48 protein-coding genes and 1 tRNA gene (1 of these 49 running past the window's edge) are annotated in these 57,671 nt (G+C 36.2%); 37 read left to right on the top strand and 12 right to left on the bottom strand.

Annotation, left to right across the window (positions count from 1 at the left end; translation table 11 throughout):
- On the bottom strand, positions 1-1,115 hold the 5' portion of the coding sequence (locus ACGH4F_RS03605) for an exoribonuclease II (protein WP_411590006.1). It extends 829 nt beyond the left edge of the window; 1,115 of the gene's 1,944 nt are visible here — the first part of the coding sequence; it begins with the start codon at positions 1,113-1,115; the stop codon falls past the left edge of the window.
- A 130-nt stretch (positions 1,116-1,245) separates the two neighbouring features.
- Here ACGH4F_RS03605 and ACGH4F_RS03600 point away from each other — a divergent pair, with 130 nt between their 5' ends.
- Positions 1,246-2,001 (top strand): alpha/beta fold hydrolase, encoded by a 756-nt coding sequence (locus ACGH4F_RS03600; protein ID WP_411590005.1) that lies wholly within the window; start codon positions 1,246-1,248, stop codon positions 1,999-2,001.
- A 3-nt stretch (positions 2,002-2,004) separates the two neighbouring features.
- Here ACGH4F_RS03600 and ACGH4F_RS03595 read toward each other — a convergent pair whose 3' ends face one another.
- Genes ACGH4F_RS03595 through ACGH4F_RS03580 form a run of 4 tightly spaced genes read right to left on the bottom strand, consistent with a single transcriptional unit; the run spans position 2,005 to position 3,769 of the window.
- Positions 2,005-2,331 carry a prepilin-type N-terminal cleavage/methylation domain-containing protein gene (locus ACGH4F_RS03595; protein ID WP_411590003.1) on the bottom strand — a complete coding sequence of 109 codons (327 nt, stop codon included), beginning with the start codon at positions 2,329-2,331 and terminating at the stop codon, positions 2,005-2,007.
- On the bottom strand, positions 2,318-2,749 hold the full coding sequence (locus ACGH4F_RS03590; protein ID WP_267350541.1) for a DUF2509 family protein: 432 nt from the start codon (positions 2,747-2,749) through the stop codon (positions 2,318-2,320). Before ACGH4F_RS03590 ends, ACGH4F_RS03595 begins: the two co-directional genes overlap by 14 nt.
- A complete protein-coding gene (locus ACGH4F_RS03585; RefSeq protein WP_267350539.1) occupies positions 2,736-3,296 on the bottom strand; it encodes a prepilin peptidase-dependent protein in 561 nt (186 codons plus the stop codon). The genes ACGH4F_RS03590 and ACGH4F_RS03585 overlap by 14 nt, the downstream gene beginning before the upstream one ends.
- On the bottom strand, positions 3,290-3,769 hold the full coding sequence (locus ACGH4F_RS03580) for a prepilin-type N-terminal cleavage/methylation domain-containing protein (RefSeq protein ID WP_411590001.1): 480 nt from the start codon (positions 3,767-3,769) through the stop codon (positions 3,290-3,292). Before ACGH4F_RS03580 ends, ACGH4F_RS03585 begins: the two co-directional genes overlap by 7 nt.
- A 219-nt stretch (positions 3,770-3,988) precedes the next feature.
- Between ACGH4F_RS03580 and dapD the strand changes: the two genes are divergently transcribed.
- From dapD to ACGH4F_RS03550, 6 genes are all read left to right on the top strand, one after another.
- A complete protein-coding gene (gene dapD / locus ACGH4F_RS03575; protein ID WP_267350535.1) occupies positions 3,989-4,813 on the top strand; it encodes a 2,3,4,5-tetrahydropyridine-2,6-dicarboxylate N-succinyltransferase in 825 nt (274 codons plus the stop codon).
- Between the two features lie 102 nt (positions 4,814-4,915).
- The gene (locus tag ACGH4F_RS03570) at positions 4,916-5,407 is read left to right on the top strand and encodes a YajQ family cyclic di-GMP-binding protein (protein ID WP_267350533.1); all 492 of its coding nucleotides are present in this window, start codon (positions 4,916-4,918) and stop codon (positions 5,405-5,407) included.
- 225 nt (positions 5,408-5,632) lie between these two features.
- On the top strand, positions 5,633-7,906 hold the full coding sequence (bglX, locus tag ACGH4F_RS03565) for a beta-glucosidase BglX (protein WP_411590081.1): 2,274 nt from the start codon (positions 5,633-5,635) through the stop codon (positions 7,904-7,906).
- 54 nt (positions 7,907-7,960) lie between these two features.
- Positions 7,961-9,655 (top strand): sensor histidine kinase, encoded by a 1,695-nt coding sequence (locus ACGH4F_RS03560; protein WP_267361046.1) that lies wholly within the window; start codon positions 7,961-7,963, stop codon positions 9,653-9,655.
- Positions 9,655-10,374, top strand: a complete 720-nt coding sequence (btsR, locus tag ACGH4F_RS03555) for a two-component system response regulator BtsR (RefSeq protein ID WP_267361044.1) — start codon at positions 9,655-9,657, stop codon at positions 10,372-10,374. Before ACGH4F_RS03560 ends, btsR begins: the two co-directional genes overlap by 1 nt.
- A gap of 291 nt (positions 10,375-10,665) precedes the next feature.
- Complete coding sequence (locus tag ACGH4F_RS03550) at positions 10,666-12,816, top strand: carbon starvation CstA family protein (protein ID WP_411589998.1); 2,151 nt, start codon at positions 10,666-10,668, stop codon at positions 12,814-12,816.
- A 507-nt stretch (positions 12,817-13,323) separates the two neighbouring features.
- Here ACGH4F_RS03550 and ACGH4F_RS03545 read toward each other — a convergent pair.
- Together ACGH4F_RS03545 and ACGH4F_RS03540 are read right to left on the bottom strand one after the other, a co-directional pair.
- A complete protein-coding gene (locus ACGH4F_RS03545; RefSeq protein WP_411589996.1) occupies positions 13,324-13,785 on the bottom strand; it encodes an NfeD family protein in 462 nt (153 codons plus the stop codon).
- A gap of 94 nt (positions 13,786-13,879) precedes the next feature.
- Positions 13,880-14,800: an SPFH domain-containing protein gene (locus ACGH4F_RS03540; protein WP_411589995.1), complete on the bottom strand. Its 921-nt coding sequence runs from the start codon at positions 14,798-14,800 to the stop codon at positions 13,880-13,882.
- Between the two features lie 361 nt (positions 14,801-15,161).
- Between ACGH4F_RS03540 and ACGH4F_RS03535 the strand changes: the two genes are divergently transcribed.
- The 11 genes from ACGH4F_RS03535 to truB all read left to right on the top strand — a co-directional run bounded on the left by ACGH4F_RS03535 (position 15,162) and on the right by truB (position 28,339).
- On the top strand, positions 15,162-16,724 hold the full coding sequence (locus ACGH4F_RS03535; protein WP_411589994.1) for an anthranilate synthase component 1: 1,563 nt from the start codon (positions 15,162-15,164) through the stop codon (positions 16,722-16,724).
- Positions 16,724-18,355 (top strand): bifunctional anthranilate synthase glutamate amidotransferase component TrpG/anthranilate phosphoribosyltransferase TrpD, encoded by a 1,632-nt coding sequence (trpD, locus tag ACGH4F_RS03530; RefSeq protein ID WP_267379267.1) that lies wholly within the window; start codon positions 16,724-16,726, stop codon positions 18,353-18,355. Before ACGH4F_RS03535 ends, trpD begins: the two co-directional genes overlap by 1 nt.
- A gap of 13 nt (positions 18,356-18,368) precedes the next feature.
- Positions 18,369-19,751, top strand: coding sequence for a bifunctional indole-3-glycerol-phosphate synthase TrpC/phosphoribosylanthranilate isomerase TrpF (gene trpCF, locus ACGH4F_RS03525; protein WP_411589992.1), 1,383 nt, complete (start codon positions 18,369-18,371; stop codon positions 19,749-19,751).
- A gap of 22 nt (positions 19,752-19,773) precedes the next feature.
- The gene (trpB, locus tag ACGH4F_RS03520) at positions 19,774-20,967 is read left to right on the top strand and encodes a tryptophan synthase subunit beta (protein WP_411589990.1); all 1,194 of its coding nucleotides are present in this window, start codon (positions 19,774-19,776) and stop codon (positions 20,965-20,967) included.
- Complete coding sequence (gene trpA, locus ACGH4F_RS03515) at positions 20,964-21,770, top strand: tryptophan synthase subunit alpha (RefSeq protein WP_411589989.1); 807 nt, start codon at positions 20,964-20,966, stop codon at positions 21,768-21,770. The genes trpB and trpA overlap by 4 nt, the downstream gene beginning before the upstream one ends.
- 236 nt (positions 21,771-22,006) lie before the next feature.
- Positions 22,007-22,083 (top strand) — tRNA-Met (locus tag ACGH4F_RS03510).
- A gap of 189 nt (positions 22,084-22,272) precedes the next feature.
- Entirely contained in the window at positions 22,273-22,734 is a 462-nt protein-coding gene (gene rimP, locus ACGH4F_RS03505) for a ribosome maturation factor RimP (RefSeq protein WP_065559534.1), read from the top strand.
- Between the two features lie 16 nt (positions 22,735-22,750).
- The gene (gene nusA / locus ACGH4F_RS03500) at positions 22,751-24,226 is read left to right on the top strand and encodes a transcription termination factor NusA (protein ID WP_065559533.1); all 1,476 of its coding nucleotides are present in this window, start codon (positions 22,751-22,753) and stop codon (positions 24,224-24,226) included.
- A 17-nt stretch (positions 24,227-24,243) separates the two neighbouring features.
- Positions 24,244-26,910, top strand: coding sequence for a translation initiation factor IF-2 (gene infB / locus ACGH4F_RS03495; RefSeq protein WP_411589987.1), 2,667 nt, complete (start codon positions 24,244-24,246; stop codon positions 26,908-26,910).
- Between the two features lie 69 nt (positions 26,911-26,979).
- The gene (rbfA, locus tag ACGH4F_RS03490; protein WP_065559531.1) at positions 26,980-27,357 is read left to right on the top strand and encodes a 30S ribosome-binding factor RbfA; all 378 of its coding nucleotides are present in this window, start codon (positions 26,980-26,982) and stop codon (positions 27,355-27,357) included.
- 67 nt (positions 27,358-27,424) lie between these two features.
- Positions 27,425-28,339, top strand: coding sequence for a tRNA pseudouridine(55) synthase TruB (gene truB, locus ACGH4F_RS03485; RefSeq protein ID WP_411589985.1), 915 nt, complete (start codon positions 27,425-27,427; stop codon positions 28,337-28,339).
- A gap of 71 nt (positions 28,340-28,410) precedes the next feature.
- On the opposite strand, the gene ACGH4F_RS03480 is transcribed toward truB, so the two are convergent.
- On the bottom strand, positions 28,411-29,460 hold the full coding sequence (locus tag ACGH4F_RS03480; RefSeq protein ID WP_267350515.1) for a LacI family DNA-binding transcriptional regulator: 1,050 nt from the start codon (positions 29,458-29,460) through the stop codon (positions 28,411-28,413).
- Between the two features lie 177 nt (positions 29,461-29,637).
- Here ACGH4F_RS03480 and ACGH4F_RS03475 point away from each other — a divergent pair, with 177 nt between their 5' ends.
- The 3 genes from ACGH4F_RS03475 to dnaB all read left to right on the top strand — a co-directional run bounded on the left by ACGH4F_RS03475 (position 29,638) and on the right by dnaB (position 32,907).
- Complete coding sequence (locus tag ACGH4F_RS03475) at positions 29,638-30,657, top strand: aspartate-semialdehyde dehydrogenase (protein ID WP_267350513.1); 1,020 nt, start codon at positions 29,638-29,640, stop codon at positions 30,655-30,657.
- A complete protein-coding gene (truA, locus tag ACGH4F_RS03470) occupies positions 30,644-31,435 on the top strand; it encodes a tRNA pseudouridine(38-40) synthase TruA (protein WP_267350512.1) in 792 nt (263 codons plus the stop codon). Before ACGH4F_RS03475 ends, truA begins: the two co-directional genes overlap by 14 nt.
- Positions 31,436-31,497: 62 nt before the next feature.
- Positions 31,498-32,907, top strand: a complete 1,410-nt coding sequence (gene dnaB / locus ACGH4F_RS03465; RefSeq protein ID WP_411590079.1) for a replicative DNA helicase — start codon at positions 31,498-31,500, stop codon at positions 32,905-32,907.
- 76 nt (positions 32,908-32,983) lie between these two features.
- On the opposite strand, the gene ACGH4F_RS03460 is transcribed toward dnaB, so the two are convergent.
- Genes ACGH4F_RS03460 through ACGH4F_RS03445 form a run of 4 tightly spaced genes read right to left on the bottom strand, consistent with a single transcriptional unit; the run spans position 32,984 to position 36,494 of the window.
- Complete coding sequence (locus tag ACGH4F_RS03460; protein WP_267350509.1) at positions 32,984-33,814, bottom strand: metal ABC transporter permease; 831 nt, start codon at positions 33,812-33,814, stop codon at positions 32,984-32,986.
- Positions 33,815-33,816: 2 nt separating this feature from the next.
- Positions 33,817-34,677, bottom strand: coding sequence for a metal ABC transporter permease (locus ACGH4F_RS03455; RefSeq protein ID WP_411589983.1), 861 nt, complete (start codon positions 34,675-34,677; stop codon positions 33,817-33,819).
- Positions 34,678-35,574, bottom strand: coding sequence for a manganese/iron ABC transporter ATP-binding protein (locus ACGH4F_RS03450; RefSeq protein WP_267350505.1), 897 nt, complete (start codon positions 35,572-35,574; stop codon positions 34,678-34,680).
- Positions 35,574-36,494 (bottom strand): metal ABC transporter substrate-binding protein, encoded by a 921-nt coding sequence (locus tag ACGH4F_RS03445; protein ID WP_267360655.1) that lies wholly within the window; start codon positions 36,492-36,494, stop codon positions 35,574-35,576. Before ACGH4F_RS03445 ends, ACGH4F_RS03450 begins: the two co-directional genes overlap by 1 nt.
- Positions 36,495-37,094: 600 nt before the next feature.
- Between ACGH4F_RS03445 and tssB the strand changes: the two genes are divergently transcribed.
- From tssB to ACGH4F_RS03365, 16 genes are all read left to right on the top strand, one after another.
- Entirely contained in the window at positions 37,095-37,595 is a 501-nt protein-coding gene (tssB, locus tag ACGH4F_RS03440) for a type VI secretion system contractile sheath small subunit (protein ID WP_065559521.1), read from the top strand.
- Positions 37,596-37,666: 71 nt separating this feature from the next.
- The gene (gene tssC, locus ACGH4F_RS03435) at positions 37,667-39,199 is read left to right on the top strand and encodes a type VI secretion system contractile sheath large subunit (protein WP_267350500.1); all 1,533 of its coding nucleotides are present in this window, start codon (positions 37,667-37,669) and stop codon (positions 39,197-39,199) included.
- A 52-nt stretch (positions 39,200-39,251) separates the two neighbouring features.
- Entirely contained in the window at positions 39,252-40,604 is a 1,353-nt protein-coding gene (gene tssK, locus ACGH4F_RS03430) for a type VI secretion system baseplate subunit TssK (protein WP_267350497.1), read from the top strand.
- 9 nt (positions 40,605-40,613) lie between these two features.
- Positions 40,614-41,279: a type VI secretion system protein TssL, short form gene (gene tssL / locus ACGH4F_RS03425; RefSeq protein WP_267350495.1), complete on the top strand. Its 666-nt coding sequence runs from the start codon at positions 40,614-40,616 to the stop codon at positions 41,277-41,279.
- Between the two features lie 11 nt (positions 41,280-41,290).
- A complete protein-coding gene (locus ACGH4F_RS03420) occupies positions 41,291-43,051 on the top strand; it encodes an OmpA family protein (RefSeq protein ID WP_267360659.1) in 1,761 nt (586 codons plus the stop codon).
- Between the two features lie 35 nt (positions 43,052-43,086).
- Complete coding sequence (locus ACGH4F_RS03415) at positions 43,087-43,575, top strand: Hcp family type VI secretion system effector (RefSeq protein WP_065559516.1); 489 nt, start codon at positions 43,087-43,089, stop codon at positions 43,573-43,575.
- A gap of 70 nt (positions 43,576-43,645) precedes the next feature.
- Entirely contained in the window at positions 43,646-46,516 is a 2,871-nt protein-coding gene (gene tssH / locus ACGH4F_RS03410) for a type VI secretion system ATPase TssH (RefSeq protein ID WP_267350491.1), read from the top strand.
- 585 nt (positions 46,517-47,101) lie between these two features.
- On the top strand, positions 47,102-47,368 hold the full coding sequence (locus ACGH4F_RS03405; RefSeq protein ID WP_267350490.1) for a PAAR domain-containing protein: 267 nt from the start codon (positions 47,102-47,104) through the stop codon (positions 47,366-47,368).
- Between the two features lie 4 nt (positions 47,369-47,372).
- The gene (locus ACGH4F_RS03400) at positions 47,373-48,497 is read left to right on the top strand and encodes a hypothetical protein (protein ID WP_267350488.1); all 1,125 of its coding nucleotides are present in this window, start codon (positions 47,373-47,375) and stop codon (positions 48,495-48,497) included.
- A 19-nt stretch (positions 48,498-48,516) separates the two neighbouring features.
- A complete protein-coding gene (locus tag ACGH4F_RS03395; RefSeq protein ID WP_411589979.1) occupies positions 48,517-51,858 on the top strand; it encodes an ImcF-related family protein in 3,342 nt (1,113 codons plus the stop codon).
- Between the two features lie 21 nt (positions 51,859-51,879).
- On the top strand, positions 51,880-53,496 hold the full coding sequence (gene tssA / locus ACGH4F_RS03390) for a type VI secretion system protein TssA (RefSeq protein WP_267350485.1): 1,617 nt from the start codon (positions 51,880-51,882) through the stop codon (positions 53,494-53,496).
- A 97-nt stretch (positions 53,497-53,593) separates the two neighbouring features.
- Positions 53,594-55,357 (top strand): type VI secretion system baseplate subunit TssF, encoded by a 1,764-nt coding sequence (tssF, locus tag ACGH4F_RS03385; RefSeq protein ID WP_267350483.1) that lies wholly within the window; start codon positions 53,594-53,596, stop codon positions 55,355-55,357.
- On the top strand, positions 55,321-56,382 hold the full coding sequence (gene tssG, locus ACGH4F_RS03380) for a type VI secretion system baseplate subunit TssG (protein ID WP_267350481.1): 1,062 nt from the start codon (positions 55,321-55,323) through the stop codon (positions 56,380-56,382). Before tssF ends, tssG begins: the two co-directional genes overlap by 37 nt.
- A 2-nt stretch (positions 56,383-56,384) precedes the next feature.
- Positions 56,385-56,900 carry a type VI secretion system lipoprotein TssJ gene (gene tssJ, locus ACGH4F_RS03375; protein ID WP_267360663.1) on the top strand — a complete coding sequence of 172 codons (516 nt, stop codon included), beginning with the start codon at positions 56,385-56,387 and terminating at the stop codon, positions 56,898-56,900.
- Positions 56,901-57,326, top strand: a complete 426-nt coding sequence (tssE, locus tag ACGH4F_RS03370; RefSeq protein ID WP_267350477.1) for a type VI secretion system baseplate subunit TssE — start codon at positions 56,901-56,903, stop codon at positions 57,324-57,326.
- Between the two features lie 25 nt (positions 57,327-57,351).
- Positions 57,352-57,671, top strand: a 320-nt coding sequence (locus ACGH4F_RS03365) for a hypothetical protein (RefSeq protein WP_411589976.1), incomplete at its 3' end; no start/stop codon positions are given.

Raw genomic sequence — 57,671 nt, 5'->3', positions numbered from 1 at the left:
TCAAGTACGAAACGGTAGTCGGTTACATCCTTAAAAACAAGTGCATTTTCTTGTCGCCAATTTATTCTGACCTTAGCTAAATTGGCTAAAATATTAAGTTGTTCGGGTAAAGATGAATGACTTGAAGATAATTGCTCATTGTTTTCCAAGAAGTCAGAAACATTGTGATAAGCAAGTTTGGCTTTCGATTCTATCCAAGCAGAGGTAAAACTGATGCTATCAAATAAGATATTCCCTGATGAATCAAGTTTTAGCTTGCAGACCATTGCCGGGCGTTTTACATTCGCTTGCAAAGAACATAAATCATCGGCTAACTCTTTAGGTAACATTGGGATATTGAAATCGGGAAGGTAGGTCGTAAAATTCCTCATTTTTGCAATATTATCAATATCACTATCTTTCAAGACAAATGCTGTGGGATCGGCAATGGCGACATGAAGATTAAAATTACCTTGTTCATCCATATTAACCGAAATCGCATCATCCATATCTTGAGTGTTTTCACTATCTATGGTAAAAAAACAGATGTCAGTTAAATCTTGACGATTTTCAAGCTCTTTTTCAATAATCGATAAAGTATCAGCTTGCGGTACTGTTGTTTCTAAATTATAACGTGCTAGTGTTTTAAGCCATAATTTGTATTTTGAATCATCTTCAACGATGAAGTCGGTAATGGCTGCAACAAATTTTTTTTTGTCTGCGTTCAAAGGATGTGAAATTAGTGTTGCAACGACCCAGTCATTTTCTTTCAATTTTTGTGGAAGTTGACTATTTACTTTGCAGGGGATCGAAAAACTACTAGGCATGTTTTCTGGATAGATAACCATTGAACGGTCATGGAAACCTATTCTTCCAATAAATGATTCTAATGCGCTTTCAAGTAATACTTCAGGTTCAAAAGATTCTTTATCGTTGTTTTTGACAACGATTCCAGAAACTTTGTCGCCATGACAAACGGTTTTCATTTTAGCCATTGGTATAAAATAACTGGTTTTGTTATCAACGTCTAAAAAACCGAATCCCTTCTCATGGGCTCGGACTGTGCCTTCAATGCGTGGCGTTTGTTGATGAAGCTCTTGCTTTAATTGTGCGAGTAATGGGTTATTTTGAAACATATGACTTAATATATAATGAAAATAAGTGCTGAATTCTAACACATTTATAGCTTATATTGTTACAGAATTAATCACTAAATTATTATCAACTATTGGAATAAATTTTAAACATAAATATTAGAGTGGAAATATGAAACTAAACTATAAAATTCAGGGCGAAGGACAGCCTATTTTATTTTTGCATGGTATGTTTGGTAGCTTGGATAATTTGAATATGTTAGCAAAAGATTTTGCTCCGCATTATCAAACTATTCAGGTCGATCTGCGTAATCACGGACTTTCGCCGTGGTCAGATGAAATGAATTATGACGCTATGGCTAATGATGTTGCTGAGCTTTGTCATGAATTACAATTGAAAAATCTTATAATTGTCGGCCATTCAATGGGTGGAAAAGTGGCAATGCAATTAATTCGAATTGTGCCTGAAATTATACAGAAAGTTGTCGTCATGGATATTGCACCCGTTAAATATTTACAGTCGCCTAATTTTGATATTATTCAATCATTAGAAAAGTGTTGTTCACAGCACATTACTGATAAAAAACAGATTATGCATATTATGGAGCAACAAGGTGTGAATACAGCGACTATCTATTTTTTATTAAAATCATTTAAAAACGATCACTGGCTATTTAATGCTAACATTATTGTTAAAAATTATTCTGATTTAAGTGATTGGCAAGCAGACGCGCCCAGTATGAAACCCATTTTATTTATTCGTGGTGGGAATTCAACATACATAGCTGATCAATATTTGGATACACTGTTTTCGCAATTTCCACAGGCTAAAATTGTAACTATTGAAGGAGCCGGTCACAATGTTCATGCTGAAAAAACGGCTCAAGTGTTAACGGCATTGCATGAGTTTATCGAAAATAATATTTAATTGTTATTGGCAAAATAATCGTTGTTGCTCACTTTTATCATAATTAGGTATAGTAACGGTTATGATTACCAGTATACATTGATTATTATAGGTTTTATTTTGTACGAGGTATGTCCAATGTGTTGGAATAATATGTTGGGCAATATCAGGATAGCTATCGAGTAATTGGAAGATAACCTGATCAGCATGTAGTTTGTTGGTAATGTAATGGCGTTGATGAAATAAGGCTTTTTCCATCTGCATAAAACTAAAAAGAATGATTGAAAATAGTAGTGAGGCGATCAATACTTCAATCAAACTAAAACCGCCAGCATGTTTATTCACAATCATGACTTCTTTTCTCTGGGCAATAATCAAGCCACTGTCCTTTATGAACGATGAGTTTGCCATTGTCTAAATGCGCTAAAGTATAAAGAAAAAATCCATTAGCTTCTCCTCGTACTAAAATGGCATTATCGTGACTCAAATTCGATTGTTTAATACAAACTTTTAATTGTAAATTTAGCTCATGTTGGCATTGCCAATGGGGTTTAGGGCGCTGCCAACGTTGGGTTATTGCCCAACTTAATGATGAACTGGCGGTATTAAATTGTTGATAGTATCGTCTTTCTGTCATGGCAATTTTTTGCCATGATGCAACTAAAATATGAAATCCGAACAATAAAGATAAGCCTATTATCATTAAAATAATCACCATAACAATAGCACTAAACCCCGATTGGTTAACAAAACGATTACCTGTTTTCATTTTTGATTATCTTGGTAAGGTGATACTGAATATGAGCATGTTTTTTTAATTCAGCAGTTAACTTTATTTCAATTGTCTGACTGCGTTGCTTGATACTAAATTGTGTGACGTTCACATCATTTGGATCAAACAGGCGTTGCCAATTCAAACCATCACATTTTGTGGCTGCGTGTTTGTATTCAAGATTATTTTGGTGATAGCGAAAAGTAAAGACATCAAAATAAGTAGAATATAAAGAGTTGCGACTCCCATTATCACCTAATCCACTGTCATAACGAATAACAATACAATCTTGTCGATCATTAATTTCAATGGGTTTAAATTTTATTTCTGTAGAAATATGATGCGTAAACCCAGCACGCTTAATATCTTTAGATAAGCCAGCCAGTGCTTGATGAACTGTTTGTTGTAAATGTGATTTTAAATAATCATCACTTAGCCGCATTTGGAGTTGTTGATAACATTGACTTGTGCCAATCAAAATTAAACTTGCTATCATTAAACAGATTAATACTTCAAATAGCGAAAATCCTGATTGTTTTAACATGGAGGCATACCGGATAGATAACCTTGCTCATAACAAAAGCGAACCCTTCCTCGAAATGAGATAAAAATTTTTGTTTCGCCTATCTGATTATGAAGTTTTAAAGAAGCTGTTTGTGCCATGTTTCTTCGTCCCCAAAAGGAAATGATTTTTTTATTGGTTAAACCGCTTATTTCCACCGAATTGTTGGGTTTAATATATCGTAATTCACCCTCCATACAGGAATTGGGTTTATCGCCTTTACTGGCAACTAAACACCAAGGCGAGGAAAAAAGATAGAAATGATAAGTATGATTATAAGTGTATGCGTTAATTTGCACTTCGTTAAAAAAATGCGTTAATTGTTTAGTGGTGGTAAGTAATTCTTCTTTAAATTGTAACGTTTTCCATTGTGTTACACCAATGGAAGCAAATATGGCACAAATGCCCACAACAACGATCAACTCTAATAAAGAAAATCCTGAATTTTGCATCATACATATTGGTTAAATTAGCGATATGATGATAGTAAATAATGACATTCAAATAATGATTTTTTATTGTCAAAATTGGAACACATTTCACAAATTAATGTCCTTTTTATTAAACAGTATTAAGATGATATGACAAACCGCTTAAAAAGTGCCAGATATTATATTATACTGTCAATCCTGATTAAATTTGCCAACGGACTTAAAAGTTAAAGGAAACAAGAGATGCAACAATTACAAACTATTATTGACGCCGCATTTGAACGTCGTGCGGAAATCACACCATCAAATGCAGATGCTGTTACACGTGATGCAATTAATCAATGTATTCATCTATTAGATAGCGGAAAAATGCGTGTCGCTGAAAAAATTAATGGTGAGTGGGTCACCCATCAATGGTTGAAAAAAGCTGTATTGCTCTCGTTTCGTATTAACGAAAATCAGTTGATCAATGCTGGTCCAACTAATTATTACGATAAAGTGCCGTTAAAATTTGCTGACTATGATGAAGCTAGATTTGCGCAAGAGGGTTTTCGTGTTGTTCCGTCTGCCATTGCGCGTAAAGGGGCTTATGTCGCTCGTAACACCGTATTAATGCCATCTTATGTTAATATTGGTGCTTATGTTGATGAAGGAACAATGGTTGATACATGGGTTACAGTTGGTTCATGTGCCCAAATTGGTAAAAATGTTCATTTGTCTGGTGGTGTAGGTATTGGTGGAGTCTTAGAGCCATTACAAGCAAATCCAACGATTATTGAAGATAACTGCTTTATCGGTGCCCGTAGTGAAATTGTAGAAGGCGTGGTAGTTGAAGAGGGTTCGGTTATTTCAATGGGCGTATTTATTGGGCAAAGTACCAAAATTTATGATCGTGCAACCGGTGAAGTTCATTATGGTCGTGTGCCTGCAGGTTCTGTTGTTGTTTCCGGTAACTTACCAACTAAAGATGGTAAATATAGCCTTTATTGTGCCGTTATTGTTAAGAAAGTGGATGCCAAAACTTTAGGAAAAGTGGGTATCAATGAGTTACTTCGCACTATCGATTAATTTTTTAATCACACTTAAAAATGCCACTAACTAAGTGGCATATATCTTTGTATTTTTCTTAGAATTCTATTTATATTTTTAATCTTTTGAAGAGGAGAGTTTATGCCTTCTTTCGATATCGTATCAGAAATCCAAATGCCAGAAGTGAAAAATGGCGTCGAGAACGCGTCACGTGAATTGACCACACGCTGGGATTTTAAAAATGTTGAAGCTTCGTTTGAATTGAACGAAAAAAACGAGACAATTAAAGCCACCAGTCAATCTGAGTTTCAAGTTCAGCAACTTCTTGATATCTTACGAGATAAATTGGCTAAACGTGGTATTGATGGCGGTGCTTTAGACATTCCTGAAGAATTGGAGCATAGCGGTAAACTTTACAGTATCACTGTCAAACTGAAGCAAGGTATTGATAAAGAGTTAGCTAAAAAAATAGTGAAATTAATTAAAGATAGTAAAATTAAAGTTCAAGCTCAAGTTCAAGGTGATCAAGTTCGTGTAACTGGTAAGTCTCGTGATGATTTACAAGCGACAATGGCTTTAGTCAAGAATGGTGAATTAGGACAACCTTTTCAATTTACCAATTTTCGAGACTAAACAACGCTTAAATTTGCCGATAATGTTGTCGGCAAGTTTGCTTATTGAATATCCGGTCTTCATTTTAGCATAATCCTCATTTTTTCTTATTATTACTAAAAAATTTCACCATACTATCATAAAGTTGATTTTCACAAATTTAGTAAAGATTGAGATTTTTTTTAGCGATTCAGCTATTCTATTCTTATTTTAATCCTCACAACGACAGTGACAGCGAACCTAATGATGAAAAAATTAATCTTATTGTTATTCATGTGTCTCTTCTCTTCTTCTATTCTTGCGCAAAATGAAAATAGCGAGGATAAAAAAGCCTTTATTGATGCGCTATTATCAAAAATGACCATTGAACAGAAGGTTGGACAATTGCGTTTAATCAGTGTGGGCGGAGAACTCACACTCGATAAAGTCTTAGATCAAATTGAAGCTGGCGAAATTGGGGGGATATTTAATACTGTTGTCGAGCCTGACTTGTCACGAATGCAAGATCGTGCTTTAAATTCACCTAACAAGATCCCGTTATTATTAGGATTTGACATTGTGCATGGTCATCGCACTGTGTTTCCAATCAATTTAGGTATTGCCTCTACTTGGGATCGCCAAGCAATGGCTCTTGTCGCACAAGTTTCCGCTGATGAAGCTACTTCTGATGGACTTAATATTACTTGGGCTCCCATGGTTGATATTACCCGAGACCCACGATGGGGTAGAGTTTCTGAAGGTTTTGGTGAAGATCCTTATCTTACTTCAGAAGCTGGGCGGATTTTTGTTGAAAAAATGCAAAAGCCGTCTTTGGCGGAAAAAAATTCGTTGGTGACAACCGTTAAACACTTTGCGCTTTATGGTGCGGTTGAAGGTGGGCGAGAATACAATAGTACCGATATGAGTGAACGAAAAATGTTTCAAGAATATCTGGTTCCCTACAAAGCGGCAATAGATGCAGGAAGCCAAGCTATTATGGTATCGCTGGTTACGGTAAATGGTGTTCCGGCTACCGCAAATCATTGGCTTTTGACCGATGTGCTACGTCATCAATGGCATTTTAATGGCGTAGTCATTAGCGATCATGGTGCAATTCGGGAACTAATTAATCATGGTGTTGCCAGTGATGCCAAAGATGCTGTTCGCATTGCAATTAAAGCCGGTATTGATGTTAGTATGAATGATGAATATTTCCTTCAATTTATCCCCCAACTGGTCAAAGAAGGGGCATTGAGTGAAGATGATATTAACAATGCATGTCGACACGTGTTGTCGCTTAAATATGATATGGGATTGTTTCGTCACCCTCATCGTAATTTAGATCCAAACTTAGACATTGAAACGATGTTTGCTGATAATCGATTACATCGAAAAGAAGCCAGAGAAGTGGCACGACGCAGTATTGTATTATTAAAAAATGATAATAAGGTTTTACCTTTATCTAAAGATCAAAAAATTGCGGTTATTGGTCCACTAGCAGACTCCAAACGCGATATATTAGGGAGTTGGTCGGGGGCAGGTCGAGCTAATTTAGCCGTGACTCCCTTGGAAGGCATTAATCACGCAATAAACAACCCCAAAAATGTCAGTTATGCATTGGGTGCTAATCTTTCGGATGATCCCGCACTATTTAAATTCTTAAATCTTTACGAAGTTACGGCAAAATTTGATGACAGACCTGTTGAAAAGATGATTAGTGAAGCGGTCGAATTAGCGAAAAATGCAGATGTTGTTGTCGCTTTCGTTGGTGAAGCGCAAGGAATGGCACATGAGTCGTCAAGTCGAACAGATATTTCCCTTCCTGAAAGTCAAAAAAGATTACTTCGAGCACTTAAAGCAACCGGTAAACCCCTTGTTATTGCTTTAATGAATGGTCGCCCGTTAACATTAGTCGATGAATTTCAACAAGCCGATGCGATGCTTGAAACATGGTTTTTAGGTACAGAAGGCGGTAATGCCATTGCTGATGTATTGTTTGGCGATTATAATCCGTCTGGAAAATTACCTATGTCATTTCCACGCAATGTTGGACAGATACCTGTCTATTACAGTCATTTAAACACAGGTCGCCCACACGGAACGGAGAATATGGGGAAATACACGACATCTTATTTGGACAGTCCTAATGAACCTTTGTTCCCATTTGGCTATGGACTAAGTTATACTGATTTCAACATCACTTTTTCTCTTTCAGCGACAGAAATGCAACAAAATGGTCAAATTATTGTGACAGCAATAGTTGAAAATACAGGAAACAGGGAAGGTACTCAAACCGTTCAACTTTACTTACAAGATGTGACTGCTTCGGTAAGTAGACCCGTTAAAGAACTAAAAGGCTTTGAGAGCATTACATTGAAAGCACATGAAAAAGGAGAAGTGCACTTTATTATTAAGCCTGAAATGTTAAAATTTTGGAATGACAAAATGCAATATGTGGCAGAGCCAGGTAAATTTAATGTGTTTATTGGCTCGGATTCAACTACACAAAACAAACAAACTTTTACTTTATTGAATAACTAAACTTTTTTATCCCATTAACATTCGTTAGTGGGATAGGCTTAATAGATTTAAATTATGCTTGAATTCGATCTAATTTTACAACTTTTACAACAGATGTGTGTTTATTTGGTTATTGCCTATTTACTAAGTAAAACCCCAATTGTTATTCCGCTCATGCAAGTCACAGTGCATTTACCGCACAAATTAGTTTGCTATTTTATCTTCTCACTGTTTTGTATTATGGGGAGCTATTTTGGACTTCACATTGAAGATACTATTGCAAATACCCGTGCTATCGGGGCGATCTTAGGTGGTCTTCTTGGTGGTCCTATGGTTGGTTTTTTAGTCGGTGTGACAGGGGGAATTCACCGCTATACATTGGGGGGAATAACGGCTGAAAGTTGTATGTTATCGACTATATTAATTGGGCTAATCAGTGGATTATTGCATTACGCGTTAATGAAAAAAGGTCGGGTTGATCTTATTTATAATCCTTTGTTAGTCGGCGTGCTGGGTTTATTGGTCGAATCGCTTGAAATGATTTTAGTATTATTAATTTCACGCCCTTTTGATACTGTTTTACATGCGGTAAAAAGTATTGCAGCGCCCATGATTATCGCCAATAGTATTGGTTCAGCGATGTTTATGCGAATTTTATTGGATCGACGAGCTATTTTCGAACGCTATACCTCGGCTTTTTCGGCAAAAGCATTACAAATTGCAGTGAGCACTGAGGGGCTGTTACGTGATGGTTTCAATCAAGAAAATAGTACAAAAGTGGCAGAAATTATTTATCAAGAATTGGATATTGGTGCGGTTTCCATTACAGACAGAGAAAAAATCTTGGCTTTTATTGGAATTGGAGATGATCACCATTTACCGGGTACACTGATCACGTCAAATAGTACTTTAGAAGCTATTGAAAAAAATGAAGTACAATATCTGGATGGCGCACATTTACCGTATCAATGTTCAATTAATAAAAATTGCCGTCTTGGATCAACGCTGGTAATTCCACTGCGAGGTGAAAATAATACTGTCGTTGGTACGATTAAATTATATGAGGCAAAAAATACTTTATTTAGTTCAATCAATCGAACATTAGGGGAAGGGATAGCCAGTTTATTATCGGCACAAATACTAGCGGGTCAAAATGAGCATTACAAACAATTATTGTCTAAAACCGAAATTAAGTTATTACACGCTCAAGTTAATCCACATTTCTTATTTAATGCCTTAAATACGCTAGTCGCGGTTATTCGGCGTGATAAAGTGCAAGCGTCTGAGCTGGTGCAAAATCTATCAACTTTTTTTCGAAAAAATCTAAAAAGAACGGACGAAATAGTTACGCTCAAAGATGAAATAGAGCATGTTAATGCTTATTTACAAATTGAAAAAATGCGTTTTATGGATCAACTCACGCTTGATATTCATATCCCAGCAGATTTAGAAAATGCTCGTCTTCCTGCATTTTCATTGCAACCAATCGTTGAAAATGCCATAAAACATGGTACTTCCCAATTGATTGGTGAAGGAAAAGTGAGTATAAATGCTTATACAAAAGATTTAACATTGTATTTAGAAGTCATCGATAATGCGGGTAATTATCGAGAAAATAAAAAAGATATGAAAGGATTAGGACTAAATTTAGTCGATAAAAGAATTCATATTCGTTATGGTGAAAGATATGGTTTAGCAATTTTTTGTCAACCTGACGAATATACGAAAGTGATATTATCACTACCATTGCAAGAGGATGTAATTAGTTAATGTTAAATGTTATTATTGTGGATGATGAACTCCCTGCACGTGAAAATTTACGTTGTTTGCTCGAAAAAGATCCCGATGTTGCTATTATTGCTGAGTGTCATAATGCAATGGAAGCAATCAGTAAAATACACCGCCTACAACCTGACGTGGTATTTTTAGATATACATATGCCCAAAATAAATGGGTTTGAAATGTTATCGATGCTTGATCCCCAGACGATGCCTAGCATTGTCTTTTTAACTGCATACAGTGAATTTGCCGTTAAAGCTTTTGAAGAACAAGCCTTTGATTATTTACTTAAACCGGTAGAACAAGACCGTCTCAATAAAACACTATGCCGTTTACATCAACATCAATTACCTAATAATGTAAAGCATTTAGATATGGTTAATCAAAATTTAGATTATATCCCTTGTGTTGGTCATAACCGTATCTATTTATTAAATTTAGATGATGTATTTTATATCGCTTCCAAAATAAGTGGTATCTATGTATTTAATCAAAATAATGATGAATATTTTACTGAGTTAACTTTAAAGACATTAGAAGATAAAACCCCTCTTATTCGATGTCACAGACAATACTTAGTTAATTTAAAAAAACTCAAAGAGATTCGCTTTAATGAATCAACGGGCGTAAGTATTATTTTAAATAACGATATTTCAGTCCCTGTTAGTCGTCGATATCTAAAATCACTCAAAGAAATGTTAGGATTATGATTTCAATTATCGATTTATGTAAATTTTATTAAACCGCTCATTGACTGATTTTAACCACTCATTGTTGCCATTCAACCTATGGCTTAAATAGCGATACCATTCTTATCAACAAAAATTTACTATAAGCTTGATATATAAGTCACAAAGGTATACTCAAAACCATAAAATAGGTAAGGAATAGTGGAAGATAATAAAAAATTGTTTTTTATTTATCCAAACACCAAGCCAAATAGCATTTTAATGGTGTTAAGTATCGTTTTTATAATCTTAAAACCCAAAAAGAGAATCATTATGAATAATAAAATATTAAAGCATATTCCTTGGGTCATTCTTGCTTTTGTTGGTGCATGCTGTCTAGCAGTTGTTGCATTACGGCGAGGTGAACACATCAGTGCATTATGGATTGTTGCTGCTGCTGTATCTGTATATTTAGTTGCTTATCGATATTATAGCCTTTATATCGCTAATAAGGTTATGCGATTAGATCCTACTCGAGCAACGCCTGCTGTCATTAATAACGACGGACTAAATTATGTTCCAACCAATAAATATGTTTTATTTGGTCACCATTTTGCTGCTATAGCTGGTGCAGGTCCACTAGTTGGTCCCGTTCTTGCTGCACAAGTTGGTTATTTGCCTGGTACACTTTGGCTACTTGCTGGTGTTGTTTTTGCTGGCGCCGTACAAGATTTTATGGTGCTTTTCCTTTCATCTCGCCGTAATGGTTCTTCACTGGGTGAAATGATTAAAAGCGAGATGGGGCCAATTCCTGGTGCTATTGCCTTATTTGGTTGCTTTTTGATTATGCTTATCATTTTAGCGGTTTTAGCGTTAATTGTTGTGAAAGCATTAGCAGAAAGTCCTTGGGGTGTTTTCACGGTGTGTTCAACCGTACCCATTGCGCTGTTTATGGGTATCTATATGCGATTTTTAAGACCCGGTCGAGTTCTTGAAATCTCAGTCATTGGTATTGTTTTACTTATATTATCCATTTGGTTTGGGGGCGTTATTGCTCACGATCCTTACTGGGGACCAGCGTTAACATTTAAAGACACAACGATCACTTATGTGCTAGTCGGTTATGCCTTTATCTCTGCGATGTTACCTGTATGGTTAATATTGGCACCACGTGATTATTTAGCGACGTTTCTGAAAATTGGCGTCATTGTTGGTTTAGCAATAGGAATAGTCATATTAAATCCTGATTTAAAAATGCCAGATGTAACACAATATGTTGATGGGACTGGTCCTGTTTGGAAGGGATCATTATTTCCATTCTTATTTATTACGATAGCTTGTGGTGCGGTTTCTGGATTCCATGCGCTTATTTCTTCTGGTACCACGCCTAAATTATTAGCTAACGAAAAAGACGCACGCTTTATCGGATATGGTGCAATGTTAATGGAGTCATTTGTCGCCATAATGGCGTTAGTAGCAGCTTCAATTATTGAGCCTGGTCTCTATTTTGCGATGAATACTCCACCAGCAGGATTAGGGATTACAATGCCTGATTTGCATAAATTGGGGACTGATGATGCACCAATGATAATGGCGCAATTAAAAGATGTCACCGTTCATGCAGCTGCGACAGTGAGTTCATGGGGCTTTGTGATCTCTCCTGAACAAATCCTACAAACCGCCAAAGACATAGGTGAACCGTCCGTCTTGAATCGTGCAGGTGGTGCACCAACGCTAGCGGTAGGGATTGCTTATGTATTCAACCAAATATTACCAGGAGCGAATATGGGCTTTTGGTATCATTTCGGTATTTTGTTTGAAGCCCTATTTATTTTAACGGCGCTTGATGCAGGAACACGTTCAGGTCGATTTATGTTACAAGATTTATTAGGTAATTTTGTACCGTTCTTGAAAAAAACAGACTCACTTATCGCCGGCTTTATTGGTACGCTGGGGTGTGTAGGATTATGGGGATATCTCCTCTATCAAGGCGTTGTTGACCCATTAGGTGGTGTGAAGAGTTTATGGCCACTATTCGGTATATCTAATCAAATGTTAGCTGCTGTCGCGCTGATTTTAGCAACAGTCGTATTGATTAAAATGAAACGTGCGCAATACATTTGGGTCACAATCATTCCGGCAATTTGGTTGTTAATCTGTACAACATGGGCATTAGGTCTAAAATTATTCAGTGATAATCCGCAATTAGAAGGCTTCTTCTATTTAGCTAATGAATATAAACGTCAAATTGCTGAAGGTAGTAAAGAGTTAACTGCTCAACAAATTGATAATATGCATCATATTATTATCAATAATTATACTAATGCAGGATTAAGTATTTTATTCTTACTTGTGGTATACACGATTATCTTCTTTGGTATTAAAACCGCGCTTAAAGTTCGCAACAATAAACAAAGAACAGATAAAGAAACCGCTTATGTTCCTATACCAGAAGGTGGTGTTAAAACTTCTATGTCACATTAAGTGGTCTGGAGCGAGATGTCATAGTGATATTGCCTCTCGATAGTAAACTCCAATTATTTTAGTTAAAGCCCAACAATGAGACATTGTTGGGCTTTTCTATTTTGACTATAAAAAATGCTTACACTATTCTAAATAAAACTCATTAAATTAAAAAATTTAGCGTTGTCGGCATAACTCTCTATATGTCATTACCAGTGTGATAGCATATCGCATCGATAAGTCAAAGGAAGGTGAACAATTTATCGTCACTGTTATGACAAATATTTGCGGTTTATTAACTAAAAAAATTAGCCAATAATGATTATTGGCTAATAGGATAAATGAATGTTAAGATTAATAGTATCGAATCAATGATACTGCTTTGTTACACAATAAAGAATGCATAAATTTTGGTGCATTTTGGGTATCATCTTTCCATATATAAATCTTATTTTCTTTACAAATTTCAATCATCTTCTCAATGTTATTTTTCTGATATTTGTTTTTCAAATATGATATGAAAACATTTTAAATGATAGGTTCAACACTTAAAATTATTCCATCGACAGAAGTAACAATAACGGATTGACCTACTGGTAAATCTTGATTACATCTAGCTGACCATGTGCCATCTTTAATTTTAACTCGACCAGAACCATTGACAATTGCATCAGTGACGACTGTTTTAATACCAATTAAGTCATGTTGAGGTTGATTAATTTGGTTTTTACTTGAACGATGTTTTCCTTTGCTTTTAAGCCAAACATACCAGAGATAAACAGAAACGATCGTAAAAATTGAAAATAAGAACCATAAAGTTGGCCAAGATAATGGAATTACCCAAGCTATTATTCCCACACAAATGGCAGAAATTCCACACCAAAGTGCATATCCACCTATACCTAATAATTCGGCAATCAGAGAAATAACGCCTAAGGCAATGAAAATCCAATGAGGAGAGTTATAAATAACTGTAAAAAAATCAGCCATTATTTTTTACCTTTCATTTTATAAAGATTAAAGCAATGCCTCTATTTTAGCATAGTGTAAATTCGCTAAATTAGAGGCATTAATATTAAACAAATTATTTTGAATTAGTTTTTGATTCTTTGATTAATTCAGCAATACCGCCAATACTACCCATTAGATTTGAAGCATCCAACGGCATCATTATCACTTTGCTATTTTTAGCAGAACCAATTTCTTGAAGTGCTTCGGTATATTTTTGCGCAACAAAATAATTAATTGCATTGATATTACCGGCGGCAATAGCTTCAGAAACCATTTGAGTTGCTTTTGCTTCGGCTTCAGCAGCACGTTCACGCGCTTCAGCTTGTAAGAATGCGGCTTGTTTTTCACCCTCAGCTTTCAAAATTTCAGATTGTTTTTCACCTTCTGAACGTAAAATTGCTGCTTGGCGAATACCTTCTGCTTCAAGAATTTCAGCACGCTTATTACGTTCTGCTTTCATTTGAGCATTCATAGCTGCAATTAATTCAGCAGGTGGACGAACGTCACGAATTTCAATACGGGTAATTTTAATACCCCAAGGGCTAGTTGCATCATCGACAATACCCAATAATTTTGAGTTAATATGATCACGTTGTGATAACATTTCATCAAGTTCCATACTACCCAGTACAGTACGTATATTGGTCATCATTAAGTTAATCACAGCACGCTCTAATTGATTAACTTGATAAGCGGCTCTTGCTGCATCTTGTACTTGGATAAAACAAACCGCATCAATTTGCACATTCGCATTATCTTTTGAAATTACTTCTTGTGATGGAATATCAAGCACTTGTTCCATCATATTAATTTTTCGTCCCACACCATCCATAAATGGAATAATGATATTTAATCCGGGTTCAAGAGTATGGGTATATTTACCAAAGCGCTCTATAGTATATTGAAAACCTTGCGGAACAATAGTAATGGCTTTTAATACAGTAATTAAAGCAAGTATAACGATAACGCCAATAACGATGTAAAAAGTAGGCATAGACAACATTTCCTTAGTAATTAGAATTCGGGGCTATTTTAATGATAAATTTCTAATTTGACTAGTTATTATTAACTTATTTATATTAAAACGATTATCGATACTTTACTTAAATTTAATTGTTGACAACACACTAATGAACTAGTTTAATAGTACAAAATATATTAAACAGATAATGATGATGACATTACAGTACTTATACCTAGTTATTTATTCATTCATAGGCTTTGGTCGGTGGCACATTAGCTATTTCGGGTGATGTGATTATCTGTTTTTTTCATAAACCCGCTTAAAGCGGGTTTTTTAGTTTTGAATTAATGATAAAAAAATTAAATAAAAATTTGATAATAGTGAGTCGACAATGAATAAGCCAACTTTAACCCAGCTAACTAAAACTATTTGTTATCATCAAGATCCGACGTTAGTATTTAACCAATTATGTGAAAATCGTCCTGCAACGTTATTGCTCGAATCGGCTGAAATTGATAATAAGCAAGGTATTAAAAGTGTCATGATTGTTGATAGTGCATTACGTATCTCGGCAATAAACACGCAAGTGACTTTTGAAGCCTTGACCACTAATGGTGAAAAGTTGTTACCTTTATTGCACCATGCTTTTGACGAAAAGGTCATTAAAACATTCGATCATTCCCAAAAATTAACCTTGAGTTTTCCAACGATTAATAGCATGCAAGATGAGGATTCTCGTTTAAAGTCGCTATCGATTTTCGATGCGTTAAGAACTTTACTTAAAATAGTAAATATCCCTGAACATAGTAGCTCGGATGTCATATTTGTTGGTGGGTTATTTTGTTATGATTTGGTGGCAGGATTTGAAAACTTACCTATTTTACCAACAGAACAACGTTGCCAAGATTTTTGTTTCTATTTAGCGGAAACCCTATTAGAAATTAATCATCAAGATCATGTATCAATTTTGAAGGCTACCGCTTTTACGTCAGATCAGATTGAAATATCTCGCTTAACTCATCGTTTAGCTGAATTAGATGCGACATTAAGCAAGCCGATGAAACCAATTCAAACCCAATCACTGGCAAGCATTGATGTTACGTGTAATAAAAGTGATGACGATTTTAACACGGTTGTTAAAAAAATGCAAGATGCTATCCAACAAGGCGAAATTTTTCAGGCAGTGCCTTCCAGACGTTTTACGTTACCTTGTCCAGCCCCATTATCGGCTTATCAAGTGCTAAAAAATAATAATCCAAGTCCATATATGTTTTATATGCAAGATCGTAATTTTGTCTTGTTTGGGGCATCACCTGAAAGCGCGCTTAAATATACTAAAGCAACAAATCAAGTTGAAATCTACCCGATTGCTGGTACTCGCCCTCGAGGATTAACGGCGAATGGTGAAATTGATTATGATTTAGACAGTCGATTAGAGCTTGAGATGCGTACCGATAAGAAAGAGTTAGCAGAACATTTAATGTTAGTTGACTTAGCCCGTAATGATTTAGCGCGTATATGTCACCCCGGTACTCGCTATACTAAAGAATTATTAAAGGTTGATCGTTACTCTTTTGTTATGCATTTGGTATCAAGAGTGGTGGGACAATTAAGACATGATTTGGATGCCTTACATGCTTATCAAGCAACAATGAATATGGGAACGTTAACGGGAGCGCCGAAAGTTCGAGCCATGCAATTAATTGCTGAATCGGAAAAAATTAAACGAGGTAGTTACGGTGGAGCGGTTGGATATTTTACCGCCAATGGCGATTTGGATACTTGCATAGTCATTCGTAGTGCCTACGTGGAAGCAGGAATTGCAACCGTTCAAGCAGGTGGGGGGGTAGTGTTAGATTCAGAACCACAATTTGAGTCTGATGAGTCACGTAATAAAGCTCGTGCCGTTGTTCGTGCGATTATGGCAGCACATCATGTAGAAGGTGTATTTTAATGGCTAATATTTTATTTATTGATAATGTTGATTCCTTTACTTATAACTTAGTCGATCAACTGCGTAATAGCAAACATTGTGTCACTGTTTATCGTAATACGATTCCAGCCGACGTCATTATTGAAAAATTATCTCAAATGCAAAATCCTATTTTAATGCTATCACCAGGTCCCGGTACGCCAAGCGAAGCAGGATGCATGCCAGAACTACTTAAGCGTCTGAAAGGAAAATTGCCAATAATTGGTATCTGTCTTGGTCATCAAGCAATTGTCGAGTCCTATGGAGGAAGTATTGTACCAGCAGGTGATATCTTACATGGTAAAGCATCACTTATTGAACACGATGAACAAGCTATGTTTAAAGGGTTACCCAACCCACTACCTGTTGCTCGATACCATTCATTAAAAGGCGAAAATATTCCAAATACACTCACCATTAATGCACTTTGTAATAATATTGTAATGGCGGTGCGCAATGATCATGATCGGGTTTATGGCTTTCAATTTCACCCCGAATCAATTTTAACGATTCAAGGTGTAAAATTGTTAGAACAAACGATTGAGTGGGCACTCAATCCACCACAATCAGAGTCACAATCGAAACCTGAGGCCATTATTGATAAACAAGAATACAACATTCAACCTATTATTAATAAATTGTATTTAGGACAAACATTAACCCAAAATGAGAGTAAAATTCTATTTAATCTTATTATTCAAGGCAAAATTGAACCAACCGTTTTAGCAACTGCGGTGATTAGCATGAAAGTAAGGGGTGAAAAACCTGATGAAATTGCTGGCGCTGCTCAAGCCTTGCTGGAAAATGCGGATAGTTTTGATATTCCCGATTATGACTTTACCGATATTGTGGGAACCGGTGGCGATGGCACCAATAGTATTAATATCTCCACAGCAAGCGCTTTTGTTGCAGCAGCATTAGGCTATAAAGTGGCTAAGCATGGTAATCGTGGTGTATCAAGTAAATCGGGATCGTCCGATGTATTATCCGCTTTAGGGATAAAGTTAAATATGCCTGCGGAAGCATCTCGTAAAGCATTAGATGAATTGGGGGTCTGTTTTTTATTTGCTCAACAATATCATTCAGGCTTTCGTCATGCTGCGCCCGTACGTCAGCAATTAAAAACAAGGACTATTTTCAATGTGCTTGGGCCGTTGATAAATCCGTCCAGACCAAAACGTATTTTATTAGGAGTTTATCATCCCGATTTAATCAAACCAATTGCTGAAACGCTAAAAATGCTCGGTTATACTCATGCTTATGTCGTTCATGGCTCTGGAATGGATGAAGTTGCTATTCATGGTGAAACCCAAGTGGCTGAAGTTCGAAATGGCGAAATTCGCTATTTTACTTTGATGCCACAAGATTTTGGGCTAAAACAGTATACCTTAAAAGACATTGAAGGCGGCACACCAGAAATGAATCGTGATATGTTAATTGCCATTTTACAAGGGCATGGTAAACCGGCGCATGAAGCAGCCATTGCTGCTAATGTCGCCATGTTAATGAGCCTGTTTGGTCAGTCAGATTTAAAACAAAATGCGCAGCAAGCAATTGATATGATGCATAGTGGCAAAGCCTATACGCTGTTACAACAATTAGCAGCAAGGTAAAATGGAGAGTAACATGGTTGTAAATACATTAACCGAAAATGTTGAAATGGCGACTGTTTTAAAACAGATCATTGATGATAAAAAGCAATGGCTAATCGAACAAAAAAAACAAAAACCACTAGACACATTTCAATCAGAAATTAAACCAAGTGATCGTGATTTTTATCAAGCCTTAAATCAGCCTAAAACGGTGTTTATTTTAGAGTGTAAAAAAGCGTCACCTTCAAAAGGCTTAATTCGTAACGATTTTGATCCAGCGAGTATTGCTAAAGTCTATAAAGATTATGCTTCGGCTATTTCTGTACTGACTGATGAAAAATACTTTCAAGGTCGTTTTGAATTTTTGCCAATTGTTCGCAACGAAGTGACACAACCCGTTCTATGTAAAGATTTTATTATTGACGAATACCAAATCTATTTAGCGCGTTATTATCAAGCAGATGCTATTTTATTAATGCTATCTGTTGTTACCGATGATGAATATCGTCATTTAAGTCAGATTGCTCATCAACTTAATATGGGTGTACTAACTGAAGCGAGTACTGAAAAAGAAGTCGAACGAGCCATTGAACTTGGTGCTAAAGTCATCGGTATAAATAATCGTAATTTACGTGATTTAAGTGTCGATTTAAATCGGGTCAAGAATTTGTCTAAAACAATTCCGACGGATCGCATCATTATCAGTGAATCAGGTATATACACCCATAATCAGGTGAAAGAACTCAGTCAATTTGCTAATGGTTTTTTAATTGGAAGTGCATTAATGTCGGAATCTAACTTAGCGATAGCGATTCGAAAAGTTATGCTAGGTGAAAATAAAGTATGTGGTTTGACGCGAACAGAAGATGCTGTTGCGGCTTATCAAGCTGGCGCTGTTTATGGTGGATTAATTTTTGTCCCCCAATCACCACGCTATATTTCACCCATTAAAGCGCGTTCGCTTATGTCAGTGGCTCCACTTAATTGGGTTGGTGTGTTTAAAAATGAAGACATCGAGCAAGTAAGTCAAATTGCCAAACAATTATCACTTTATGCCGTTCAATTACATGGCGATGAAAACGAAGAGTATTTACAAACCTTACGTCAACAGCTGCCTCAATCCTGTCAAATCTGGAAAGCGCTAAGTATTAGCGATGTCATCCCAGAACATCATCATCCGCTAATTAGTCGCTATATCTTTGATCATGGAGCAGGGGGAACAGGACAACGTTTTGATTGGTCATTACTAAATGGACTGGATTTAAATAATGTGATTTTAGCGGGTGGTATAAATTCACAAAATGTCAAATCTGCATTAGCCACTAAAGTTATTGGCGTTGATATTAATTCCGGTGTGGAAATGTCTGCTGGTATTAAAGATAAACAGAAAATTAAAGCCGTATTTGAACAAATTTAATTAATTTTAAAAAGGAATGGTTATGTCTAAATTAAATCCTTATTTTGGTGAATTTGGCGGGCAATATGTCCCTCAAATATTGATGCCTGTACTTGAACAACTTGAGGATGCTTTTATCTCTGCGATCAACGATCCCAGCTTCCAAAAAGAGTTTAACAATTTGTTAGTTAACTATGCAGGTCGACCTACAGCACTCACATTATGTAAAAATTTAACGGCGGGTACGAAAACCAAACTCTATTTAAAACGAGAAGATCTTGTGCATGGTGGGGCACACAAAACCAATCAAGTATTAGGGCAAGCTTTACTAGCCAAAAGAATGGGAAAAACGGAAATAATCGCCGAAACCGGTGCAGGGCAACATGGCGTTGCGTCGGCTTTAGCGTGCGCACTATTAGGTCTAAAATGCCGCATTTATATGGGGGCAAAAGATGTTAAGCGCCAAGCACCCAATGTTTTTAGAATGCGTTTAATGGGCGCAACAGTCATTCCTGTTGAAACAGGTTCTGCAACATTGAAAGATGCTTGTAACGAAGCATTACGAGACTGGTCAGGTAGTTATGAAAAAGCACATTATATGTTAGGCACAGCTGCCGGACCGCATCCGTTTCCGACCATTGTCCGAGAGTTTCAACAAATGATCAGCCGTGAAGCAAAACAGCAAATTTTAGAAAAAGAAGGTCGCTTGCCTGATGCTGTCATTGCTTGTGTTGGAGGGGGATCAAACGCGATTGGAATGTTTGCCAATTTTATTGAAGATAAATCGGTCAGATTAATTGGTGTTGAACCGGGTGGTCATGGTATTGAAAGTGGCGAGCATGGCGCATCATTAAAACATGGTAAACTAGGCATTTATTTTGGGATGAAATCGCCAATGATGCAAACCGATGAAGGACAAATTGAAGAATCTTATTCGATATCTGCGGGTTTGGATTTTCCGTCGGTAGGACCTCAACATGCATATTTAGACAGTATTGGACGGGCTGATTATGTATCGATTACTGATGACGAAGCATTAGCGGCCTTTAAAGCTCTATCACGTAGTGAAGGCATAATCCCCGCATTAGAGTCATCGCATGCCTTAGCGTACGCTATTAAGATGATCAAAGAAAATCCAAACAAAGAACAGTTATTAATTGTCAATTTATCTGGTCGTGGGGATAAAGATATCTTTACTGTTTATGATATTTTAAAAGCAAAAGGAGAAGTTGAATGAGCCGCTATCAAAAACTATTTGATAAGTTAAAGCAAGAAAAACGAGGTGCATTTGTTCCTTTTGTTCCCGTTGGTGATCCCAATCCAGAGCTCTCATTACAAATAATTCAAACATTAATTGATGCGGGTGCTGATGCATTGGAACTAGGCATTCCATTTTCGGATCCCATGGCGGATGGTCCAACTATTCAAAACGCCAATATTCGGGCATTTCAAGGTGGTATCACCGTAGATAAATGCTTTGAAATTTTAACCAAAATTCGACATGATAATACTCATATTCCTATTGGATTACTCATCTATGCTAACTTAGTGTTCAAAAATGGTATTGATAACTTCTATGCCAAGTGCGCTAAAGCAGGGATAGATTCAGTATTGATTGCAGATTTACCTGTTGAGTATGCGCAAGAGTTTATAGGCTCAGCTGAAAAAAATGGTATTGCCCCTATATTTATTTGTCCACCTAATGCCGATGATGAAGTGATTAAAAATATTGCTAAATATGGTAAAGGGTATACTTATTTGGTGTCTCGCGCTGGTGTTACAGGAACTGAAAATCGTGCCAATAAACCCCTTACCCATTTATTGAAAAAACTCATTGAATTTAATGCACCTCCTGCTATTCAAGGATTTGGTATATCTGATCCTAACCAAGTAAGTGAAGCAATTAAATCGGGAGCAGCGGGAGCAATTGCTGGTTCTGCGACAGTCAAAATTATTGAGCAACATTTGGATAACCCTCAAAAAATGTTGCATGAATTAGCCATTTTTGTCAATAAAATGAAAAATGCAACTATAAAATAGCCTCCAAAAATCGTTATTTAATATTAATCACAAAAACACGTTTTTCCGCTGAAAAATCAGCGGAAATCCTTATGATTTCATTAGAAAATATTATAATGTAATTTAATGTGAGTAATTAAAAAAATAAGACAAAATGACTATCTGAAATATTTCAATAACTTCAAGTAAAACTGTTAAAAAAGCGTGATTTTCAGTTGCATTTTTTTCAAAATATAGTATACTCATCAACCATCTATCGCGGGGTGGAGCAGCTTGGTAGCTCGTCGGGCTCATAACCCGAAGGTCGTTGGTTCAAATCCAGCCCCCGCAACCACTTAACTTTTCATCCATAACCATTTATCCTGTTATTATTGCATGAAAGTTCGAAACAAGTGGCTTCATTATAGTTAGTTTTAAATGTAAGCCTCGCATGTCGAGGTTTTTTTACGTTTCGATTTAAGCGTAAGTTTTTAAGGAATGTTGGGCTTCATGCCCTTTTTTATTTTCTGCAGTGGAGGTTTGTTTGGCTAATATAGAGCAACAATTGACCGATATCATTCAAGAGCCTGTTAATGCGCTTGGTTTTGAATTAGTCGGTATTGAATATATCCGTGGCCGTTACCCAGTGTTACGAGTTTATATTGATAGTGAAGAGGGTATTTCTGTTGATGATTGTGCTGATGTTAGCCGACAAATTAGTGCGGTACTTGATGTCGAAGATCCTATCAAAGATGCCTACAATCTTGAAGTCTCATCGCCAGGTATGGACAGACCATTATTCACGCTTGAGCATTATAAACGTTTTATTGGTGAAGAAATTACGATGAGTTTACGTATCCCTGTTGCTAATCGTCGTAAATGGAAAGGACATATTAAATCCATTGATAATGAGATGATTACATTAACAGTTGATAATAATGATGAGGTATTTGCTTTTAGTAATATACAAAAAGCAAACATTGTACCTAATTTTAACCTTAAATAGAGTACGGGTGTAAAGGATGAATAAAGAAATTTTAGCTGTTGTTGAAGCGGTATCAAATGAAAAAGCACTTACGCGAGATAAAATTTTTGAGGCGTTAGAAACCGCATTAGCGACGGCAACCAAAAAGAAACATACAGTTGATATTGATGTTGTCGTTAAGATTGATCACAAAACGGGTGATTATGACACATTCCGTCGTTGGCTTGTTGTAAACGAAGTCACTCAACCGACGAAAGAAATGACTTTAGAAGCTGCGCAATACGAAGATCCTTCAGTAAAAATTGGTGATTACGTTCAAGAGCAGATAGAATCGGTTGCCTTCGACCGTATTACTACGCAAACAGCCAAACAAGTGATTGTGCAAAAAGTTCGTGAAGCTGAACGTGCGATGGTTATCGACATGTTTAGAAATCGAATCGGCGATATCGTAACGGGAATTGTTAAAAAGACTAATCGTGATAGCGTTATCCTTGACTTAGGAAATAATGCTGATGCGATGATGTCCCGCCATGATATGTTACCACGCGAAAACTTTCGTATAGGCGATAGGGTTCGCGGGATCTTATATTTAGTTGAACAAGATAATAAACCGGCACAACTTTGTATCAGTCGTTCAAATCCACAAATGATGGAAGAGTTATTCCGCATTGAAGTACCAGAAATTGGTGAAGAAATGATTGATATTAAAGGTGTTGCTCGTGATCCAGGCTCACGCGCTAAAATCGCAGTAAGCAGTAATGATCGTCGTATCGATCCTGTTGGTGCTTGTGTTGGGATGCGTGGTGCGCGTGTTCAGGCTGTATCCAATGAATTTGGTGGTGAGCGTATTGATATCGTTTTATGGGATGATAATCCGGCACAATTTGTAATTAATGCTATGGCGCCTGCCGATGTGGTTTCCATTGTTGTTGATGAAGATAAACATACAATGGATGTTGCTGTTAATGCCGATACTTTACCACAGGCAATTGGTCGTAACGGTCAAAATATTCGTTTAGCTTCGCAGCTGACCGGTTGGACATTAAATGTCATGAGTACTGAAGATTTGCAAGAAAAGCATCATGCAGAATCATTTGCAGCAATTAATAATCTGATTAAACATCTGGACATTGATGAAGAGTTAGCAAAACTTTTAGTAGAAGAAGGATTTACTTCACTGGAAGAACTTGCTTACGTTCCTGTTGATGAATTGCTTGAAATTGAAGAACTTGATGAAGAACTCGTTGAAGCATTAAGAAATAGAGCCAAAGATGCATTAACTACAATAGCATTAGCTAATAGTGGTGATAAACGACCTGCGCAAGATTTATTAGATTTGCCAGGAATGACACAAGAATTAGCCTATCAATTAGCCCAACATGATGTAATCACCTTGGAAGACTTAGCTGAACAAGGTACAGATGATCTAGTTGGGATTGAAGGTTTAACAAGTAATCAAGCTGGCGACTTTATTATGGCTGCTCGTAATATTTGTTGGTTTGCAAATGAATAATTGAGGGATAGTAATACATGACCAAAGTATCAATCGAAACACTGGCTCAAGAGATAAATACTCCAGTGCAAACACTTTTGCAACAGTTTGCTGATGCAGGTATTAAAAAAACTGCAACAGATACTGTTACACAAAAGGAAAAAGAAGCTTTGCTTGCGCATCTAAATCCTCAGCAAGGCCCAACAAAATTAACGTTACAACGTAAAACACATTCTACCTTGAATGTATCGAGTGGCGGTGGCAAAAGCAAAGAAATTAAAATAGAAGTACGCAAAAAACGTACAATTGTTAAGCAAGATCCTGCTGAACTTGAAAAAGCACGACTTGAAGCTGAACGCAAAGCCAAACAGGAAGCTGAATTAAAAGCACGTAAAGAAGCTGAAGCGCAAGCACAATTAGCTGCTCAAGAAGCCAAAAAACGTGAAGAGGCCGAAGCTGAAAAACGTGCACAAGAAGCAAAAGCGAAAGAAGCTGAAAAAGCAGCAGAACAACCAGTGACACCTAAGGTAAAAAAAGCACAAGAAGAAAAAGCGCGTCTTGAAGCCGAAGCTAACGAAATTAAACGTAAAGCTGAAGAAGAAAATCGTCGCAAACTAGAAGCCGAAGCTAAACGCATGGCTGAAGAAGCGCGAAAATTAGCAGAACAATATAGTGATGCTGATGATAATGACAATGACAACAATGGTGATGAAGAAGATTATCATGTTACTACGTCTAAATTTGCACGCGCAGCAGAAGACGATACAGACCGTGAAGTTGAAAGCGCACGTGGTCGAGGTCGTAATGCAAAACAGACCAAACAGAAAAAAGGCAGCAAATTATCTGAAGGTAAAGCAGAACGTGAAGAAGCACGTGCTGTTACTCGTGGTAATAATAAAAAGAAAGGTAAAAGTACCTTACAACAAAGTTTTAATAAACCTGTACAAGCGGTTAACCGAGATGTAGTTATCGGTGAAACGATTACCGTTGCTGAACTCGCTAACAAAATGGCAGTAAAAGGTTCAGAAGTTATCAAAACGATGATGAAAATGGGGGCAATGGCAACCATTAATCAGGTTATCGATCAGGAAACAGCTCAGCTAGTTGCTGAAGAAATGGGACACAAAGTCGTTCTTCGTCGTGAAAACGAACTAGAAGAATCTTTAATGAGTGATCGTGATACGGGTGCGGAAAAAGTGTCACGGGCTCCGGTTGTGACCATTATGGGACATGTAGACCATGGTAAAACTTCATTGCTTGACTATATTCGTAAAGCAAAAGTTGCCTCAGGTGAAGCAGGTGGTATTACTCAGCATATCGGTGCTTATCATGTTAAAACAGCAAATGGTGAGATCACTTTCTTAGATACACCGGGACATGCGGCATTTACTTCAATGCGTGCTCGTGGTGCAAGAGCAACTGATATTGTTGTTCTTGTCGTGGCAGCTGATGATGGCGTCATGCCTCAAACTATCGAAGCAATCCAACATGCTAAAGCTGCAAATGTACCTATGGTTGTTGCCGTAAACAAAATCGATAAACCCGAAGCCGATCCAGAACGTGTAAAAGGTGAACTTGCACAATATGGTGTCATGTCAGAAGATTGGGGTGGAGACACACAATTTGTTCATGTATCAGCTAAAGCAGGAACAGGTATAGATCAACTGCTTGAAGCCATTTTGTTACAAGCGGAAGTGCTTGAACTCACAGCTTACGAAACCGGTATGGCTAGTGGTGTGGTTATTGAATCATTCCTTGATAAAGGTCGTGGTTCTGTTGCTACAGTACTTGTTCAATCAGGAACATTACGTAAAGGCGATATCGTTCTATGTGGGTTTGAATATGGTCGTATTCGTGCAATGCGCAACGAATTAGGTAAAGAAGTGACTGAAGCAGGTCCATCAATTCCTGTTGAGATTTTAGGTCTATCGGGCGTACCTTCTGCTGGTGATGAAGCAACAGTTGTACGTGATGAAAAGAAAGCACGTGAAGTGGCATTATATCGTCAAGGAAAATTCCGTGACGTTAAACTTGCTCGACAACAAAAAGCGAAACTCGAAAACATGTTTACTAACATGACTGAAGGTGATGTATCTGAACTTAATATCGTGCTAAAAGCCGACGTTCAAGGTTCGGTTGAGGCGATTTCTGACTCACTACTTAAACTCTCAACCGATGAAGTTAAAGTTAAAATTATTGGTTCGGGTGTTGGTGGAATTACCGAAACGGACGCATCGCTTGCAGCAGCATCGAATGCCATAATTTTAGGCTTTAACGTACGTGCCGATGCTTCAGCTCGTAAAGTGATTGAAACAGAAAATTTAGACCTTCGCTACTATTCAGTTATTTATGATCTGATTGATGAAGTGAAACAAGCCATGAGTGGTATGCTAGCTCCAGAGTACAAACAAGAAATTATTGGTCTTGCCGAAGTCCGTGATGTGTTTAAATCACCTAAATTTGGTGCAATCGCTGGTTGTATGGTTACTGAAGGTGTGGTTAAACGTCATAATCCAATCCGTGTTTTACGTGATAACGTGGTTATTTATGAAGGCGAACTTGAATCACTACGTCGCTTTAAAGATGACGTTAATGAAGTTCGTAACGGAATGGAATGTGGTATTGGTGTACGTAACTATAATGATGTTCGTGTTGGGGATTCAATCGAAGTCTTTGAAACTATCGAAATCAAGCGTACAATTTAATAACGATGACATTACCATGTTATAAGCAAGGTTTATGCCTTGCTTATTCATATTTTAAGGAAAATAGATATGGCAAAAGCATTTAATCGCTCTTCTCGTGTTGGACATGAATTGCAAAAAGAGATTGCAATCATACTACAACGCGAAATCAAAGATCCACGTCTAGGCATGGTTACTGTTTCGGGTGTTGATATCTCACGCGACCTTTCCTACGCGAAAGTATTTGTAACTTTTTTAAATGATGATGATCCGCAAGTTATTGAACAAGGTCTAACCGTACTCAATGATGCGAAAGGATATATTCGAACTTTAATAGGCAAAGCAATGCGTTTACGTATTATTCCTGAAATCAAATTCTTTTATGATGAATCATTGGTTAAAGGTATGCAAATGTCTAGTTTAGTCTCTGATGTTATCAAACAGGATAACGAACGTCATAAAGATTAACATAAAAAATGCCATGATTTTGAACTAAATCTAGTTGGTTTTATTTTTTAAGATAAAGAAATTAACAATGAATATTAAAAAAATTCGCCGTGAACTTCACGGCGTTTTGTTATTAGACAAGCCGCAAGGCATGACCTCGAATGATGCTTTGCAAAAAGTCAAAAGACTCTTTAACGCTAAAAAAGCAGGGCATACAGGTGCGCTCGACCCTTTAGCGACAGGCATGTTACCCATCTGTTTTGGTGAAGCGACCAAATTTTCTCAATATTTGTTAGATTCTGATAAACGATATCAAGTTATTGCTAAACTAGGTGAACGAACAGATACGTCAGATGCAGACGGTCAAATCATCTGTTCTAAACCTGTCAATATTACTCAATCACAAATTGATGAAGCGTTAACGCATTTTCGTGGGGATATTTTACAAGTGCCAACCATGTTTTCGGCATTAAAGCACCAAGGTAAACCACTTTATGAATATGCTCGGCAAGGCATTGTCATTGAACGAGAAGCAAGACCCATTACCGTTTACGAAAATCAATTTATCCAATTTGATGCCAATACTCATGAATTAACTTTAGAAATACATTGCTCTAAGGGAACGTATATTCGAACGATTATTGATGATTTAGGAGAATTACTGGGTTGTGGTGCACATGTCATTTATTTAAGACGTCTGCAAGTTTCTAATTATCCCATTCAACAAATGGTAACTTTAGATGCACTACACAATTTAGCTGATAAAGATACTTTGTTAATGCCAGTAGATAGCCCAATGAATGCGTACCCAAAGGTCACACTCACTGAACAACAAGGTAAGCATATTTTATTAGGTCGAACGATAGAAATAGATACGGTCATTAACGATGAGATAACTTCACCTCAAGAAACGTTAGTCAGGATTTATCAAGATCAAACATTTATCGGGGCGGGCGTTCAGATAAAAAATAAACTCTCACCAAAACGATTGATATCATCATAGTCATAAAACAGAATCCAACAGAAATAAACGTTCTGCTACTATTAATAATAGCGACGATGTTTAATTATAGACTAGTTAATAAATAGGGATTCTGTTTCAACAAGGTGGTATTGCAAAGTTGATGCAGTTTTTTGTTTGAGTATGTCACAAAGTAAACGGGCTGATTTTCTTCCCATTTTAGATAAAGGTTTATAAATTCGGCTAAGCTGGTCTAATTCATTATATTGACGATCTTTTGAATGATTAATATAAGTAATAGCGATAGGGGTCGTTAGCTGCTCCTTGCTTTGATTCACTTGATGCAATATTCCCAGTACCGCAGCAAAAGGGTGTTGAGAATTTTTTTGATCATAATATTGTTCATCCAAATAATTTAAATGAATATTATCCGAGCAAATAATCGCAGTGGGTGGTTTGTTACTTTCAATTAATTTTTTGATAGCCGAACGCCCTTGCTCATAACTAAAGCAATGATGAATTAGGTAATTAGGATCAAACTTAATGTTAGACCTCAGAAGGGCTTGCTGATAACCTTGTAAAAAAAGAGTTGAACTCTTTTTATGACTGTCATTGATGATAACTGCAATTTTTTTATGTATTTGATGCACTAAATATTGAGTAATATTATAGGCTATGGTCAAGTGATCGAAATAAACGCAATTAAAATCAAGCGAAAAATGGTTAACTAAAATAATAGGTGGTAAGGTGGATTTGTAGTTTTTGAGGATATCTAAATAGGGAGCATCATTAATGATCACGATACCATCAAAAATGTTTTGGGTTGCATATCGAATTAAATGATGAATATCATTTGGGCTGGAATAGGCGAAGCGTAAATAAAAAAATTGGTATCCCGCTTCTTTTAAACCACTTTCTAAACCAATATTGATTAAACTTTGCGAGAATAATTGATTATCAATAATTAAAATTTTTTGCGTTTCACACTCTACATGATAGGGTTTAGTATTAAAGGGTGTATCAATCCCCAACTCCTCAATTGCTTTATAAACACGTGATTGTGTTAATGCAGAAGTTAAATTGGGCGTGTTTAATACTCTTGACACGGACGCAATTGATAAATTTGCCTTTTGGGCAATCACAGCTAAAGTAACTTTATTCATAAAATAGGATTTTAACGTGTAACATGGTGCATCACTTTAATCATAATTTTATAATGTGTAACGGATAAAAAATGAATTTGTCGATCTTGCTTCCAAAATTAATAGCTCTTTTTTTTCAGCTATCCTCACAAATATAATGTTATAATCTTTGATAAATTTTATTGATTGGGTTTATATATGTCAGCATGGAATATTGCCATTGTTGGTGCGACAGGACAAGTAGGTTCTGCGCTCATTGAGTTACTACAAGAGTATACTCAAAAAAATCATAGTATTGAAATTGATAATCTCTACCTAGTCGGCAGTGATAACAGTGCTGGCGAGATTATTCGATTTGCAGGTAAAAATTTAACGGTTATTGATAGTGCTCAAATGGACTTTAGTCAATGCCATTTTGCTTTTTTTGTCGCGGGTGCGAAAACCAGTGAAAAATATGCTCAACAAGCAGCACAAGCAGGATGCATTGTGATTGATGCAAGTGGCTACTTTGCTGATCAAGATCATATTCCACTGATTGTGCCACAAGTGAACAATCATGTTTTGGCTGAATACCGTAACGAAAACATTATTGCGGTAGCCAGTGCCCCCGTTTCTCAATTACTTCGCTGTGTTGCACCTTTAACGGATATCGAGTTACTCACTAATTTGCATGTAACAAGTTTCATTCCCTCTTCAATGTATGGCAAACCAGGCGTTGAAGAACTGGCTGGTCAAAGTGCTCGATTATTAAATGGCATGCCTGTTGATAATGACTTATTCGACAAACAGCTTGCTTTCAATCTGTTGCCTATTTCACATGAATCTGATAATTCATCATACGGTGAAAAATCACTGATAAATCAGATTCGTAAAGTTATCAATAATTATCAGCTACCAATATCGATTGAATCTGTTATTGTTCCGGTATTTTATGGACTTGCTCAAGCGGTAAATGTTTCTAGCAGTTTACCGATTGAATTAGATATGGCACGTTTTAGCGAATATGGTGTTGAATTACAAGGGGATACGCTTTCAACTCCTGTTACTGAAGTTAATGCCGAATCAGAATCTAATTTGACGATTAAATTATCCAATTTAAGGCATAGTTTTGGTCATTATGAACAAATCCAATTTTGGTCAGTTGCTGATAATATTCGCTATTTAGGTGGAATAATGCTCATCCAGACGCTTGAGATGCTGATTAATGACTACCTCTAAAATTGCACTGGGTATTGAATATGATGGCAGTGGATATTTTGGTTGGCAACGCCAACAATCCGTTGATTCAGTCCAAGAAAGATTAGAGTCTGCTTTATCGGTTATCGCCGATGAGCCTATTACGGTTTTTTGTGCAGGTCGAACGGATGCGGGGGTCCATGCAACAGGACAGGTTATTCATTTTGAAACAAAAGCACAACGATCTCACAGTGCTTGGACAATGGGGGTCAATTCCCACTTACCATCAAATATTGCGGTGCGGTGGTCTCAACCTGTTGCGGAAAGTTTTCATGCAAGATTCAGCGCAACTGCTCGACGTTATCGTTATGTGATTTATAATCACCGTTACCGTCCTGCAATTTTATCAAAAGGGGTTACACATTACTATTTACCCCTTAATGAAAAGCTCATGCATGAAGCTGCACAATATCTGTTAGGAGAAAACGACTTTTCATCATTTAGAGCCGCACAATGTCAGTCGTTAACGCCTTGGCGAAACATTCATCAAATTAGTGTAACCAGACAGGGTGATTATGTGATTGTGGATATAAAAGCGAATGCGTTCGTACATCATATGGTAAGGAATATCGTCGGCAGTTTGCTAGAAGTTGGCGCTGAAAATCAAAAGCCGCAATGGATTGATGATTTATTGAAAGCTAAAGATAGAACACGGGCGGCAGCAACAGCAAAACCGGAAGGTTTGTATTTAGTTCAGGTGGATTATCCACTAGAATATCAAATACCTAATCTTGCATTAGGCCCCTTATTTTTGAGCTAGCTAAATGATAAGCTCAAATATGAATTAAATTAAAAAAGATGAATCTAATGAATACTGATGAAATCATTACCAATAAAGACGGTAATAATCAAAATGCGAAAAACGCAAAACTACATAGCTTAAAATTGCCTCCCCATTCCATAGAGGCAGAGCAAGCTGTTCTCGGTAGTTTAATGCTGGATAATCAGCGTTGGGATGTCGTTGCTGAAATGATAACCGAACGGGATTTTTATTCACGTCATCATCAAATTATCTTCGCTGAAATGCATATTTTAGTGGGTAAAGGAACACCAATAGATTTAATTACGCTTTCAGAAAGTTTAGAAAGTAAGGATTTGCTTGCTGACGTGGGGGGATTTGCTTATTTAGCTGAATTATCAAAAAACACCCCGAGCGCCATCAATGTTGTGGCATATAGTGATATTATTCGGCAACAAGCTATATTACGTGAACTTATCAGCGCATCAAATGAGATTGCAGATAACTGTTATGCGACAGAAGGGCGAGACAGTAGTGAAATATTGGATTTAGCTGAAAGTAAAATCTTTCAAATTGCTGAAAGCCGTACCAAGCAAGGAGAGGGGCCAAAAAGCATAACTGAAGTGCTGGAAGCGACGGTTGCTAAAATCGAAGAACTGTTCCAACGCCCACATGATGGTGTCACTGGTGTTTCTACAGGTTTTCTTGATTTAGACAAAAAGACAGCTGGCTTGCAACGTTCAGATTTAATCATTATTGCCGCACGTCCTTCTATGGGAAAAACAACTTTCGCCATGAATTTGTGTGAAAATGCAGCAATGATGCAAGAAAAACCGGTATTAATATTTAGTTTAGAAATGCCTTCAGAACAAATTATGATGCGTATGCTCGCTTCACTTTCTCGAGTAGACCAAACACGTATTCGTACTGGTCAATTACAAGATGATGATTGGGCTCGTATTTCAAGTACCATGGGTATTTTGCTTGAAAAGAAAAATATTTATATCGATGACTCTTCCGGATTAACGCCAATGGAATTACGTTCACGTGCCAGACGTATTTATCGGGAACATAAAGGGTTAAGTATGATCATGGTCGATTATCTACAGCTGATGCGTGTACCGAATATGTCTGAAAATCGAACGTTGGAAATTGCTGAAATATCACGATCATTAAAAGCATTAGCAAAAGAATTACAAATTCCGGTTGTTGCACTATCACAGTTAAATCGTAGTCTTGAACAACGGGCAGATAAAAGACCAGTGAATTCGGATTTACGTGAATCCGGATCGATTGAACAAGATGCCGATGTAATCATGTTTATTTATCGTGATGAAGTGTATAACGAAGCATCTGAACACAAAGGAATTGCCGAAATTATTTTAGGTAAACAGCGTAATGGTCCAATAGGTAAAGTAAGATTAAAATTCCAAGGTCAATTTTCACGCTTTGATAATTATGCTGATTCCAGCAAATATATGGATGATGAATAGTTAAAAAATTCCAAAGCGAAAATTGCGTAAATGTCATAACGACTAACATGTCACATTTACGCAATTTTATTAATGGTTAATTTTGACGGCTTTTAATATAGGCATAACTTTGTGTAAAAACAAAAATAGTAGCTTGTAGAATCACAATGCAAGCACTGGTAGAAGCATCTAAATGATAACTGATCAATGTTCCCATAACGGTTGAAAAGACAGAAATTAACACCGCAATAACTAACATTCTTTCAAATCGTTTACTGATTAAAAAAGCAGTAATACCCGGTGCAATCAACATAGCAATGACCAATATAACCCCAGCTGCTTTTAGCGATCCTACAATAGTTAAAGCTAGAATACTCAGTAATCCATAATGTAATAATCGAACGGGTAATCCAACCACTCTTGCTTGAACAGGATCAAAACAATAAAGCATGAGATCACGACGCTTAATGATAACAATAATAGACACGACAGCAGCAATAAAAATAATCTGTATTAATTCTGCATAACTTGTACCAAGTACACTACCAAATAAGATATGGTTCAAATGTTGCGACGTATCAACTTTAGAAAATAACACTAAACCGAATGCAAACATACCGGAAAACACAATTCCCATGACGGTATCTTCTTTTATTCGGCTGTTTTCTTTTATATAACCGGTAGCGACTGAGCAAAATAAACCTGACACAAAAGCCCCGATAATAATGGGAATTCCGGCTAAGAAGGCAAGTACAATACCGGGTAATACTGCATGTGATATAGCATCGCCCATCAATGACCACCCTTTCAAAACTAAAAAGCACGATAGTAGGGCACAAACCATACCGGTTGCAAGCGCGGCTAAAATGGCTCTTTGCATAAGAGGAATCGTAAAAGGATGAAAAATAAAATACCCTATATCAGCCATACTTAATCCCCTTTACTTAAGCGAAGTTGTCTAATTTTACGGCGATTAGAAATTAATCCTTGTTTAGGTGCAAATAAAAAAGCAAAAATAAAAACTAACGTTTGCAATGTAACAATAACGCCACCTGTTTCACCATTTAAAAAGTAACTAAACCACGCTCCAATAGCACTGGTTAGTGCACCAATTATTACCGAAATAATCAATAAATGTGAAAATCGATTAGTCAGCAAATAAGCGGTTGCACCGGGCGTGACAACCATTGCAATAACTAAAATTGCCCCAACCGTTTGTAAAGCTGCAACTGTGCAAGCACTTAAAATAGTAAAAAAAAGGATTTTTAAAGGTAAAGGTTTTAAACCGATTGATCTGGCATGAATTTCATCAAAAAATACAACTAATAAATCCTTCCAGAATAATAATAAAAGTACAACCGAAACCAATATGATAATCTGCACTTGCCACATATCACTATCATCAATACCTAAAATATTACCAAAAATAATTGTCTGGGCATTAATAGAAGTCGGATTTAATGAAAGAATTAATAAACCAATCGCAAAAAAAGTAGAAAAAATAAAACCAATAATGGCATCTTCTTTTAATCGGGTCATTGCTCTTACCATGGTAATAGAAAGTGCAGCCAATAATCCCGTAAAAAAAGCACCTACCGAATAAGGTAAACCCAGTGCATAAGCTCCGGCAACACCTGGGACCACTGAATGAGATAAAGCATCGCCCATTAATGACCAGCCCTTTAACATTAAAAAGGCAGATAAAAAAGCACAAGCTGCGCCGACAATGCTACTTACCCAGATGGCTTTTAGCATAAAGTCATAACTAAATGGTTCAAGAAGGAGTTCCATTTATTGCTGTCCTTTTGGTTCATGATCATGATGTTCAACAAGTAAATCTTGATGAGGAGAATCATCTTTACCTTCACCATAAAATATTGCTGCACGTTCATCATCGGTTAAAATAGATACCTTGCGAGGATCTTCATCTTCATGTAACTTTTCACCCGAAAGACTTAAATAACGCAAAGCACCGCCAAAAGTAGTCATTAAATTTTGAGGAGTAAACGTGGATTGAGTTGATCCAAAAGCAAGAACAGTTTGATTAATCAAAACAACTTGATCACAAAATTCAGGTACACTACCTAAATTATGGGTAGAAACTAAAATTAAATGCCCCTCATCACGAAGATCCTTCAAAAGTTCAATAATGGCATTTTCTGTTTTAACATCAACCCCAGTAAAAGGCTCATCTAATAAAAGTACTTTACCTTGTTGAGCTAACGCTCTGGCTAAAAATACACGTTTTTTTTGACCGCCAGAAAGCTCGCCAATTTGTCGATGTTTAAATTCGAGCATATCTACACGCTTTAGGGCAATATCAACTTGTCTTTTATCCTCTTTACTTGGAATACGTAAAAAAGACATATGTCCATAACGTCCCATCATTACTACGTCAGACACTAACACAGGAAAATCCCAATCAACCTCTTCCGTTTGGGGTACATAAGCAATAATATTTTGTTTTAATGCTTGTTTTACAGGCGTATTATTAAAAGTCACTTGTCCCTTAGTTGGTCGTATCATCCCCATAATGCTTTTAAACAGTGTGGATTTACCACTACCATTAACGCCAACCAGTGCACATATAGTGCCACCATGTAAGCTAAAACTTGCATCATGAATAGCAGTGTGACCATTATTATAAGTCACAGTAATATCATCAACGTTTAGGCAAATTTGAGTCATCAGTTTTCAAACCCCTTAGCTATTGTTTCAACAGTCACTTTTAATAAATCGATATAGGTTGGTACTGGGCCATCTTTAGTTGAAAGTGAATCAACATATAACACACCTCCATACTTAGCACCTGTCTCTTTACTTACCTGCTTAGCCGGTTTATCCGAAATCGTACTTTCACTAAAAACAACCGGAATATTATTTTTACGAACAGTATCAATCAGATTTTTAACTTGTTTAGGTGTGCCTTGCTGCTCAGCATTAATCGGCCACAAATACGCTTCTTTAAGATTATAATCTCTTGCCAAATAACTAAAAGCCCCTTCACTGGTGACTAACCAACGCTGAGATTCTGGAATTTTGGCTAGGCGTTCTCTTAAAGGCGCATCAAGAGCTTTAATCTTAGCAACATAATCGGCAGCATTCTTATTGTAAATATCGGCATGTTTCGGATCATATTTAACAAAAGCAGCACGAATATTTTCAATATAAGTTAAAGCAAGTGTCGGAGACATCCAAGCATGTGGATTAGGATTACCTTTATAACTTCCTTCCTGAATCGGCATAGGGTCAATTCCTTCTGTTACCGTAACCGAAGGAACATCTTTAATATCTTCAAAAAAACGCTTAAACCAAAGTTCTAAATTAAGTCCATTCCATAATACTAAATCGGCAGAAAGTGCTTTGGTAATATCTTGAGGGGTTGGATCATATTCATGAATCTCGGCACCAACTTTAGTGATTGACTCAACTATCGCTGCATCGCCCGCAATATTTTGTGCGATATCTTGAATCACGGTAAATGTCGTAACAACTTTAAATTTTTTTTCTTCAGCGATTGCAGAGTTAGCCACGCCAGTAAGAATAATTAATGATGTAAAAATTAAATTTAATAAAGTTTTACGACTTTTGATAGAATTGAATTTCATTAGCAACTCCTATTTAATAATATACTCAATCATCTTCAAGATACCGAGAAATCAAGGAAAACGTGAAAGCTAAAAAGAAATCCTTTTCATAATAGCTTCCTTTAACTATCTAATAAAGTGATAAAAATAAATACACTTTAAATGTTAATGAGAATTATTATCATTTAAGTCGCTAAAGTCAAATAAATTTGTTTAATTTAGTCAATTTTTAAATTATTAGATAACGTATTTTAAATAAATATTTATTGAAAAAGGAGATAGCCTTATCTATTAAAATAATAGCCATTTTAATAATTGATTTATTGAGTTAACTATAGTTAAAAAAATTTAAAAAACATTTTAAAAATTGAATTAGCATTAAATTTAATAAAATTTATTTAAAATGATTAAAAAACAATCCATCAGTTCACATCTGCGACATCATAAAAACCCTTTATTTTGCTAGAAAAATAAGCAAATTTTAAAAAAAATTCTTTATGAAAAAATTAATTAATTTAAGCGTTAAGATTGTAATTAATTCGTAAATCGTGTAATTTATTCACAACTTAAGGGTAATTATTTATTTTAGCCTTTAAAGGGAATGGAAATTTAGGAGAAATTATGTCAAACAGTTATCAAAATGAAGTCCCAGCTGCCCGCGTGAATATCAGTTTAGATTTACACACTGGCGGAGCCTCAAAGAAAGTTGAACTACCACTTAAAATATTGTCAATTGGCGATTATGGTCGTGGAAAAGACAAACGTTCACTTTCTGAAAAAGAAAAAGTATCGATTAATAAAAATAATTTCGATGCAGTGTTAAACGATTTTAGACCAGAAGCTAAAATAAGTGTACCTAATACACTTGCAGATGATGGTAGTGACATCAGTGTTGATTTGGTGTTTGAATCTATGAAAGATTTTTCACCAGAACAAGTCGCTAAAAAAATCCCACAACTACGTTCTTTACTTGCTATGCGTAATCTATTAAGAGATTTGAAATCAAATCTATTAGATAACGCTACTTTCCGCTATGAACTTGAAAAAATAGTGAAAGATCAACAACTCTCTGATGAGCTCCGTGCTGAATTAGAATCAATTGTATCTGAAAGTAAAAAATAAAATTTTAATCAATCAAAACTCAATTTGCACAGCAAAATATAAAGTTTGATAAAAATTAAGAGATAAAAGTAATGAACGTACAAAAACAAAGCAATGCTAGTAAAGCAACCGTAGTAGAAGAGAATGGTAGTGTTTACCAATCTTTATTCGATAAAATCAATCTAAGTCCAATCAAAAAAGCGGGTGAAATTGATAAATTTGAAGATAACGAAGTATTATTTGAAGCTTCACAAGATGAACGTGTCACAATGGCAATCAATATTTTATTAAAATTGATTCAAAGTTCATCGCAAAAGATTGAAAAATTAGATAAACACCTATTAGATTATCACATCAGTCAAATAGACCAAAAATTAAGTCGTCAACTTGATGCTATTATGCATCACGAAACGTTCCAAGAAATCGAAGGAACATGGCGTGGTTTAAAATTCTTAGTTGACCGTACTGATTTCCGTCGTAATGTCAAAATTGAACTTTTAGATGTTTCAAAAGAAGATCTTCGCCAAGATTTCGAAGATGCGCCAGAAATTATCCAAACAGGTTTCTATCGTCATACCTATATTCAAGAATATGACACACCGGGTGGCGAACCAATTGGTGTAACAATTTCAAATTATGAGTTTGATCGTAGTTCACAAGACATCTCATTGTTACGTAATATTTCTAAAGTTGCAGCTGCTGCACACATGCCATTTGTAAGCTCTGTTGGTCCAAAATTCTTTGGTAAAGAAACCATGGAAGAAGTTGCTGCAATTAAAGATATTGGCAACTATTTCGACCGTGCAGAATACACTAAATGGAACAGCTTCCGTGAAACTGATGACTCACGCTACATCGGCTTGACTTTACCAAGAGTGCTTGCTCGTCTGCCTTATGGGCCTGATACAATACCGGTACGCAGCTTCAATTATGTTGAAGATGTAAAAGGACTTGATCATAACCGTTATTTATGGACTAATGCATCCTATGCGTTTGCTGCAAACATGACTCAAAGCTTCATTCGTAATGGTTGGTGTGTACAAATTCGTGGACCGCAAGCAGGTGGACTAGTTGAAGATTTACCAATTCACCTTTATGATTTAGGTACTGGTAATCAAGTAAAAATTCCTACCGAAGTGCTTATCCCAGAAACTCGCGAATTTGAATTTGCTAATTTAGGATTCATCCCATTATCTTTCTATAAAAATAGAGATTATGCATGTTTCTTCTCTGCGAACTCAACGCAAAAACCAGCACTTTATGATACAAAAGAAGCAACAGCAAACAGCCGTATTAATGCTCGTTTACCTTATATCTTCTTATTGTCACGAATTGCTCATTACTTAAAAGTTATTCAACGTGAAAATATCGGTGCAACTAAAGACCGCCGTATGTTAGAACTTGAATTAAATAAATGGATAAGCAATCTTGTCACTGAAATGACTGATCCAAGTGATGAAGTTCAAGCGGCTCACCCATTAAGAGAAGCAAAAGTCATTGTTGAAGATATTGAAGATAATCCAGGATTCTTCCGTGTTAAAACATTCTTAATTCCTCATTTCCAAATCGAAGGAATGGATATTAATTTATCAATGGTATCACAGATGCCAAAAGCTAAATCATAAGTATTAGCTTTTACTTGATTTCATTAATATCTATTAAGGAGTGTTAGGACACATGAAAATATTTCGTCCTTTATGGAATGAAGGCGTCTTTCTGACGCCTCAACAATTTCAACAACAAGCGTTGTGGGATCAATTCACTTCACAAAAATTAGCCACTCTAGCGGTGGCTAACCCATGGGGAATTGAAAACCTATCTATTGATTTGCAGGCACTAACCTTCGATCGATTACAAGCAGAATCAATAAGTATCCGATTTTCTGATGGTGTTGTCATCAATACGGATATAGCAGATAAACTACCGGAAGCGAGAATATTAAATACCGATATACCTGTCGAGCTTGAAGAAGTAACCGTTTTTATTGGTATACCGTTACTACAAGCCAACGGGGGTAACTGTTTACAAGAAAATCAACGTCTTGAACGCCCACTGCGTTATAGACAAGATTGGGTAGAAGTTACAGATTTATTGGGGCAAAATGTCGAAACTATAGCTGTAGAGCATTATGCGTTAACATTCTTATTTGATTTTGAAAATCAAAGTGATTATCTAACCTGTCCTATAGCACGATTAAAACGAGATCTTAACGGGCGATTTGTACTGGATCAAGAATATCTTCCACCAATGTTAAACCTGCATACACAAAGTGGAACATTAGTTAAAGAACTTGAATTATTATGTGTTCAAATGCAAGCCAAACGGCAACATTTAACAGGAATGCGTCATGAGCGAAATCAACAAATGGCAGAATTTGCCACCGCTGATGTGTCATTATTCTGGTTGTTAAATGCATTAAATACTTATGAGCCTCAACTCAAATTTTTGCGTGATAATCCAACGATTCATCCTGAAAAGCTTTATCAAACATTAATAGCACTAACCGGTGCATTATTAACTTTCTCGCTTTTAAATAATGTAGATGGTATTCCAGCTTATCAACATAATAATCTTAATGAAGTTTTCCCTCCATTATTTGGATTAGTACGCAACTTACTGGAAGAAAGCTTACCTTCTCGAGTAATTAAAATTGAATTGGTTCATGACAAAGACACACTATGGACAGGACGATTAAATGACTCACGTCTTGTTGAAGATGCTGATTTCTATCTTTCTGTTCGTTCAAGTATGCCTGGTCATCAATTACAATCGCGGTTCCCAATCTTATGTAAAGCAGGTGCACCTGATGATGTTAGACAAATCATTCATTCTGCGTTATCTGGTATTCCAATTAAAGCATTGAGCCATGTTCCGGCAGCTATACCGGTACGTTTGGATAATCAATATTTTGCACTAGATCTTTCACATGAAGCGGCCAAAAATATGTTGCTTACACGCTGTTGTGAATTTTATGTACCACGTGCAATGCCTGATATTTCTTTGGAATTGTTTGCCGTATTGCGGTCATAGGATCAAATTATGAGTATAGAATCAAAACCAATTGTTATTGATGAATTATTACGAGATTCCATCTTAGTTGTAGTGCAGTTAAAAGCTAAAGCTGATATTCCATCAGGACATAAATTGTACGAAATTTGTAAACAACAAGTTATAACCGTACGAGAAAAATTACATCAAGCGCAGTATAGCCAAGATGTAATTGATGATATCAGTTATGCTTTATGTGCTTTATTAGATGAAACTGTATTACTTTGTCATCGAGATAATCCGAAAAATCAAGACTATGATGAATGGTTAGGTTCGCCATTACAAGTTATCTATTTTAACACGCACAGCGCGGGTGATGATCTATTCGATAAAATTCGTTCTCGCTTAAAAGCTGATAAAAAAGAAGGAATTGTTTTAGCTTGTTTTGACCGAGTATTAGGACTTGGTTTCCAAGGCTGTTATCTTGATAGACCTCAAATGGAACGAGAGCACCTGATACTCGCGCTACGTGAAGCTCTACGAGAATATGAGCCAGAACAATCATATCCAATCATTGAACAGACCAAAACATATCGTTATCAGTTTAGAAAAACCATTCTACTAGCTTGTACTGTCGTATCGGTTATTGTCGTTATTGGGCTTTACTTTTTATTGGATAATCAACTAGACAACTTGGTTAAGCAACTTGTTGGTTAAAAAGGTTTATTATGAGCGATTACCCTAAGCGCATTCAAATTATATATGCAGTCGTATTGAGTTTATTATTATTGTTTGTTTTCCTACCAATAACAATTGGCTGGAAAATACTTGGATCGATTCTCGTCTTTGCTATTGCCGGAGGTTTTCTTTGGCAAATGCGACGTTATCGACGAGTGCTAGCATCATCAACAGCAAATATCCAATTTTTAACTCAAAAACTTGATTTATTACCGGCAAGACAGCGTTATCGTTTACCAATACTCATGGTTACGGGTAGCGCGGCTAAAGATTTTTTTCCTGATGATTTATCGCTTGCCGAATCTAATGTATTAGTTTCGTCTGAAGCAGTTTGGATCTACGTTGATGAATTTTCACATCTACCGATAGTTTACGATTCATTAGTGGCGAAATGGCCTGATATGCTTGGTCGTGTAGGTATTTTCCTTGCCTTAACACCAGAAACAGAAGACAAACAGGGCTTATTCGTAGCTAAACTACAAGCATTTCGTCAATCATGGGTGGACACTTGTAGAATAGCTAAATACCAAATGCCTGTCTATCTTTCAACACATGTTGGACTGAACGACTTAATCTATGATGAAAATAACCCATTACCTGTATATTGGTTTCAATTATTAAATCAAAAATTATACTTGTTAGATCGTTATTTGTCGCCAATTACAAATTGGGTTAATGACATCAAAATTCCAACAGATGAACGTGAACGACGATTAAGACTTCGACCATTTTTAAGTGAAACAGAAAGTTGGATTGAAGACGTAGTATTAACCACTTTAGTTAATGACAAGCAACCTATTGCTAAATGTGTACCGACTGGTGTAGCAATCTATCCTACCAATCAATCGATTGTTCACGATAATCTCATGCAAAAAATATGGGAAAATGCGACAAGTTTATCATTACCAAATACGCATAAAATACAAGACGGTGTCACCCCGCCAGATGCATTAGTTAAATTTATGCCAATTGCATACCCATTTTCGCCTATTAGTTCCATGATCTGTGGTTTAATCATGATCACATCATTATTTTTAATGGGAAGTATGGGGGCGTCATTTTGGAATAACATCAAATTAATCGATAGAATTCAGAATGATATTCATCATTACCATTTAGTTCCAATGGGCAATTATGATGAGAAAAAAGAGGCACTTGAAGTACTACGAAATGATAAAACAATGCTAAATGAATACTATGCTAAAGGTGAACCTATTCGTTTAGGAATGGGATTATATCGTGGATTACAGCTTGTTGAACCGCTCAATGTAGCCATGAGTGACTACGTAGCAAAACCACCAGAGCCTGAAAAAGTGATCGTTGAAAAAACCCAGGTTATTGTTAAAGAACCACCTCCGCCAATTCGTCTAGATAGCTTGGCGTTATTTGAAAGTGGACAAGCAAGTCTAAAATCGGGTTCAGAAAAAGTACTAATTAATGCATTAATGGAAATACAAAAACAGATTAATGCAAATCCTGGTACAGGTTGGTTAATGATCATAACGGGTCATACCGACTCAGTTGGCGATGAAACCAAAAATCAACAACTATCATTTAATCGAGCCATGTCAGTACGTGATTGGATATTAAAAGCGAGTGACATACCAGAGACCTGTTTCGCCATCCAAGGGTATGGTGCAAAAAAACCTTTAGTGGATAACGATACTCCAGAAAATCGTGCAAAAAACCGAAGGGTAGAAATAAATTTAGTTCCTCAGGCGTCAACATGTATTTTGACGAATGAAAACTAAGAGTGTGAAACAAAAACAATAAAAGGAGATAAACAATGGCTGTACCAGCTTATATGTTTTTAAAAGATGACGGCGGTGCCGAAATCAAAGGTTCTGTAACCGTTGTTGGTCGTGAAGGAAGTGTAGAAGTGGTTGAATTCGATCACCGAGTATACATCCCAACCGATGGTAATACAGGTAAATTAACAGGAACTCGTGTACATAAAGCACTTGAATTTGTTAAAGAAGTTGATGCATCTTCACCTTACCTATACAAAGCTGTAACTACTGGTCAAAACTTAAAATCAGTTGAGATCAAATGGTACAAAATCAACGATGCAGGACAAGAAGTTGAATATTTCAATACATTAATGGACGGTGTAAAAGTCGTATCTGTTAAACCTGAAATGCACAACATCAAAGATCCAACGAAAGAACAATACAACCACTTAGAACGTATTGAACTTCGTTATGAAAAAATTACTTGGACTTATAAAGATGGCAACATCATCCACTCAGATAGCTGGGTAGAAAGCCGAGGTTAATTTTAACTTACACAGTCCCTATTTATAGGGGCTGTATTTATTTTATTAATGATTAAGGAAAGAAATAGTAATGATAGCTGATCCCTCTGTTTTATTAAGACGACTAAATCCGTACTGTGCGAAATCGCTTGAAGCTGCGGCTGGATTATGCCAAACACGAGCACATACCGAAATTACACTTGAACATTGGTTATTAAAATTACTAGAACAGGGTTCAGGTGACATAACGATAATTTCAAGACATTATCAACTCGATATGGATAAAATTTGGACTGGATTACTCAATTATCTAGACGCACTACCGCATACTATTAACACAAAACCAAGTTTATCGCCATCGTTGATAGCTGTAATGCAATCAGCATGGTTAAAAGCGTCGCTAGAAAATCATGAAGAAGTTATTCGCTCAGTTCATATATTGCAAGCATTGCAAGAAATGCCACATTGCTTAAAAGCTCAAGATGCATGGCAACTACTTAGTTTATCGCCGGTTTCATTGCAAAAAATGCGATTACAATTGGATGAAACTTCGGACGAAAACCCAGCTAACCAATACAGCTATCAATCCGATACAGCGATCAGCGCTACAGACAGTTTTGGTATTGATTCAACAGCGAACTCAACAATCGCTGCAAACAAAACACAAAAAAACGATGCGAATGATGCTACAAATAATAATGATAAACAAATCGCTCAACAAAAGCATCATCAAGCGGCGCTTGAACGTTTTACCGAAAATGTCACTGAAAAAGCCAAATCAGGTAAAATTGATCCCGTTTTTGGTCGTGACAGTGAAATCAGACAAATGGTCGATATTCTATCCCGTCGTCGTAAAAATAACCCAATTCTTGTCGGTGAACCAGGGGTAGGTAAAACTGCGCTAGTTGAAGGTTTAGCACTTCGAATTGCTGAAGGAAACGTACCAAAAAATCTTGCGGATGTTAGCATCCTAACGTTAGATCTTGGATTATTACAAGCTGGAGCTGGCGTAAAAGGTGAATTTGAACAAAGATTAAAAAATGTGATTGATGCTGTTCAACAGTCTCCAACCCCAATATTGCTATTTATTGACGAAGCTCATACTATTATCGGCGCAGGTAATTCAGCCGGTGGCGCAGATGCGGCAAACTTACTAAAACCTGCATTAGCACGTGGAGAACTACGCACTATTGCAGCGACAACATGGTCTGAATACAAACAATATTTTGAAAAAGATGCCGCTTTAGAGCGTCGTTTCCAAATGGTCAAAGTAGACGAACCTGATGACGATCGAGCATGTTTAATGTTGCGTGGCTTAAAATCACGTTATGCTAAACACCATGGTGTACATATCCTAGACGAAGCTGTCAAAACAGCCGTTTCACTATCAAGACGTTATATCAGTGGACGTCAACTGCCCGATAAAGCGGTTGACCTGCTTGATACAGCGTCAGCACGTGTACGTATGGGGCTAGATACGATACCAGAATCAATTACACAGCTTGAAGCTAAAATTGCTTCACTAAAAATTGAACAAGATGCAATTAACGCAGATCTGGCATTAGGTGAAAATTTAACGAGCGATCGCTTAAAAGAAATAGACATCCAGTTAGCCAAACTACAAGACAAATTAACTATTCAACAAACTCAATTTGAAAAAGAGAAAAAACAAATTGAAACATTGATAGAATTACGTCAAAAACTGACGAATAAATCAGATAGCAAGCTACTTAAAAAACTCAGCGATGCTCAGCAAGAATTAAATGAGCTACAAGGTCATAACCCATTACTTTCACTTGATGTTGACAGTCGCACAGTCTCATCCGTTATATCAGACTGGACAGGTGTTCCATTAGAAAGTTTACTAAAAGATGAGCAAAGCCACTTACTTGCGCTTGAAGATGATTTACGTCAACGTGTTGTGGGACAAGATAATGCCCTGTTTGAATTAGCTAAACGTATTCGTGCAGCAAAAACTGGACTGACATCTGAAGATGCACCAATGGGCGTATTTTTATTAGTTGGTCCGTCAGGTGTTGGTAAAACCGAAACAGCTTTAGCATTAGCAGATACCCTATTTGGTGGTGAACAATCACTGGTAACCATTAACATGTCAGAATACCAAGAAGCGCACACCGTATCACAACTTAAAGGATCACCTCCGGGATACGTAGGTTATGGTCAAGGTGGGGTATTAACCGAAGCCGTTCGAAAACGACCATACAGTGTTGTGTTACTGGACGAAGTTGAAAAAGCACATCGTGATGTACTTAACTTATTCTATCAAGTCTTTGATCGTGGCTTTATGCGTGACGGTGAAGGTCGTGAAATCGATTTCCGTAATACCTTAATATTAATGACATCTAATTTAGGTAGTGATGAGCTTATGGCGCTTTTCGAAGAAATGCCAGATGCCGATATTGCGACACAACAAGAACTTCTACGTCCGATCATTCGTGAACATTTCCAACCGGCATTATTAGCACGTTTCCAAACAGTAATCTATACACCACTTGGTAAAGACGCATTACGCAAAATTGTTGAAATGAAACTCAATAAAGTTGCCAGCCGACTACAAAAACATTACAAAATTGTATTTAATGTGGGCGAAAAACTTTACGACACTTTGGTATCAGCGTGTTTACTACCAGATACAGGTGCACGAAACATTGACAGTATCTTAAATCAACAAATTTTACCTGTGGTATCAAATTTATTACTACAACGAAGCAGTACAACTAACAATCAAGTACCAACGTTAATCCTTGATTTTGACGAATCAGAAGGAATCGTACTTGAATGGGAAAGTGAGCAAACTAAAGCAAAATCTGCTAAAACAAAATCAGTTGAAACCAAACAGGCAGAAGCTAAGCCTGCTAAAGCTAAGACGGTTAAAACAACTAAAGCTAAACAAGCAGAAAATACTAAAGATAAGAAAGAGAAGGCTACCAAAAAAGCCTAATAAGTAAGTAAAACGTTAACGAATAAAATCGTTAGCGTTTTACAAAATGATAAAACAGTGAAAGTGTTCATCAATCTTTTCGGTTAACATTATCTTAGTAAAATTGTAGCGATACTGAATGATGTCACACATGATTTTGATGTTAGGTTGAAGTATGAATGCTTTTTACTAATTTCTGTTTTAATGAATTGAAATTTATGAATATTTTAATTTTACATGATATTAAACAATTACCTATATCACCAATAATAAACTTCAAAATAAGAATTATATACCAACAAATAATAAATTAATTATGGTGATTAAAAGCTGACTAATATAAAAGAAAATACTTTGGCTAAAGTAATAATTAAAAATAAATAGTGATTCATAGCAAACAGTTATAAAAATAAAATTGTAATAATAGTGTTAGTTAATAACCCAAAAATAATGTTATTTGCATATAAATTATAACTTAAGGGTATTAACTCGATACTGATAATGAACATAAAGTGATCGAAAAAAATTAATTTGCAAATTTTATACAATATCCGATGGTTGCATAAAAAATGAAACACCAATAAATGAATAATAAAGGAATGAAAGATGGCTAAAAATGTAGTGAGATTAGGTGATCCGACTACTCATGGAGGTAATGTAATTACTGCTTCATCCACCATGATTGTTGAAGGCAAACCCGTTGCTTTAGTCGGTGATTTGGTAAGTTGCCCAAAAAAAGGGCACGGAGTCAATCCTATTATTGAAGGTGTTGAAAGAAGTTATTCGGATGGAAAACAAGTCGTCGTAGATCAATGTGCTTGTGCCTGTGGCTGTAAAGTAATTTCGACAATTAGTACATCGGAGATGGAATAATATTATGTCTTGGCCTAAACCAAATGTTACAAATATAGTAAAACAACCTATAAGTTTTAGTCGTGCAAAATGGGGAATTTTTTTTGTTGTATTAATTATAATTACCGCGTTAATACTTGCAGCCTTATGGCCAGATAAAAGCTTTGCGACTCAATTCACTTACTGGGCTGGCGTAATTTTAATACCAACTATAATTGGAGGTTCGGCATTTGGCGTACGAATATATCTTTATGGTTTAGCACAAGAAGAATATGAAATATGGCAAAATGAACAACAAACTATTGATAATAATTGGCAAAATTGGGCAATGAAATCATTAGTTGTTCTTGAAAGTTATTATTATTTAGTTAGTAATGTCAATGCAAGAAAAATATTCGATGATGAGATCAATATAGATTCTCAGATCAACAAATCGCTTGAATTTGAAGAAACATTTGAATTGAAGCACAAGCTTGAAGATCTATTCATCAAATTTAATAAAATACTGGCTCTATTGCCTAAATCTGAAACATTGCATATTACAGTTTATTCATCAGACAAGTCTTATCAACCTATTGATAACGAAATAAATCAAGCTATTCGAGCATCTAACATAGAAAATAAATTTACTTTACAACAGCAAATTCTTTTTCGTAACACTAATATAAAAAAAATAGTAGAAAATATTGATACACCAGATTCAGGTTTAGAGCTAATTATAATTAATAATCAAAAATCAGAAGGGTCTGCTTTTTTGGCCAGTTTTTTACTGCTTAATAAAGACTATTACGAAGATTTAAAATTGGATTTTGCAAAGATAGAAATCTTAAGACCAATGATTGCTAATGATTTAGAAGAAGGTCTGAATCAAATGGTCGAAATGCAAAGTGCACTTAAAACAATAAATCAACTTTGGGTAACCAATATAAGTAATAAACAAAAAGCTGATGTGGCTAAAGAATTAACGCTACATGAGATTTCACCAGAACATATATATTCACTTGAAAGTTTTGTCGGTAAGTCAACAGAACTTACTTATTGGTTAGCATTAGCACTTACATGTGAAATGATGAGTATAACTCAGAACAATAATTTAATTGTTTCAGAAAGCCAACACCAATGGCAATTTTCTGTGATAAAAAATGTATAAAAAAGGAAAGGTGTGTTAAATGAGAAATAAATGGAAACGAATTGGATTAATTTTCATTATTTTATTAGGGGCCATATCAATAGCTATAGGACTATCTATTTGGGGTGATGACCTAGGTTACAAAACATTAGGACATAAAATAGAAATTTGGATATATTGTATGCTATTTTTATTAGGCTTACTTTTAACGCCTTCCATAATAACGAATAGTCGACGACTAGCAGCAAAAGATAAAGCGAAAATAGAATCACTTAATCCTGCTGAAACAGATAAAAAAACGAAAAAAGTAATTCCATTTTCAGAATTTATCGATATACAAAAAAAATGTCGTTACATTACAGGTATATTTTGGCGCTACAAAATTCGTAAATGTCTGGTTCTTGGAAAATCAAATGACATAGAAAGCGTTTTTCCTCGCTTACCTCAAGAACAATGGCAATTGAATGATAAGACATTAGTGATTTATGGTGGAGATATTGAAGATGAACTTAATATCCCATGGTTACAAGCTTTAAAAAAACACCTTTCTCGGTTTTTGCCATTTTCACGAAAACCATTAAATGCGGTAATTTGGGTGGTGCCTAAAAATTATCTTGTCAATAACCGTCAACAACAATCAATTATTGAAAAGGCAGTATTACAATTTAAATCTCGAGATAAAATTTTAAAGTGGTCTTCGCCGCTTTATCTTATCTCAACGGAAGAAACCGAATGGTCACAAGCAGGACGAATCGAGCAAAGCGTTGGTCTGATATTTCCAACATTAAATAAAGAATCAATGGATTCTGTGGTGTTATCACTTAATCAACTAGCTTCAGAATGTAGCAAACGTGGTATACAGCAAATTAAAGAAAAAACGACATATTCGTTTTTACTTAAATTAAGTCAAGATTTAGTAAAAGGTAATATTACTAATATTCAACGTTATTTAAGTTCATTGACAGCACTTCCCTATTCGCCACGAATACGTGGATTATTTTTTACACCACATCAAGTCTTATCCAATGATGAAATCCCGTACTTAAATAACTATTTGACTATGACGCCAACATGGGAATCGATCAGTGAAGATGCAAAGTTACAGTCAGGTCGACGAATGGGCATTCAATGGGGACTAATTATTAACTGCGCGATATTAGGTGCAATACTCGTTACGGGAGTAGGATTAATCACATCCTATCTTCAAAATGCATTTCTTATTAACGGAAGTATTGAACTGGCAAAACAAGCTGATGATTCGGTAAATAAAAATTATAAGACAAAATTACAGACACAATTTGAATTGCAACAACGCATTGAGCAATTATTACATCGTAAACAACATGGTGCACCATTATCGTATCGATTTGGATTAAACCATAATGATCAGCTACTCAGTAAATTATGGCTTACTTATAAAGTTACCAACTCACGCAATATTGCAACACCATTCCATACGTTAATGACTGACTACTTAACGCTATTAACAGAACTTCCACCGGATAGTCCTGAACGTTTGAAATTAGTAGATTCTGCATATGACTTTTTAAAAGCTTATTTAATGCTAAGTCATCCCGATAAAAGCGATGGTATATATTTAAGCCAGTTTGCCTCAGATAAATGGCGAGCACCGGAAGGTATTAGTGATGGAGATTGGCAACGACTAATGCCCGATCTTGTCCGTTTTTGGGGACAAGTCTTAAAAAATAATCCTAACTGGGCATTACAAGAAGATAAACGTTTAGTAAATGGCGTACAAAAAATATTAATTAATAAAATTGGTGTTCAAAATGCTGTTAATACGCTTTATCAAGACATAATTCAACGTGCAAGTCAGCAATACAATAACCTAAATTTAAATCAACTGCTTGATGGTATTGACAGTAATATACTTTTTATCAATGATGTAGAAGTACCTGGTATATTTACCCGAAAAGCATGGGAAGAAACCATTAAAGATGAGATAAATGATGCGGCTAAATCACGCAAAGAACAAATTGACTGGGTATTAGGGGAAGGGAGCCAAAGCAATTTAATTGCCTCAATATCACCTAATGTATTAAAACAGCAGTTGAAAGATCGCTACTTTAGTGAATATGGAGCATCATGGGCTTATTTTCTAAATAACATCCAATGGCAGCCAGCTAACAATGTTTCTGATGTCATTGAACAGTTAACGTTACTCGCTGATAATCGCCAATCACCACTAATTGCACTTATCAATGTAGTTAAATATCAATCTGAAGTTGATTATTCAGGTGATGGCATATCGGATAATTTAATTCGTACTGCTCAACAAATTATGGGCAAAAGAAACCAATCTATTATTCCTATAGCCAATAATGAAGCATCGGGGCCTTTAACAGCTACTTTTTCACCAATTGTAAATCTAATAAAAAATGAAAACAGTAATAGTCTTTCATTACAGACTTACTTATCTCGAGTAACACAAGTTCGCTTAAAATTACAAAATGTGACCAATAGCGCCGATCCTAAAGCAATGATGCAAGGACTTGCAAAAAGCGTATTTAAAGGGACTTCAGTTGACTTAACCGAAACTCGAGATTATGGAAATCTAATTGCAGCTAATTTAGGTAATGAATGGTCAGGTTTTGGTCATAGCTTATTTAAACAACCGCTTGAGCAGTCTTGGCAGGTAGTATTAACACCTGCAACAGAAAGTTTTAATGAAATTTGGCAAAATTACATTGTCAATCAATGGGAAAAGTCATTTGCGGGTCGTTATCCATTCAAAAATAGTGAAAATGAAGCATCATTAGCTGAACTTGCTCGTTTTTTACGAAGTGATACTGGAATTATTGATAACTTTATTATAAATGAACTAAACGGTGTATTAGAAAAGAAAGGCGGACGTTGGATAGTCAATACCGTGAATGCTCAAGGTCTTAACTTCTCACCAAAATTTCTTGATGCATTAGAGTTATTTAATGATTTATCATCCGAATTGATCACATCAGGTGATGTAACCTTATCGTTCGATTTAATGCCACGTAGTGGTAACAAAATTGTTCGTACTGAATTAATCATCAATAAACAAAAACTAGAATACTTCAATCAAGCCCCAACATGGCAACGCTTCAATTGGCCAGGGGATGGCTATTCACCTTTTTCTCAACTCAGTTGGAGTTCTGATGAGGCAGGGTTAAAACTATTTGATTACTACAATGGTGATTGGGCACTTATAAGACTACTTGAAAAAGCATCTGTAAAAGCGCTTGATTCAAGTCGTTATGAACTAGTTTGGAAAGTATCTGACGAAGGTAAATTACGATATGTATTAAGGACACAATTGGGGCAAGGGCCACTAACGTTGTTAAAATTGCGTAATTTCACCTTACCAACCAGAGTATTTGAAAATTAATTAAAATGATGGAAAATTATTATGTTTAGCCAATTGTTAAATCGTTTATTTGGAACACAAGATTCAACTGAATCAGTCAAAAAAAATTTAACCCAACAATGGGCGGATTGGCTAGAACCAATTAGTCCAGAAAAACCTACAGGTGAAGATTTAACTTACCACGATACTTTTCAAGAAATAAAAGAAGAAATCGCCAAACTATCAGGTATTGATTATGAATTGATTGTCACTGAAAGTGAAAACATATTAAAACAGAGCAGTAAGGATATTCGAGTGGCAACTTATTATTGCCTAGCCCGATTACATCTTGACGGCGCAGAAGGATATGCGGACGGTGTTGAATTATTAGCCGGCTTACTTGAAAAATTCGGAACAAATATTTATCCATCACGGCATAATGTCCGCAAAAATGCGATTGAATGGTTGGCTAATGCAAAATTTATTGATCAACTTACCCAATTACAACCAATTTCTGACGAATGCCTGTCACGTATCATTGTTGCATTAAATGAATTAGATAGCACAATCAAAACACTTTTTGTCAGTGAAAACCCTGATCAAGCTATTGAAGCACCTGATTTATCAGCTCTCGTACATTTTTTTAGTAATAACTTAAAACAACAAGTTAGAAGTTCACAACCAGAAGAATCGACATCGTCATCATCTTTAGCTTCGTCTGAAACAACGGCCGAATCTTTTCCAAAAATGACAGATGTCAAAATTGGTTCTCAACGAGATTTACTGGATCAAGCTCGTAAAATGGCGGCTTTTTTACGCGAAAAGCCAGAAGGATATCTTGCTGCTGGTCGCTTTTTACGAATATTACGTTGGGATACCATTGTCGATTTACCGCCAGCAGATCATCGAGGACGTACTCGCTTACCAGCGCCAAGAGCAGAACTAAAACAAAATATTAGTCGATTGATAATTCAACAGCAGTGGTCTGAACTATTTGAGCGTGTAGAAGCTGCATTCATGGAAGGTGCTAATCATTTTTGGTTAGACCTTCAGCGAGCAACGATTATGTCACTACAAAAAATGGGGGCACCACATCAAGCTTGGGCGGATATATTTCTAACTGATATAGGTTTGATGTTAGAAAGATTGAATGGCATAGAACGGCTTTCATTCGATAATGGCACACCTTTTGCCGATGATGAAACACTTAGTTGGATTGCAACCAATGCAAGAATTCATCATTTAGATGAAGGTGACAGTATTGCGCCAATATCGATTTCTGGTGAAAACGATTGGAACGAAATAGAAAAACAAGCATACGAATTAGCGCAGTCTGAAACGTTGGAAAAAGCATTTCAATGGTTACAAAATTTGCCAACATTACGCTCACCTAAACAGCGATATTTACTGCAATATACGCAAGCAAGAGTAGCTGAACAACTGGGTAAACAAGAAATTGCATTAAAATTATTGATTGGCTTAAATAACCAACAACAATCAATGACATTGCTTGACTGGGAACCAGAGCTAATCTTTGATGTTAAACGATTTTTATTAAAGCTATTAAAGCAAAAAAATCAATTAAAAGATGGTATAAAAGTTGAATTATCAGAGAAAATAGATCTGTTACAACATGAATTAATGCAGCTTGATCCTGCACGGGCACTCAGCATGATGTAAAAAGGCAGCATCAAAAAACTAAATAATGAATAATACAAATTTTGTAATAAAAACAATTAACCAAGTGAAAATAACACAACAATGAAAGAGATTAACAATGGATGATTTAATTTTACGCTATTACGAATCGGAAATGCGATATTTGCGAGAAGCCGGAAAAGAATTTGCTAAAATACATCCTGATAGGGCAAGTTTTTTAAACTTAGATCGTGTCGGAGACCGTGACCCATATGTAGAACGATTATTTGAAGGTTTTGCCTTTTTAACAGGACGGTTACGCCAAAAAATTGATGACGATTTACCTGAACTAACAGAAAGCTTAGTCACCTTACTTTGGCCACATTATTTACGTTTAATTCCATCATTATCGATTGTCGAATTAACACCAAATTATACAACGCTATCACGTCAAGAAGTGATCCCTAAAGGCCTGCAAGTACAAACCGAGCCACTTGGACAAGTTGGCACTAAATGCCCATTTCGTACAACTCAAGAAGTGACATTACAGCCAATAAAAGTTAATCAAGTGACTTTAGGGCTTAATCACGATGGACGAAGCATGATAACTATCCGTATAGGTTTTAGCGAATTGGCGGATAAAGAACAGTTAGACTTATCATGTTTACGCCTATACCTAAATGCTGATGCACCAATTGCATCAACTTTACATCATGCATTGACTCAGCAAGTAGGACAAATACATGTTCGTTATTCAGATGATCCAGAAACACGAGTTACGCTTGATGGAAAAATTACACCAGTAGGATTCAGTGAAGAAGATCGCCTATGGCTCAAACCAGATAATGCGTTTTCAGGATATCAACTACTATTGGAATATTTTGCATTTCGTGAAAAATTTATGTTTGTTGACTTACATGGTTTAAAAACAAGCAATATATCAGAAGCATGTACTTATATCGATATAGAATTAACGCTCAATCAAACATGGCCAAGCGACATGCCATTTGGGCATGATAACATTCGTTTGCATTGTGTCCCTGTTATCAACCTGTTTGACATGGAAGCGGATCCCATTGTTGTTAATCAGCTAGAAAGTGAATACCTACTAAGACCACTGTTAAGACAGGACGGGCATATAGAAGTTTATTCAGTTGAAAATGTAGAAGCGATCACCAATGATGGACGATATCGTTATGTACCATTTACCAGCTTTAAACACCGTGGTGGAATGTTACGTCACGACGCACCGGAACGGTATTATCACACACGTGTGAGAAAAGGGCCTTCGGGGCTACATGACACATGGCTAATCTTAGGTGGAAAAATATGGGATAAAAACGAAATCCTTGAAACCGAAACTTTATCATTAAGAGTCACAGGAACCAATGGAATGCTACCACGTAAAGCACTACGCAATGCACGCATTCATAGTCTTCTTGATTCAAATAGTAGTATTGCCAAAGTACGCAATCTTTGTTCACCGACAATGCCTTGTTATCCGCCGACAGAAGATCGTTTTTATTGGCGAATATTATCGCATCTTGCACCAAATTACTTATCGTTAATGAATGCCGAAGTCTTACGAGGAACTTTAGCGCTATACGACTGGACGGACAACGAATTAAATAGAAGACGTCTTGAAGGCATAGTTGAGGTCACTCATCGCATGATTAAGCGAACCGTTAAAGGCATGTTACAACGGGGTATAGAAATTGAGGTCACTATCAATAGTTTTCAATTTTCGGGTGAGGGTGATGTCATGTTATTTGGTGAATTATTACATCAATTTTTTGCCTTATATGCCGATGTCAATTTATTTACGCAGTTGGTTATTATCAGTTTACCTACAGGAAACAAAATAGTATGGAATCAGAGCAAAGCATCGAAAACAGCCCTTTAATGCAAATGCTTGAAAAAGAACTGCCAAGAATCAATTTTTATCGTTTTTGTCAGTTACTTGAGCAAATGTATTCAGTAGATCCGATATTAGGGAAACATGAATCGCCTGCGGCTGATCCGTTACGATTTGCGCCTTCGGTGGATATGTCATTTCCGGCTAGTGAACTAAAATATATTGAGAAAGCACCTTATATCAACCGTCCAACAACGGTAAGAACGCGATTTTTAGGTCTATATGGTGTTGATGCCGTATTACCACTAGGTTTGATTGATAACATTATCCGTCGTGATGAAAACTATCAAGTTATGACTGACTTTCTTGACATGTTCAATCACAGAGTCATCACACAATTTTATCGCATTTGGTTAAAATACCACTATCCGGCAAGCTACATAGAAGGAGGACGAGACCCCGTATCTCAATGTTTATTTGGCTTAATTGGGTTAGGTATCAAAGGCATAAGAGAACAAATTGGCACGCCATTATCACGTTTTTTTGCATTACTTGGACTAATGTCACAAAAAACACGAACAGCAGAAGGGATTGTTGGACTTATTCGAGTTATGGTTGATGATGCCAAAGTTGATGTCAGTGAATTTTATCCTGTTTGGCAATCAATAGATAATCCTGCAAAATTAGGTGGAAAGGAACCTAATCGAATTGGGTTAGATGGTGGTGGAACATTGGGTTCACGCTTCAAAGAGTGCAATCAAAGTATTCATATTTCAATAACGCCACAACACGAACATCAAATTGCTGAATTATTGCCTGACGGACAATTATTCCATGACATCTTAGCATTATTACGCACTTATTTAGGCTATCGAGTAGATGCTAAAATAACGCTGTGTATTAAACGAATTTTTCTACCAAGAAGTCAATTAAAATCAAAAAATAGCAGATTAGGATTAACTGCATCTTTTAATAAAACTGACGAAAATAATCAACCCATTCAAGACGAAATCAAAGTCAATTTGGGAAGTTATTCAGGCGTTGATTATCGAGCATATCAAACAAAGGACTAAAAATGAGAATAATCAAAACATTAATTGCAAGCTTGTTAATTATTTCGCTAGCGGGTTGTGGTATTGCCCAAAGCGTAAGTGAAACAGCAGTTGAAATCACAGATTCTGTTTTTAAATGGAATGTTAGAACGTTACATTTAGATCTTAAAGCAAGAGCAGAACTCAATGTAGATGATGATAGTCGATCATCACCTGTTGTAATTCGCATTTATCAATTAAAAGATGTCGATAATTTCAATACAGCCACCTATCAAGAACTGGTTGATAATGATAGTGAAATCTTACAAGAATCACTGATTGAAAGTAAAGAAGTCGTATTAAAACCCGACACTGCTATTTCAATTGATATCCCATTTGACAAAAAAGCCGATGCGGTTGGAATTATAGCACTTTTCAAAGAGCCGAATTTAAAAGATAACACTTGGCGATTAGTCTTGGAGCGGGGTGATCTTTATATAACTGAACCACGTGAAATTATTGCTAGTCAATATACCATTAAACTTGTGGAAGAAAAGTAAATGAGCGCATCATTATATGACATCTTATATGGCTATTTCGAATCTGGCATCCCGGTGGATGATATAGACGAAAAAGAACAAACGATTATAAGTGTAATGGATAACATTGAACGTATCTTAAATAGTCGGGCAGGGGCTATTAACCATATGCCTGATTATGGGCTACCGGACATGTCTACTATCTTTCAAGCATTACCGTCATCAGCTTATGTATTAATGAGAGCTATAGAACAAACACTACTTATTTATGAACCACGACTTGAATCGATTAATATCAATATCGATGAAAAAAATAATGACTCAATGGTTCTCAGTTATGAATTAGTCTGTTATTTCAAAGAAGGTGGACTTGTTAAATACGGCACCTACTTTATGCCTGATGGCAAAGCACAATTAAGATATACCAAAAAAACGACACGTACTTAATGTCGAAAATACAAAGGAGTAACCCATGGCGAACAAAATAACCACCCTTATCAATCAAGTCGGTGAAAGTTTACTGAATGAATTAACGGGCGAGGTAAGCCACAACCGCTACACCTTAACGGTTGATAATTTGATTTCGCCGGTTTCTGTTTTACACGTACAAGGTGATGAACAGCTCAACCAGCCATGGTATTACACCATTGACTTTACCAGCCCGGATAAAACCTTATCGCCCGATGATATACTCAATCAAAAAGCATCATTTTCCTTTAATCCTGCGGTTAAAAATGTGCTGGCAACGGCGATTCGTTCCCTAAGTGACCTGCCTGTCGAGAGTGACTTACG

Origin of the sequence: Gilliamella sp. CG35 (assembly GCF_046635745.1) — a bacterium.
GTDB classification, from domain to species: domain Bacteria; phylum Pseudomonadota; class Gammaproteobacteria; order Enterobacterales; family Orbaceae; genus Gilliamella; species Gilliamella apicola_I.
Note: the sequence above shows the minus strand (reverse complement) of the source record. Positions and strands in the feature narration are given on the sequence as shown.

Bases quoted from the DNA above. Each gene is read 5' to 3' on its own strand.
- truA (WP_267350512.1), top strand. From the start codon at position 30,644: ATGACTACCTCTAAAATTGCACTGGGTATTGAATATGATGGCAGTGGA.
- truB (WP_411589985.1), top strand. From the start codon at position 27,425: ATGAATATTAAAAAAATTCGCCGTGAACTTCACGGCGTTTTGTTATTA.
- ACGH4F_RS03400 (WP_267350488.1), top strand. From the start codon at position 47,373: ATGTCTTGGCCTAAACCAAATGTTACAAATATAGTAAAACAACCTATA.
- nusA (WP_065559533.1), top strand. From the start codon at position 22,751: ATGAATAAAGAAATTTTAGCTGTTGTTGAAGCGGTATCAAATGAAAAA.
- trpCF (WP_411589992.1), top strand. From the start codon at position 18,369: ATGGTTGTAAATACATTAACCGAAAATGTTGAAATGGCGACTGTTTTA.
- ACGH4F_RS03405 (WP_267350490.1), top strand. From the start codon at position 47,102: ATGGCTAAAAATGTAGTGAGATTAGGTGATCCGACTACTCATGGAGGT.
- ACGH4F_RS03445 (WP_267360655.1), bottom strand. From the start codon at position 36,494: ATGAAATTCAATTCTATCAAAAGTCGTAAAACTTTATTAAATTTAATT.
- ACGH4F_RS03590 (WP_267350541.1), bottom strand. From the start codon at position 2,749: ATGAAAACAGGTAATCGTTTTGTTAACCAATCGGGGTTTAGTGCTATT.
- ACGH4F_RS03580 (WP_411590001.1), bottom strand. From the start codon at position 3,769: ATGATGCAAAATTCAGGATTTTCTTTATTAGAGTTGATCGTTGTTGTG.
- ACGH4F_RS03585 (WP_267350539.1), bottom strand. From the start codon at position 3,296: ATGTTAAAACAATCAGGATTTTCGCTATTTGAAGTATTAATCTGTTTA.
- ACGH4F_RS03460 (WP_267350509.1), bottom strand. From the start codon at position 33,814: ATGGCTGATATAGGGTATTTTATTTTTCATCCTTTTACGATTCCTCTT.
- ACGH4F_RS03415 (WP_065559516.1), top strand. From the start codon at position 43,087: ATGGCTGTACCAGCTTATATGTTTTTAAAAGATGACGGCGGTGCCGAA.
- tssC (WP_267350500.1), top strand. From the start codon at position 37,667: ATGAACGTACAAAAACAAAGCAATGCTAGTAAAGCAACCGTAGTAGAA.
- ACGH4F_RS03450 (WP_267350505.1), bottom strand. From the start codon at position 35,574: ATGACTCAAATTTGCCTAAACGTTGATGATATTACTGTGACTTATAAT.
- rbfA (WP_065559531.1), top strand. From the start codon at position 26,980: ATGGCAAAAGCATTTAATCGCTCTTCTCGTGTTGGACATGAATTGCAA.
- ACGH4F_RS03550 (WP_411589998.1), top strand. From the start codon at position 10,666: ATGAATAATAAAATATTAAAGCATATTCCTTGGGTCATTCTTGCTTTT.
- ACGH4F_RS03540 (WP_411589995.1), bottom strand. From the start codon at position 14,800: ATGCCTACTTTTTACATCGTTATTGGCGTTATCGTTATACTTGCTTTA.
- dapD (WP_267350535.1), top strand. From the start codon at position 3,989: ATGCAACAATTACAAACTATTATTGACGCCGCATTTGAACGTCGTGCG.
- ACGH4F_RS03455 (WP_411589983.1), bottom strand. From the start codon at position 34,677: ATGGAACTCCTTCTTGAACCATTTAGTTATGACTTTATGCTAAAAGCC.
- ACGH4F_RS03545 (WP_411589996.1), bottom strand. From the start codon at position 13,785: ATGGCTGATTTTTTTACAGTTATTTATAACTCTCCTCATTGGATTTTC.
- bglX (WP_411590081.1), top strand. From the start codon at position 5,633: ATGAAAAAATTAATCTTATTGTTATTCATGTGTCTCTTCTCTTCTTCT.
- ACGH4F_RS03595 (WP_411590003.1), bottom strand. From the start codon at position 2,331: ATGATTGTGAATAAACATGCTGGCGGTTTTAGTTTGATTGAAGTATTG.
- ACGH4F_RS03395 (WP_411589979.1), top strand. From the start codon at position 48,517: ATGAGAAATAAATGGAAACGAATTGGATTAATTTTCATTATTTTATTA.
- tssK (WP_267350497.1), top strand. From the start codon at position 39,252: ATGAAAATATTTCGTCCTTTATGGAATGAAGGCGTCTTTCTGACGCCT.
- tssG (WP_267350481.1), top strand. From the start codon at position 55,321: ATGGAATCAGAGCAAAGCATCGAAAACAGCCCTTTAATGCAAATGCTT.
- btsR (WP_267361044.1), top strand. From the start codon at position 9,655: ATGTTAAATGTTATTATTGTGGATGATGAACTCCCTGCACGTGAAAAT.
- trpD (WP_267379267.1), top strand. From the start codon at position 16,724: ATGGCTAATATTTTATTTATTGATAATGTTGATTCCTTTACTTATAAC.
- tssH (WP_267350491.1), top strand. From the start codon at position 43,646: ATGATAGCTGATCCCTCTGTTTTATTAAGACGACTAAATCCGTACTGT.
- infB (WP_411589987.1), top strand. From the start codon at position 24,244: ATGACCAAAGTATCAATCGAAACACTGGCTCAAGAGATAAATACTCCA.
- ACGH4F_RS03600 (WP_411590005.1), top strand. From the start codon at position 1,246: ATGAAACTAAACTATAAAATTCAGGGCGAAGGACAGCCTATTTTATTT.
- tssE (WP_267350477.1), top strand. From the start codon at position 56,901: ATGAGCGCATCATTATATGACATCTTATATGGCTATTTCGAATCTGGC.
- ACGH4F_RS03560 (WP_267361046.1), top strand. From the start codon at position 7,961: ATGCTTGAATTCGATCTAATTTTACAACTTTTACAACAGATGTGTGTT.
- ACGH4F_RS03420 (WP_267360659.1), top strand. From the start codon at position 41,291: ATGAGCGATTACCCTAAGCGCATTCAAATTATATATGCAGTCGTATTG.
- ACGH4F_RS03535 (WP_411589994.1), top strand. From the start codon at position 15,162: ATGAATAAGCCAACTTTAACCCAGCTAACTAAAACTATTTGTTATCAT.
- tssA (WP_267350485.1), top strand. From the start codon at position 51,880: ATGTTTAGCCAATTGTTAAATCGTTTATTTGGAACACAAGATTCAACT.
- trpB (WP_411589990.1), top strand. From the start codon at position 19,774: ATGTCTAAATTAAATCCTTATTTTGGTGAATTTGGCGGGCAATATGTC.
- ACGH4F_RS03570 (WP_267350533.1), top strand. From the start codon at position 4,916: ATGCCTTCTTTCGATATCGTATCAGAAATCCAAATGCCAGAAGTGAAA.
- ACGH4F_RS03475 (WP_267350513.1), top strand. From the start codon at position 29,638: ATGTCAGCATGGAATATTGCCATTGTTGGTGCGACAGGACAAGTAGGT.
- tssF (WP_267350483.1), top strand. From the start codon at position 53,594: ATGGATGATTTAATTTTACGCTATTACGAATCGGAAATGCGATATTTG.
- tssJ (WP_267360663.1), top strand. From the start codon at position 56,385: ATGAGAATAATCAAAACATTAATTGCAAGCTTGTTAATTATTTCGCTA.
- ACGH4F_RS03480 (WP_267350515.1), bottom strand. From the start codon at position 29,460: ATGAATAAAGTTACTTTAGCTGTGATTGCCCAAAAGGCAAATTTATCA.
- tssB (WP_065559521.1), top strand. From the start codon at position 37,095: ATGTCAAACAGTTATCAAAATGAAGTCCCAGCTGCCCGCGTGAATATC.
- trpA (WP_411589989.1), top strand. From the start codon at position 20,964: ATGAGCCGCTATCAAAAACTATTTGATAAGTTAAAGCAAGAAAAACGA.
- tssL (WP_267350495.1), top strand. From the start codon at position 40,614: ATGAGTATAGAATCAAAACCAATTGTTATTGATGAATTATTACGAGAT.